This window comes from Paracoccus yibinensis, from assembly GCF_030846195.1.
Taxonomy (GTDB): domain Bacteria; phylum Pseudomonadota; class Alphaproteobacteria; order Rhodobacterales; family Rhodobacteraceae; genus Paracoccus; species Paracoccus yibinensis.
Window position 1 is genome coordinate 1 of sequence record NZ_JAVCWH010000011.1, and the last position, 55,504, is coordinate 55,504.

Annotated in this window: 57 protein-coding genes and 3 pseudogenes (1 of these 60 cut by a window edge); 10 read left to right on the plus strand and 50 right to left on the minus strand. The window is 64.4% G+C overall.

Annotation, left to right across the window (positions count from 1 at the left end):
• Positions 1-171 precede the first annotated feature (171 nt).
• Positions 172-1,179 carry an IS30 family transposase gene (locus RAH32_RS16785; RefSeq protein WP_306609381.1) on the plus strand — a complete coding sequence of 336 codons (1,008 nt, stop codon included), beginning with the start codon at positions 172-174 and terminating at the stop codon, positions 1,177-1,179.
• Positions 1,180-1,386: 207 nt separating this feature from the next.
• Here the strand turns inward: RAH32_RS16785 and RAH32_RS16790 are convergent, their stop codons facing one another.
• Positions 1,387-2,973: a CHASE domain-containing protein gene (locus tag RAH32_RS16790; protein ID WP_306609383.1), complete on the minus strand. Its 1,587-nt coding sequence runs from the start codon at positions 2,971-2,973 to the stop codon at positions 1,387-1,389.
• A 642-nt stretch (positions 2,974-3,615) separates the two neighbouring features.
• On the opposite strand from RAH32_RS16790, the gene RAH32_RS16795 reads away from it, so the two are divergent.
• Entirely contained in the window at positions 3,616-5,589 is a 1,974-nt protein-coding gene (locus RAH32_RS16795) for a PAS domain-containing protein (protein WP_306609385.1), read from the plus strand.
• A gap of 164 nt (positions 5,590-5,753) precedes the next feature.
• Here the strand turns inward: RAH32_RS16795 and RAH32_RS16800 are convergent, their stop codons facing one another.
• The 4 genes from RAH32_RS16800 to RAH32_RS16815 form a co-directional block, all read right to left on the minus strand.
• Positions 5,754-7,931, minus strand: a complete 2,178-nt coding sequence (locus tag RAH32_RS16800) for a PAS domain-containing sensor histidine kinase (protein ID WP_306609387.1) — start codon at positions 7,929-7,931, stop codon at positions 5,754-5,756.
• Positions 7,932-7,989: 58 nt separating this feature from the next.
• The gene (locus RAH32_RS16805) at positions 7,990-8,241 is read right to left on the minus strand and encodes a hypothetical protein (RefSeq protein WP_306609389.1); all 252 of its coding nucleotides are present in this window, start codon (positions 8,239-8,241) and stop codon (positions 7,990-7,992) included.
• 9 nt (positions 8,242-8,250) lie between these two features.
• On the minus strand, positions 8,251-8,388 hold the full coding sequence (locus RAH32_RS16810) for a hypothetical protein (RefSeq protein ID WP_306609391.1): 138 nt from the start codon (positions 8,386-8,388) through the stop codon (positions 8,251-8,253).
• A 114-nt stretch (positions 8,389-8,502) separates the two neighbouring features.
• A complete protein-coding gene (locus RAH32_RS16815; RefSeq protein ID WP_306609393.1) occupies positions 8,503-8,919 on the minus strand; it encodes an RrF2 family transcriptional regulator in 417 nt (138 codons plus the stop codon).
• 78 nt (positions 8,920-8,997) lie between these two features.
• Between RAH32_RS16815 and hmpA the strand changes: the two genes are divergently transcribed.
• From hmpA to RAH32_RS16835, 4 genes are all read left to right on the plus strand, one after another.
• A complete protein-coding gene (gene hmpA, locus RAH32_RS16820; protein WP_306609395.1) occupies positions 8,998-10,188 on the plus strand; it encodes an NO-inducible flavohemoprotein in 1,191 nt (396 codons plus the stop codon).
• A 17-nt stretch (positions 10,189-10,205) separates the two neighbouring features.
• Positions 10,206-10,511 carry a DUF6522 family protein gene (locus tag RAH32_RS16825; protein WP_306609396.1) on the plus strand — a complete coding sequence of 102 codons (306 nt, stop codon included), beginning with the start codon at positions 10,206-10,208 and terminating at the stop codon, positions 10,509-10,511.
• Between the two features lie 282 nt (positions 10,512-10,793).
• Positions 10,794-11,267 (plus strand): DUF427 domain-containing protein, encoded by a 474-nt coding sequence (locus RAH32_RS16830; RefSeq protein WP_306609398.1) that lies wholly within the window; start codon positions 10,794-10,796, stop codon positions 11,265-11,267.
• 52 nt (positions 11,268-11,319) lie between these two features.
• Positions 11,320-11,553 (plus strand): hypothetical protein, encoded by a 234-nt coding sequence (locus RAH32_RS16835; RefSeq protein ID WP_306609400.1) that lies wholly within the window; start codon positions 11,320-11,322, stop codon positions 11,551-11,553.
• Positions 11,554-11,618: 65 nt separating this feature from the next.
• Here RAH32_RS16835 and RAH32_RS16840 read toward each other — a convergent pair whose 3' ends face one another.
• The 20 genes from RAH32_RS16840 to RAH32_RS16935 form a co-directional block, all read right to left on the minus strand.
• Positions 11,619-11,978 carry a response regulator gene (locus tag RAH32_RS16840; RefSeq protein WP_306609402.1) on the minus strand — a complete coding sequence of 120 codons (360 nt, stop codon included), beginning with the start codon at positions 11,976-11,978 and terminating at the stop codon, positions 11,619-11,621.
• Positions 11,979-14,675: a PAS domain-containing sensor histidine kinase gene (locus RAH32_RS16845; protein ID WP_306609404.1), complete on the minus strand. Its 2,697-nt coding sequence runs from the start codon at positions 14,673-14,675 to the stop codon at positions 11,979-11,981.
• Between the two features lie 967 nt (positions 14,676-15,642).
• Positions 15,643-16,338, minus strand: a complete 696-nt coding sequence (locus tag RAH32_RS16850; RefSeq protein ID WP_306609406.1) for an ABC transporter ATP-binding protein — start codon at positions 16,336-16,338, stop codon at positions 15,643-15,645.
• Entirely contained in the window at positions 16,338-17,090 is a 753-nt protein-coding gene (locus RAH32_RS16855; RefSeq protein ID WP_306609408.1) for an ABC transporter ATP-binding protein, read from the minus strand. The genes RAH32_RS16850 and RAH32_RS16855 overlap by 1 nt, the downstream gene beginning before the upstream one ends.
• Positions 17,087-18,076 (minus strand): branched-chain amino acid ABC transporter permease, encoded by a 990-nt coding sequence (locus RAH32_RS16860; protein ID WP_306609410.1) that lies wholly within the window; start codon positions 18,074-18,076, stop codon positions 17,087-17,089. The genes RAH32_RS16855 and RAH32_RS16860 overlap by 4 nt, the downstream gene beginning before the upstream one ends.
• A complete protein-coding gene (locus tag RAH32_RS16865; protein ID WP_306609412.1) occupies positions 18,073-18,996 on the minus strand; it encodes a branched-chain amino acid ABC transporter permease in 924 nt (307 codons plus the stop codon). Before RAH32_RS16865 ends, RAH32_RS16860 begins: the two co-directional genes overlap by 4 nt.
• A 78-nt stretch (positions 18,997-19,074) precedes the next feature.
• Complete coding sequence (locus RAH32_RS16870) at positions 19,075-20,229, minus strand: ABC transporter substrate-binding protein (protein WP_306609414.1); 1,155 nt, start codon at positions 20,227-20,229, stop codon at positions 19,075-19,077.
• Between the two features lie 182 nt (positions 20,230-20,411).
• Positions 20,412-20,723, minus strand: a complete 312-nt coding sequence (locus RAH32_RS16875; protein WP_306609415.1) for a hypothetical protein — start codon at positions 20,721-20,723, stop codon at positions 20,412-20,414.
• 543 nt (positions 20,724-21,266) lie between these two features.
• Positions 21,267-21,743 carry a MarR family winged helix-turn-helix transcriptional regulator gene (locus tag RAH32_RS16880; protein ID WP_306609417.1) on the minus strand — a complete coding sequence of 159 codons (477 nt, stop codon included), beginning with the start codon at positions 21,741-21,743 and terminating at the stop codon, positions 21,267-21,269.
• A gap of 351 nt (positions 21,744-22,094) precedes the next feature.
• Positions 22,095-22,925, minus strand: coding sequence for a tryptophan 2,3-dioxygenase (kynA, locus tag RAH32_RS16885; RefSeq protein WP_306609419.1), 831 nt, complete (start codon positions 22,923-22,925; stop codon positions 22,095-22,097).
• 30 nt (positions 22,926-22,955) lie between these two features.
• Complete coding sequence (locus RAH32_RS16890) at positions 22,956-23,108, minus strand: hypothetical protein (RefSeq protein WP_306609421.1); 153 nt, start codon at positions 23,106-23,108, stop codon at positions 22,956-22,958.
• A 37-nt stretch (positions 23,109-23,145) separates the two neighbouring features.
• Positions 23,146-23,946, minus strand: a complete 801-nt coding sequence (locus RAH32_RS16895; RefSeq protein WP_306609423.1) for an alpha/beta hydrolase — start codon at positions 23,944-23,946, stop codon at positions 23,146-23,148.
• The gene (locus tag RAH32_RS16900) at positions 23,946-25,595 is read right to left on the minus strand and encodes an AMP-binding protein (RefSeq protein ID WP_306609425.1); all 1,650 of its coding nucleotides are present in this window, start codon (positions 25,593-25,595) and stop codon (positions 23,946-23,948) included. Before RAH32_RS16900 ends, RAH32_RS16895 begins: the two co-directional genes overlap by 1 nt.
• Before the next feature lie 66 nt (positions 25,596-25,661).
• Positions 25,662-26,060, minus strand: coding sequence for a RidA family protein (locus RAH32_RS16905; RefSeq protein ID WP_306609427.1), 399 nt, complete (start codon positions 26,058-26,060; stop codon positions 25,662-25,664).
• On the minus strand, positions 26,050-26,469 hold the full coding sequence (locus RAH32_RS16910; protein WP_306609429.1) for an acyl-CoA thioesterase: 420 nt from the start codon (positions 26,467-26,469) through the stop codon (positions 26,050-26,052). Before RAH32_RS16910 ends, RAH32_RS16905 begins: the two co-directional genes overlap by 11 nt.
• The gene (locus RAH32_RS16915; RefSeq protein WP_306609431.1) at positions 26,466-27,602 is read right to left on the minus strand and encodes an acyl-CoA dehydrogenase family protein; all 1,137 of its coding nucleotides are present in this window, start codon (positions 27,600-27,602) and stop codon (positions 26,466-26,468) included. Before RAH32_RS16915 ends, RAH32_RS16910 begins: the two co-directional genes overlap by 4 nt.
• Before the next feature lie 43 nt (positions 27,603-27,645).
• Entirely contained in the window at positions 27,646-28,473 is an 828-nt protein-coding gene (locus RAH32_RS16920) for an enoyl-CoA hydratase family protein (protein WP_306609432.1), read from the minus strand.
• Positions 28,466-28,900 carry a MarR family winged helix-turn-helix transcriptional regulator gene (locus RAH32_RS16925; protein ID WP_306609434.1) on the minus strand — a complete coding sequence of 145 codons (435 nt, stop codon included), beginning with the start codon at positions 28,898-28,900 and terminating at the stop codon, positions 28,466-28,468. The genes RAH32_RS16920 and RAH32_RS16925 overlap by 8 nt, the downstream gene beginning before the upstream one ends.
• Positions 28,897-29,634: an SDR family NAD(P)-dependent oxidoreductase gene (locus RAH32_RS16930; RefSeq protein ID WP_306609435.1), complete on the minus strand. Its 738-nt coding sequence runs from the start codon at positions 29,632-29,634 to the stop codon at positions 28,897-28,899. The genes RAH32_RS16925 and RAH32_RS16930 overlap by 4 nt, the downstream gene beginning before the upstream one ends.
• Positions 29,631-31,916 carry a bifunctional salicylyl-CoA 5-hydroxylase/oxidoreductase gene (locus RAH32_RS16935; RefSeq protein ID WP_306609437.1) on the minus strand — a complete coding sequence of 762 codons (2,286 nt, stop codon included), beginning with the start codon at positions 31,914-31,916 and terminating at the stop codon, positions 29,631-29,633. The genes RAH32_RS16930 and RAH32_RS16935 overlap by 4 nt, the downstream gene beginning before the upstream one ends.
• 256 nt (positions 31,917-32,172) lie before the next feature.
• Between RAH32_RS16935 and RAH32_RS16940 the strand changes: the two genes are divergently transcribed.
• On the plus strand, positions 32,173-33,291 hold the full coding sequence (locus RAH32_RS16940; RefSeq protein ID WP_306609439.1) for a 3-hydroxyacyl-CoA dehydrogenase: 1,119 nt from the start codon (positions 32,173-32,175) through the stop codon (positions 33,289-33,291).
• Positions 33,288-33,526: pseudogene (locus RAH32_RS16945) on the plus strand (3-oxoadipyl-CoA thiolase); the annotation flags it as partial. The gene RAH32_RS16940 and the pseudogene RAH32_RS16945, both read left to right, overlap by 4 nt.
• A gap of 118 nt (positions 33,527-33,644) precedes the next feature.
• Here the strand turns inward: RAH32_RS16945 and RAH32_RS16950 are convergent.
• The 10 genes and pseudogenes from RAH32_RS16950 to RAH32_RS16995 all read right to left on the minus strand — a co-directional run bounded on the left by RAH32_RS16950 (position 33,645) and on the right by RAH32_RS16995 (position 42,567).
• Positions 33,645-34,703: a linear amide C-N hydrolase gene (locus RAH32_RS16950; RefSeq protein WP_306609441.1), complete on the minus strand. Its 1,059-nt coding sequence runs from the start codon at positions 34,701-34,703 to the stop codon at positions 33,645-33,647.
• A gap of 295 nt (positions 34,704-34,998) precedes the next feature.
• A pseudogene (locus RAH32_RS21570) lies at positions 34,999-35,220 on the minus strand (hypothetical protein); the annotation flags it as partial.
• Between the two features lie 39 nt (positions 35,221-35,259).
• Positions 35,260-35,424: a hypothetical protein gene (locus RAH32_RS16960; RefSeq protein ID WP_306609445.1), complete on the minus strand. Its 165-nt coding sequence runs from the start codon at positions 35,422-35,424 to the stop codon at positions 35,260-35,262.
• Between the two features lie 30 nt (positions 35,425-35,454).
• Entirely contained in the window at positions 35,455-36,657 is a 1,203-nt protein-coding gene (gene kynU / locus RAH32_RS16965; protein WP_306609447.1) for a kynureninase, read from the minus strand.
• Between the two features lie 15 nt (positions 36,658-36,672).
• Positions 36,673-37,491, minus strand: a complete 819-nt coding sequence (locus tag RAH32_RS16970; protein WP_306609449.1) for an SDR family NAD(P)-dependent oxidoreductase — start codon at positions 37,489-37,491, stop codon at positions 36,673-36,675.
• Positions 37,488-38,804, minus strand: a complete 1,317-nt coding sequence (locus RAH32_RS16975) for a branched-chain amino acid ABC transporter permease (protein WP_306609452.1) — start codon at positions 38,802-38,804, stop codon at positions 37,488-37,490. Before RAH32_RS16975 ends, RAH32_RS16970 begins: the two co-directional genes overlap by 4 nt.
• A complete protein-coding gene (locus tag RAH32_RS16980; protein WP_306609454.1) occupies positions 38,801-39,814 on the minus strand; it encodes a branched-chain amino acid ABC transporter permease in 1,014 nt (337 codons plus the stop codon). The genes RAH32_RS16975 and RAH32_RS16980 overlap by 4 nt, the downstream gene beginning before the upstream one ends.
• On the minus strand, positions 39,811-40,521 hold the full coding sequence (locus RAH32_RS16985) for an ABC transporter ATP-binding protein (RefSeq protein WP_306609455.1): 711 nt from the start codon (positions 40,519-40,521) through the stop codon (positions 39,811-39,813). Before RAH32_RS16985 ends, RAH32_RS16980 begins: the two co-directional genes overlap by 4 nt.
• Positions 40,518-41,351: an ABC transporter ATP-binding protein gene (locus tag RAH32_RS16990; RefSeq protein ID WP_306609456.1), complete on the minus strand. Its 834-nt coding sequence runs from the start codon at positions 41,349-41,351 to the stop codon at positions 40,518-40,520. The genes RAH32_RS16985 and RAH32_RS16990 overlap by 4 nt, the downstream gene beginning before the upstream one ends.
• Positions 41,352-41,379: 28 nt before the next feature.
• Positions 41,380-42,567 (minus strand): ABC transporter substrate-binding protein, encoded by a 1,188-nt coding sequence (locus RAH32_RS16995; protein ID WP_306609458.1) that lies wholly within the window; start codon positions 42,565-42,567, stop codon positions 41,380-41,382.
• 189 nt (positions 42,568-42,756) lie between these two features.
• On the opposite strand from RAH32_RS16995, the gene RAH32_RS17000 reads away from it, so the two are divergent.
• Positions 42,757-43,455: a GntR family transcriptional regulator gene (locus tag RAH32_RS17000; RefSeq protein ID WP_306609460.1), complete on the plus strand. Its 699-nt coding sequence runs from the start codon at positions 42,757-42,759 to the stop codon at positions 43,453-43,455.
• Positions 43,456-43,570: 115 nt separating this feature from the next.
• Here RAH32_RS17000 and RAH32_RS17005 read toward each other — a convergent pair whose 3' ends face one another.
• Positions 43,571-43,714 carry a hypothetical protein gene (locus tag RAH32_RS17005; protein ID WP_306609462.1) on the minus strand — a complete coding sequence of 48 codons (144 nt, stop codon included), beginning with the start codon at positions 43,712-43,714 and terminating at the stop codon, positions 43,571-43,573.
• Between the two features lie 87 nt (positions 43,715-43,801).
• Between RAH32_RS17005 and RAH32_RS17010 the strand changes: the two genes are divergently transcribed.
• On the plus strand, positions 43,802-43,933 hold the full coding sequence (locus RAH32_RS17010) for a hypothetical protein (RefSeq protein ID WP_306609464.1): 132 nt from the start codon (positions 43,802-43,804) through the stop codon (positions 43,931-43,933).
• A gap of 37 nt (positions 43,934-43,970) precedes the next feature.
• On the opposite strand, the pseudogene RAH32_RS17015 reads toward RAH32_RS17010, so the two are convergent.
• From RAH32_RS17015 to RAH32_RS17080, 14 genes and pseudogenes are all read right to left on the minus strand, one after another.
• Positions 43,971-44,222, minus strand: a pseudogene (locus RAH32_RS17015) (serine hydrolase); the annotation flags it as partial.
• Entirely contained in the window at positions 44,174-44,599 is a 426-nt protein-coding gene (locus RAH32_RS21575) for a DUF6220 domain-containing protein (RefSeq protein WP_373429729.1), read from the minus strand. The pseudogene RAH32_RS17015 and the gene RAH32_RS21575, both read right to left, overlap by 49 nt.
• Positions 44,600-44,671: 72 nt before the next feature.
• Positions 44,672-45,127, minus strand: coding sequence for a hypothetical protein (locus RAH32_RS21580; RefSeq protein WP_373429730.1), 456 nt, complete (start codon positions 45,125-45,127; stop codon positions 44,672-44,674).
• 229 nt (positions 45,128-45,356) lie between these two features.
• Positions 45,357-46,049 (minus strand): RraA family protein, encoded by a 693-nt coding sequence (locus RAH32_RS17030; protein WP_306609468.1) that lies wholly within the window; start codon positions 46,047-46,049, stop codon positions 45,357-45,359.
• Entirely contained in the window at positions 46,049-46,738 is a 690-nt protein-coding gene (locus tag RAH32_RS17035; RefSeq protein WP_306609470.1) for an alpha/beta fold hydrolase, read from the minus strand. The genes RAH32_RS17030 and RAH32_RS17035 overlap by 1 nt, the downstream gene beginning before the upstream one ends.
• Positions 46,739-46,763: 25 nt before the next feature.
• Complete coding sequence (locus RAH32_RS17040; RefSeq protein WP_306609471.1) at positions 46,764-47,753, minus strand: nuclear transport factor 2 family protein; 990 nt, start codon at positions 47,751-47,753, stop codon at positions 46,764-46,766.
• Complete coding sequence (locus RAH32_RS17045) at positions 47,750-48,775, minus strand: LacI family DNA-binding transcriptional regulator (protein ID WP_306609473.1); 1,026 nt, start codon at positions 48,773-48,775, stop codon at positions 47,750-47,752. Before RAH32_RS17045 ends, RAH32_RS17040 begins: the two co-directional genes overlap by 4 nt.
• Entirely contained in the window at positions 48,772-49,536 is a 765-nt protein-coding gene (locus RAH32_RS17050; RefSeq protein ID WP_306609475.1) for an SDR family NAD(P)-dependent oxidoreductase, read from the minus strand. The genes RAH32_RS17045 and RAH32_RS17050 overlap by 4 nt, the downstream gene beginning before the upstream one ends.
• Positions 49,533-50,843, minus strand: a complete 1,311-nt coding sequence (gene hisD, locus RAH32_RS17055; protein WP_306609477.1) for a histidinol dehydrogenase — start codon at positions 50,841-50,843, stop codon at positions 49,533-49,535. Before hisD ends, RAH32_RS17050 begins: the two co-directional genes overlap by 4 nt.
• A gap of 9 nt (positions 50,844-50,852) precedes the next feature.
• Entirely contained in the window at positions 50,853-51,359 is a 507-nt protein-coding gene (locus RAH32_RS17060; RefSeq protein WP_373429731.1) for an ester cyclase, read from the minus strand.
• On the minus strand, positions 51,356-52,435 hold the full coding sequence (locus RAH32_RS17065; protein WP_306609479.1) for an ABC transporter ATP-binding protein: 1,080 nt from the start codon (positions 52,433-52,435) through the stop codon (positions 51,356-51,358). The genes RAH32_RS17060 and RAH32_RS17065 overlap by 4 nt, the downstream gene beginning before the upstream one ends.
• A gap of 4 nt (positions 52,436-52,439) precedes the next feature.
• Positions 52,440-53,324, minus strand: coding sequence for a carbohydrate ABC transporter permease (locus tag RAH32_RS17070; protein WP_306609481.1), 885 nt, complete (start codon positions 53,322-53,324; stop codon positions 52,440-52,442).
• On the minus strand, positions 53,321-54,349 hold the full coding sequence (locus RAH32_RS17075; RefSeq protein ID WP_306609482.1) for a carbohydrate ABC transporter permease: 1,029 nt from the start codon (positions 54,347-54,349) through the stop codon (positions 53,321-53,323). The genes RAH32_RS17070 and RAH32_RS17075 overlap by 4 nt, the downstream gene beginning before the upstream one ends.
• 120 nt (positions 54,350-54,469) lie before the next feature.
• On the minus strand, positions 54,470-55,504 hold the 3' portion of the coding sequence (locus RAH32_RS17080; protein ID WP_373429732.1) for an ABC transporter substrate-binding protein. It continues 222 nt past the right edge of the window; the window shows 1,035 of its 1,257 coding nt (coding positions 223-1,257); its start codon lies beyond the right edge, outside the window; the stop codon is at positions 54,470-54,472.

The window sequence follows — 55,504 nt, forward strand, 5'->3', positions numbered from 1 at the left end:
ATGGCGGATGTCTCCGCCCTGCCCGGCCATGCTTGCCCACCCTCGGTGAGACACTCCTACTTTGCGCAGCCGAGGACATTTCAACTTGGTTGCAACAGAAGATATAGCCGGGCACATTCCATTCTGGAATGCATCACTCGATAGTTTCCTGAAGCTATTCAGGAGCATGGGATGAGGCGCCCTTTCACCAACCTGACGCTGGACGAACGTCGCGTGATAGCGCGGATGTTGCAGGCCAAGGTGCCAAAGACGAAGATTGCGGAGATGCTCGGCCGCGATCGCTCGACCATCACGCGCGAAGTCAAACGCAACTGGTGGCATGACAAGGACGTCCCGCAGGCTGACGGCTACTGGCATGTGACGGCTCAGTCCCAGGCTGACCGCAGGCGGTCACGTTGGCGCAAGCTCGAGCGTCTTCCTGATTTGCGTGCCGAAGTGATCCGCTGCCTTCAGGAAGGCTGGTCGCCCGAGCAGATCGCCGGCCGGCTCAGGATCGAACCCGGTGCTCCGCACAGGCTCTGCCATGAGACGATCTACCAGTATGTCTATTCAGTCGAGGGTCAGTCCGCGCAACTGGCGCGCCTCCTGCCCGAGCGGCGCCGAAAGCGAAAGCCGCGCTATGCCCGCACACCCCGCAACCGGGTTTTCCCTGCAGAAACAAGCATTCACAACCGGCCGTCCGAGATCAACGATCGCAGCCAGTTTGGAAATTGGGAGGGTGATCTGATGATCTTCGAACGCGCTCAGGGCGATGCCAATGTGGCCACGCTGGTCGAACGCAAGACCCGCTACACCGTTCTGCTGCGCAACAACGATCGGAAGTCTCGGCCCCTCATGAGCCGTCTGATCCACGAGATGTCACCCCTGCCCGCCGAGGCGCGGCGCTCGATCACCTTTGACCGCGGTCTGGAGTTCGTGGCCTGGCGCGAGCTGGAGAGCGGCATGGGCACGAGAGCATGGTTCTGCGACCCGCAAGCTCCTTGGCAAAAGGGCTCGGTCGAGAACATGAACAGGCGCCTCCGCCGCTACCTGCCCCGGGACACTGCTGTGTTGCAGCTGACACCTCGTTCGATGAGGATGATGTGTCAGCGCCTGAACGCCACGCCCCGAAAGTGCCTGGGCTACCGAACACCCACAGAAGCGTTTCGAGATGAACTGATCCGATTGGAGGCACCATGACGAACCCTGCCCCGCAGGACTGGTGCATTCAGAATGGAGCCTGCACCGCAAAGTCAAAATGTCTCACCAGTTCAGGAATGTCACACTCCCCTGACATGGATGAGCATCATGTCGGCCCTTGAAGTCAGTCCATGTTGCGGGCCTTCAGGAATATGCCGATCTGGTCGCCGTGGGCTACGAGTCAGGTCAACCTTGGCTGCCTGAACTCTAGAGGGGAAAGCTCAACTCGATCCTTAACCCATCCGCTTGGGGATGCCGTTCGATGGTGCCGCCCAACTCCCCTCCGACCAGAAGGCTGAGAAGGCGCGTACCGAAGCCGGAGGCCGAGTCCGGTATCTGGGGCGTCACGGCGGATGTGCTTTCCTGCCAGAGGAGCTTGAGTGCTTGACCTGCTGACGCCTTCTCGACCGACCACGTCACGTTCAGCCTGCCCCTCTCTTGCGCAGCCGCCCCATATTTGAGGGAATTGGTGGCAAGCTCGTGAAACACCAGGGCGAGCGCATGTGTCTGCTGGGCAGTAAGGGGCACCGCAGGTCCCGAAAGCGTTGCCGACGTTCCCGAAATCTGATCGGTCTCTGCCCGAATGAGATCCTCGAGATCGGTGCCGTCCGTTTTCGAGGCGATCAGCAGATCCTGCGCTGCTGCCATGGCTTGGAGCCGCGCATGCAGGCGGCTGACCATTTCAGTCTTGTCGGAAGTCTCGCGCGCTGTCTGGCGCGCAATGCCCGACACCCGAGCCAGCATGTTCTTCAGCCGGTGGACCATTTCGCGCATGAGCAGATCCTTCTGCTCGGCGCTGCGCCGCGCCATCTCACCAAGCGCCCGCGACCTGTCGATGGCCAAGCCTTGCCAATGAACCGCGAAAGTCGTGGTCAGGACGAGAAGTGCAAAGATGATCCCGCTCACGAATGTGTAGCGCAGCGGGTTTATATCGTCGAAATCGGGTCCCGGTCTTGCCGACAGGATCCAGTCCCGTCCGGCGATCTGGAAGCGGTTCTCGCTTGCCAGGGTTTCACGGGCGACGGCCTCTGAATAACCTGGGCTTTCGAACAATGGCAGGTCTGGCATCCGTGCGTCTGTGGCACGGAGTTCCAGGGGAAGATCCCTGCCCGCTAGGGCAGCGGTAAAGAGATCCCCCATGCGCAAGGGAGCATAGACAAAGCCCTCGGGTCGTGTGCCTTCAGTCCTGTAGAACGGCATGTAGATCAGGATGCCGGCCTGCACATCCTGGGTGATTTCCTGGACAAGCTCGACCGGGGCCGTGGCCATGGGCTTACCCTCTTCCAGGGCCTGGAGCATGGCTGTCCGGCGATGGGCCTCGGTGAACATGTCAAAGCCCAGGGCTGCCCGGTTACGGGCATCGTTTGGTTCCAGAAGGATGATCGCGGTCCGCAGGCCCGGAACAGCTTCAGGCCAGACTTCCCGGGAGACGTCATAATTTGTGCGGATGCCGGCTTCGACGTCGGTCTCGGATGCCGGTGGCAGCAACTGCGAGACACCGATCCCTTGCAGGCCGGAATACTGCCCATCCAGATCCAGTTTCGAAACAAAGGCAGCAAATACCTCGCGCTCCAAAGAACGGGGATGAACTTCAAAAAACGCCCGTGTGGCTGTCAGCAGGGCAAGATGTTGTTCGATCCTGATTTCTATCCGGCGCGCGGCTCTTTGTGCCAGAATGTCGAATGCAGCCTGCTGGCCTGCAACCTCTGTGCGATAGATGGTCCATGTCAGCCCCGTGCCCACCAGTGACAGGATTGCAGCTACGGCAAGGGAAAGACGAGACAGGGACCTCATGACGCATCGGTAAGACCAAAGGGCGCCAAAGTCCAACATATCAACAAGAAAAGGGAGACCCGTTGTGCGCGGGTCTTTCCTGAACTCGAACGATTGTGGCAAAGTTCAGAACGACCTTCACTCTTCCGGGCGTCCAGGAAATCAGAACGCCGGCGGCGTGACGTCAGTCCCGCTGCAATGGCCTCGGCAATGTCAGCGCATGCGGTGACGCCTTGATCGAACGGTCTGTCATGCACCAGAGAGGGAAGCGCCGCGAGGCTTGGAGGACCGGTATAAGGACCGACCTCGATCAGGCGGTAGTCTCGGGACACCTCAGGGATTTCCCGGCCGTTCTCCAGCACCATCCGACGCAGGCCGAAAAGGGCAGATCCTGAGAGGTCAGACCGGTATGGAACCGCTTGCGGGCGGCCTCTGGCAGACGGGGAAAGACGTCCTCGACTTCCTCATGCATGCGCAGAAGGGCATTGCGCCATGCACGCGAGCACGAGAAGAGTGCGCTTTGCGCCGACCTTCTGCGCTGTCGAACACGACCTTGCGGAACCAGGCATTTCCACGACACGCGGTGTCTTGTGAAAGCCCCTTGACGCGGATACGGGGCTTTCTCCTTGTTTCCCGTAATCTCGCGTTGATATTGGAACGGTCATGATCGCAGAGGCCCCGGCTGACGGCTGCCCCAACCCGCCTGTTCCTGAACTTGAACGGCGTCTGGCCCAACAGGCGCTGATCGCCGAATTCGGCCGCTTCGCTCTCAGGAACGATACGTTGCAGGCCATTCTGGATGAAGCCTGCCGCCTTGCAGCGGATGGGCTGGAAGTGGGCTTTGCCAAGGTTCTCGAACCCTTGCCCATGGAGAATGCTCTTCTTCTGCGCGCGGGGATCGGCTGGAGGCCGGGATTGGTCGGACATGCCCGTATCGGAGCCGATCTGGAAAGCCCTGCGGGATACGCCTTCAAGACGGGAGAGCCGGTGATTTCCAACCATCTTTCGGAAGAAAAGCGTTTCCGCACGCCGAAGCTGATGGCGGACCACGGGGTCAAGCGCGCGGTCAACGTGATCATCCAGGGTGAAGGCATGCCATTCGGGGTTCTCGAGGCCGACAGCCGCGATCCCGGAGCCTTCAATCCGCATGACATCCACTTTCTGCAGGCGCTCGCCAACACTCTTGGCGTGGCCATCGACAAGGAGGCAGCACGAAGCAGGATCGAGGAGCTTGGCAACGAACTGGCCCGGCGGGAGGCCCATCTGCGGCGCGCGGTCGAGCTCAACCCGCAGATCCCCTGGGCGGCCGATGCGGAGGGCCGGATTGTCGAGTTCAACGAACGATGGCTTGCTTCGACAGGCCTGACGCCGCAGGAGGCGCAAGGAGAAGGCTGGCTTGAAGCGATCCACCCCGATGACCGTTCGGCGTCCATTTCGGCGTGGAGGAAGGCCATCGAGACGGGCACGCCCTTTGACGTCGAGCATCGCGTCCGCATGGCAGGTGGCGATTATCGCTGGATGCGCAGCCATGCCCATCCCTGGCAGGATGCGCGGGGCGGCATTGCAATGTGGTATGGCGCATCAGAGGATATCCACGAGCGCAAGCTTGCAGAGCAGGCCGTGGCCCAGAGCGAGGAGCGTCTCAGCATCGCCGTCGATGCGGCGGCGCTCGGGCTTTTCGACCATGACCTGGTCACCGGCACAATCGACTGGGACGGGCGCATCCGCGACATCTGGGGCATTGGGGCCGAGGAGCCGGTCAGCTTTGCGACCTTCGCGGATGGCATACATCCTGAAGACCGGGCAGCGATGCAGGCCGCGCTTGATCGGGCGCTTGATCCGCACAGCGATGGACGGTCTGCGGCCCGGTATCGCGTCCTGCGCCGTTCTGACAAAGACACCCGTTGGGTTGCTGCCTACGGACGCACGACCTTTTCCGAAGGGCTCCCCGTGCGTCTGGTCGGCATCGTGCAGGATGTCACCACCCAGGTCGTGGCCGAGGAGCGACTGCGGCGCGCCCTGGCCGACAAGGATCTTCTATCCCGCGAGATTGATCACCGCATCAAGAACAGCCTGTCGATGGTCGGGGGGCTGCTGCGCATGCAGGAGCGGGCCGTGTCGTCCCCAGAGGCAAAGAAGGCCTTGGCCGAGGCCTCGACCCGTGTGCTGAGCGTGGCCCGTATCCACGAGCAGCTTTACCGCTCGGCGAACATGGATACGGTCGAGTTCGGGGCATACCTGCAGCGTTTGACAGAAGATATTGCAGCCTCCTTGGGTTCAGGAAATGCGCAGATCACTGTCAGGGCCATGACGATGCTTCTGCCCATCGATCAGGCGCTGCCGCTCGGCCTGATTGCAAGCGAGCTTCTGACCAATGCCCTGAAGCACGCGCGGCGGGGTGACGAGCCCGTCCCGATCCAGGTGCACTTCGGGCCAGGCCAGGACGAAGGAGGCTTCAAACTTGTCGTGGCGGACCATGGTCGCGGGTTGCCTGAGGGCTTTGACATAAGCGGTCAGGCGGGGCTCGGCATGCGCCTCATCGTCTCGCTGAGCAGCCAGTTGGAAGCCACAGTCGAGGCGATCAACACCGCTCAGGGAGCGCAGTTCACGGTGTCCGCAAAAGCTGAGACGACCTAGACGCTGCCCGCGGACAAAGGTTCGCTATGCTGGACGGAGAGGACCACGACTGCCTGGAACGGCAACATGACGGATACAGTTCAGAAATCCGATCAAGGGCCAGCCATGACTGCCGCGTTGATCCTGTCATGTCCAGGAATTCTTGTCCGATTGAATGGATATCATCATGCTTTCCCTACTTTTGACATATTGCACGCCAGGGTCCATCTGACACCTTCCGGCCTGTATTCCAGACTGACCTCGGCGTCCAAGGCGGACTGTGTCATCTGGTTTATGACCGTGGAGCCGAAGCCTCTGGACGTGGGCGGGACAACGGGCGGGCCGTCGCGTTCAACCCAGACGATCTCAAGGGTATCGTGGTCGGGCTGCACGCTCCACGCAACCTCGACATGGCCGCGGTCTGACGACAGGGCACCGTATTTGCCTGCGTTCGTGGACAGTTCGTGCAGCGCCATGCCAATCGCCTGGGCTGCGTGGGGGGCAAGACTGACAGGCGGTCCAGCCAGGGAAATCCTTGTCTCCATCCTGTCCAGGAAATGTGCCAGTTGGGATTCGGCCAAGGAGCGCAGATCGACCCCATCAGTTGCGCTTTCGAACAACAGATCCTGCGCCTTGGCCAAGGCCATCAAACGCGTTTCGAAGCGCGGGATGAAATCTTCACTGCTGCCGCGCGCCGTTTGCCGTGCGACCGCGTGCACCAGCGTCAGGATGTTCTTCGTGCGGTGATTGATCTCGCTCATGAGCAGCTTTTCGCGTGCCCGCGCTTCTTCCCGGTCCGAAATGTCAAAGCCCGAGGCCACCAGCATCCGCAGTTCCCCTGTCGCCCCGAACACCGGCGCCAGAAGAAAATCGATGGTGATGAACCTGTCGTTCCGGCCCCGGACGACCACGTCGAACCGCTGGGTCTGCCCCGACCGTGCCTTCGATACCGCATCCCGGCACTTTTCCCGAATGGCTGTGTCGTATGTCCACCAATACGCGTCCCAGAAAGGCTTTCCCACCACGTCGCTCTTGGTCAGTCCTCCGAAATCAAGGGCCGGCTGGCTGCATTCGCGCAAGACCCCGTCCGGATCCAGAACGCCGACAAAAGCGATCGTGTGGTTGATGACGGTGCGCATCTGTTCTTCGCTTTCGCGCAAGGCAAGCTCGACCGCCTTGCGGTCGGTGATGTCCTGATCGACGCCGATGACCTTGACCGGAGTGCCGTCGGCGTCGCACAGGACCTCGCCGCGCGTCGCAAGGTGCCGGATGGCGCCCCCCTGCAACACAACCCTGAAATCCACGCTGAACGCCGACTTGTTCACGACCGCATCCTGAAAAGCCGCCTTCACGGCAGGCCGGTCGTCGGGGTGAATGGCACGCCGCCAGAGATCGTTGGCATTGCCGTCAAAGTCCGGCTCTCCGAACAACGCGAACAGTTGCGGGGACCCCTGGACTTCGTCGGTCAGAAGATCGACCTCCCACGCGCCCATCCTTGCGGCGTCATGAGCAAGGCTCAGGCGCCGTTGCTGTTCCTTCGTTTCCTGCTCGTTGCGCACCCGTTCGGTCAGGTCGTAGAAATAGCAAAGGACGCCAGGCTGGCCGTCCTCCAGTTCAATCCGTTCGATGTTCCAGTCGTATGCTTCCAGAACCTTGCGGTCGGCGCGATATCCGATCACCGGGTCGGCATCATATGGTTCCCCGGTTTCCAGCGTGCGGCGGAACCGGGCGACCGCTTCCGAAGCGAAGGGTTCGTCCCACAAGATGTGCAGGATCTCGTCGATATGCCTGCCTAGAAGATTGTCGATCTCGGCAAAGGTCGCAAAGGCCGTCCTGTTTATGCGCACCATGCGCAGTCGCGAATCCACCGCGTATGCGCCGATGGGCGCTGCGTCGATGATCTGCCAAAAGGAATCGTTGCTCAGCTTGCGGCCGATGCCGCCTTCGGGTTCATGGGTGATATCGGTCAGGGTTCCCGTGATGCGCCTGACCTGGCCTGCCGCGGAAGCGGGATGGGCCGTTCCCACATCGCGCACGCGCAACACCTGGCCGTCAGGCAGCGCGATCCGATAGGTGAACTCATACGGCCCTGGTGACCGCATGGCGGACTGCATGCGGGCTGTCACCCAATCCCTGTCGTCGGGATGAATGGTCCGGTGGACCTCGTCCATGGACACGGGCTGGTTGGAATGGGCGGGGAACATCTTCCGCAGCCTGGGCGACCAGACCGACAGGCCGCTCTGCACGTCAACGTCATAAGAGCCGAATATCTGGCGATGCATCAGCCCAAGGGATTTGCGTTGCAGCACTGCATCTGTCGGCTTGGGGCCGTTGAAACCGGAAGGCTGCGTGCTATTGACCAACTACGCCTCCTGTCCCGCAATATTGTCACGAATTATCCCACATATAACCAGTGTGATGTCAATTCCTCACAGGCGCCGCCGGCAGGATCCTGGCAATGCCTGTGGTTGCCCCTGTGGGGCAAGAGCGATTCACCCTGCCAAGGCCCGGAAACGGCGCCAGAAAGCGGCTGACGCCGATCATCGCAAGATCATCGAGGTGGCCGAAAACCCCGATCGGCGTGCCCAGCAGCACGCCGATCAGGCAGAAGGCGAGGTTCGCCACCGAGGACGCGACGCCGAACCCCACGGCAGGGTTGGAAAGCAGATCCATGATCGCCCCTTACAGCGGCAGCCAGGGACCGAAGCGCCGGAAGGGCAGCCCCAGGCCATAGCTGAAGATCAGCGTGGACATGATGGTGACGATCACCGTCAGGCTTTGCCAGAGCGGAAGAACTTCATCACCAGATGGAACACGCAACAGTTGCAAAGGGATCGAGAAGGCTGACAGTGAGACCTGCCGGCTACAGCTGGACGAGCGTTGAGCAGATCGACGAAAGACCGTCCAGCCAGCACGGGTGCCGAGATTGCTATGTCAAGCCACGAACAGATGCCGGAAGGCATCCGGGGTGCGTGCGGCATCTGACAGGCGAAACTTGTCCAGCACTGCCATGAAGGCTTCCCTGGCTTCGGAGAAGACGTCCGGCAGGCTGCATCCTTCCGCGATGCGGCAGGTGCTGCAATCGACAAGGCCATTGTCGCGTTCGGTATGCCGCACAACCTGACCAATGGTGATGTCTGCAGGCGGCCGCGCCAGAGCCAGCCCGCCATGACGTCCCCTGGTGGTCTTGACGAAGCCCGCAGCCCCCAGATCCTGGATGATCTTCATCAAGTGATTTTGCGAAATGTCATGGGCTTCCGCGATCTGCCGGATGGACACCCGACCGCCATCATGGCTGGCAAGGTAGATCAGCGCACGGAGCGCATAGTCGGTGTAGCGGGTCAACTTCATCTTTTCACATTAGATGCATTCCAATTGCATGTATATAGATCTATAGATGCATTCTAAATGCATGATTAGGAGAATCCCGTGCCGCGTCCCCTGTCGCAACAGACCATCGCCGTCGTGAAGGCGACGGTGCCCGCCTTGGAACAGCATGGTTCCGTGATCACCGAAACGATGTACCGCCGCCTGTTCCGCAACGAAGACATCGCCGCCCTGTTCAACCAGGCCAACCAGAAGAAGGGAACGCAGCGCCTTGCCCTGGCGCAGGCCGTGCTGGCCTATGCCCAGAACATCGAAAACCTGTCCGTCCTGGGTGCAGCAGTCGAGCGGATCGCCCAGAAGCACATCGGCTATGCAATCCTGCCCGAGCATTATCCCTTTGTGGCCGAAGCTCTGCTTGGCGCCATGGAGGAGGTTCTGGGCGATGCCGCAACACCGGACATCCTGCAGGCATGGGGCGAGGCCTATTGGTTCCTGGCTGACCTTCTGATCGAGCGTGAAGCCGCCATCCGCACGGAGATCGAAGCAAAGCCCGGAGGCTGGACCGACTGGCGCCGCTTCGTGGTGGCAGAGCGGCAGGTCGAGGCGGAAGGGATCGTCTCATTCATCTTGCGTCCCCAGGACGGCAGCCTTGTTGTCCCGCACCGACCAGGGCAGTATCTGACCCTGCGCTTTGACGAGGCCGGTCTTGCGGGCGTCAAGCGGAACTATTCCATTTCCAGCACTCCAAGCGATGAGAGCTACCGGATCACCGTGAAGCGAGAGCCGGACGGACAGGCGTCCTGCTTCCTGCATGATCGCGCTCTTGTCGGCACCATCCTCGAGGCCACGCCGCCTGCAGGGGACTTTCACCTTGCCAAGGACCCGCAGCGTCCGCTGATCCTGCTGTCGGGCGGCGTCGGCCTGACGCCCGTCGTCAGCATGCTGGAGGTGCTGGCAGAACAGCATCGCGACGTGCCCGTCTTTTATGTCCACGGCACCAGCAGCCCGGCACATCATGCCCTTGACGCCCAGGTGCGGCTTGCTGCCGCCCGGCATGGCAACGCTCTGGTTGAAACCTTCTACGAGAGTGGCGCCGATGACAGGGCCAATTCGGGCCGGATCACCATCAACTGGCTCCGGGCCAACACGCCCCTGGACGACGCGGAGGTCTATCTCTGCGGCCCCCGTCCCTTCCTGCGGCACTTCGTTGCCGGCCTGAAGGACGTGGGCATCCCTGCCGATCGCATCCATTACGAATTCTTCGGCCCGGCCGACGAACAACTGGCGATCTAGCAGAAAGGAGCGGTGTCATGAATCTCGGTCTTGTCACAAGGATCACGTTCGACCAGGATCGTCCCATCGTCGAGGCCTCCGAGATCGCGTCGTTGCTGGAGCTTGACGTGTCTGACTTTCAGGTCCTCATGCGCGCCGGAGGGATCAGGAGCATTGTGGAGCGAGGCGAGGGACAGGACGGCGGGAAGTTCCGCCTGACGTTCCAATCGCCCCGGTGGCGGGTCCGCTTGACTTGCGGGCGGGACGGCGAGGTCTTGACGCTGACGCGCGTGCGGCTGGATGTGCCTCTGCCGGAACTGCGGTCGGTCAGCACAAGGTCATGACGTCTGGATCCCGGGTTGGTCGATCCGGGATCTGCCGATCATCCTGAACTGCGCCCCGGCTATACGGCCTGCTCAAGGCCTGGGTGTCACGAACCCATCCTTGCCTTCGGGAACCAGCGACAGCATCGACACGAGGAATCCACCGCCGACGTTCGCTTCCCAGCACAATCCAGCGGTTCGCATGTGCAGCATTGAACCGCTGCCCCCAAAGCGGACGCTCAGTATCTTTGACGGCCTGCGACACGCGGGGTATCGTCCATTCGGCTTTTCTGGTGTCCCTGCATGACTGACCTGCCGCGCGAAAACGTCCAGTCCTACCCGCGCCCGCCGACGCTCGAGCCGGTGCAGCACCGGATCAGGGTCGTTCTGGGCGGCGCCCTTGTCGCCGAAACGGGCCGCGCCCTTCGGGTTCTGGAAACGCACCATGCGCCGACCTATTACCTGCCGGCGGGCGACGTGCAGGCCTCCCTTCGCCCGGTTCCGGGGACGAGCTTCTGCGAATGGAAGGGCGTGGCGCGCTACTTTGACGTGATCGCCGGAGGAAAGACCGCCCCGCGCGCGGCCTGGTCCTATGGCCGTCCTACCGCGGGGTTTGCCGCTCTTGCCGGGTATGTCGCCTTCTACGCAGGGCTGATGGACGAAGCCTGGGTCGGTGATTTGCGCGTCGTGCCGCAACCGGGCGACTTCTACGGCGGATGGGTCACGCCCAATCTGGAAGGCCGGATCAAGGGTGCGCCCGGAACGCGGAACTGGTAAGCTGCCAGGCGACACGCCTTGCAGGCGGCCGGAGTTCATCGAGGCGATGACGATGCGGCGGCTGGTGCTTCTGGTCCTTGCCGCGCTGCTTGTCGCGTGCGGCTTCCCGCGCGCCTTTGCAGAAACGCCAGTATCGAGGGAGGCTGCAATCGCCGACTTCAGGATGACGCCCGATGCCCGACGGCAGTTCTTCACCGACCAGGTGATGGGCGGCGTCTCCACGGGCGAAGTCGCGTTCGCGAAGGAGGATGGCAAGCCCTTTCCGTATTTTCTTAGGTGGGGGTGAGCCAAACCTACACCACGCTCAGGGGCAGCATCAGCAGGTCCGCGCCAGTGCAGCCGCGCCGGCGATCAAACCAGGCCTGCGGCAGCTGCCAAGGCCGATTTGAGATCTTCAGGGCTGTACGGTTTTGTCACCGTTGGCACAGCCTTGAGCGTCTCTGGGTGCTCGGCATCTCCGTATCCCGTGGCGAAGACGAATGGCACTTCTCGCCTGCTCAATTCTGCGGCCACGCCATAGCTCCGCTCGCCCCGAATGTTGACATCGAGGACGGCGAAATCCGGCGTGTACTTATCGAGAAGGCGCATGGCCTCCGCGATGGTGGTTGCAAGACGCACATCCCTTGAGCCAAGATCGAGAAGCATGTCCTCGAGCGCGAAGGCGACGAGGGGCTCGTCTTCCAAGATCAGGATTGAAGTTCCATCGATCATCTATGCCTCCGGGAGTGGCGCGTCGATCGCGCAGTGGAGGCCTTGAGGCGCAAACTCCAGGGAAACCTGGCCTTGCAGCTCGACCGCCAGTCCTTGCTCGATCATGCGTGTCCCAAACCCCTTGTGCGTGGGTGCGGTCACGGCAGGTCCGCCGATTTCCTTCCAGTCCAGACGAAGGCGCGGCCGGTCCCCGTTCTTGCTGACCTCCCACCTCACGGCAATTGAACCGACAGCGTTGGACAGTGCGCCGTACTTGATGGCGTTCGTGCTGAGCTCGTGAATCGCCATGGCAATGGAAACAGCCGTCTGAGGTGAAACGATCACCTCGGGGCCTTCGGAGGTCACCCGAGCGGATGCCGCTCCTGCCGTTGCTTGTACCGAACTGAAGATGATCTCGGACAAGAGTGCTTTTTCCCAATGCCTTCGCGTCAGAAGGCTGTGCGCTGCGGAGAGTGCACTCAGCCGAGCACTGAAGTTCGCCCGTGCTGCATCGGACGGTACGTCGCGTTTGAACGACTGCTGCGCCAGGCTCTGCACGATCGCCAGGGTGTTCTTCACCCGATGATTTAACTCGTTGATCAACAAGCGCTGCCGCTCTTCAGCTTTGCGCCTTTGTTCGATCTCCAACTGCGCTTCCCGGTAAAGGCGCGCATTGTCCATGGCGATCGCTGCCTGACCGGCGATCCCCAGCATCAACGTCTCATGGTTTTCGCTGAACTGGCCGGGGTCGGAATGGCCGAAGAACAGCCCGCCGATGACCTCACCCGAGCGGGATGTGACAGGCACGGCAAGGTAGCTGCGGACCGGGGGGTGTCCGTGCGGCATGCCCTGATGCGGCGCGTTCTTGCCATAGCGCGGGTCAGCGAGGATGTCGTCAGACCGCAGGACCTTGTCACCATCGAAGGTGGGCCTGAAGACCTCTGTCGCACGGGGCATCCCGAAGCTTTCGAATTGGGATCGGTCGGTACCGGACAGCGTGTAGAGCATGAGCGCCTTGCCGGCGTCATTCTGGGCGTTATAGAAGAAGGCTGCGAACTGCGCGCCAGTCAGCGCAACACCGGCATCGGTCACGGTTTGCACGAGACGCTCAAGGTCCAGTTCCGCCGCAACTGCCGATCCGGTGCGGTTCAGCGTCTCCAGAGTGCGCTTCTGTTCCTGCAGCGCGTTGTCACGAGCTTTGTCCTCGGCGATGTTGCGCGCTTCGATCACCGTACCGACAGGGCTTCCAGACTCATCCAGCACCGGGCTTGCAGTGAATCCGACCGGGTAGAAGGAACCGTCCCGTGCCACGAACAACTCCTCGCCGCTCATCTGGGCGCGCGCGGGAAAGGCTCGGTCAATCGGACACTCTTCGATTGGATAGTGAGTGCCGTCCGGCCTCTTGTGGTGCACGACGTCATGGAGTGGCCGCCCCTGAAGCTCCTCCGCCCGGTACCCGGTCAACTTCTCGGCTGCGGCGTTCGCGTAGACGCAGTATTGCCGATGGTCCATCAGAAACACTGCTTCCCGGGTGTTGTTCAGGATGGCATCAAGCCTTCGGGTGGTTTCCCGCAGGGTAGCCTGTGCCTCCATCGTAGCGGTGATGTCGCGCGAGACGGAGAGAAGTTTTTCGGGCTGCCCCGCCGCATTGTTTATCGGCGTGACCACCACATCCCACCATCGCGGGCTTCCCTTCATGGTCGTGGCAAAGCCTTGGAAACGCCCGGTGCCGCCGCGCTTTGCTTCGTCCATTGCGCTTGTTGCCTTCGCCTTCTCCGCCCCTTCCCAGAAGTCGGGCCAGAAGGCGCCACGCACGCGTTCAAGATCATCGACCTCCATGATCCCCATCCCGATATCCGACATGAACTCAAGGAAGCCATCGAGATCGAGAACCTTGATGCAATCGGCAGAACTTCCGAGCACGCGACGGTTGAACTCCTCGCTGGCGCGCAGCGCGGTTTCGGTGCGGCGACGTTCCTCCACATCGAGCAACACCCCCGGGAAGCTCAACGGCGTGCCGTCTGCTCCCTTGTCAACCCGACCATTTGCCTCGATCCAGTGATACTGGCCGTCCGCGCGGCACACGCGGTACTGGTGGGCATAGGGGCCGCCCCGCTCCGTGGCTGTGTCGATGGCGGCGAGCAATCCTGACCTGTCGTCTGGATGAACAGTCGCGATCACCTGTTCAAGGCTGAGTCCGGTGCGCCCAAGGCTGGGGTCGATGCCGAAGGCATTGGCAAATTGCTCATCCACAGTGAAGCTGTCCGAGGGAAGATCCCAGAACCACGTCCCGATGATCGCGCCCGCGTCGAGGGCGAGCCGCACCCGATCTGCATTGGCCTTTGCGCGTTCCTCGCTCTCGCGCAGCAGTCGTTCCGCGGCCACCTGTCGGGTTATTTCCTGGCAGGCGCAAAAGAAACCATCAACAGCGCCTGTTTCCCCTCGCACCGGCGTATAGGAGAAGGCGAAATGGGCCTCTTCGCGATAGCCCTTGCGTTCCATCCAAAGCTCGATGTCGTCCATCTGCACAGGCTCGCCTCGATAGGCCTGCTCGACAAATGGCAGGAGATCGTCCCTGATCTCCTGCCAGACGTCCAAGAAGTCTCGCCCCATGGCTGCCGGATGCTTGTCTGCGAGGATCTCGCGGTAGGCATCATTGTAAAGAAGCGTTCGCTGTGTCCCCCAGAGAACGAACATGGGCTGGCTCGAGGCAAGCATGACTCCGACCAGGGTCTGGAGCGCGACTGGCCAGCTTTCCGGTGGACCAAGGGCGCATGCACTCCAGTCGCGCGCCCGTAGAAGCGTCCCGGCTTCTCCTCCACCTTGAAGAAAAGGCGGCTGCAAACTTAGGCCGGGTCCTTCCGGCCGCAAGGTTGTCTTCGTTTCGCTCAAAGCAGGGACGCCCTATGTTTGTTGATGCATTGGCAGACTTCGAAAAATTCGTGCGGGGGCGTCGCATACCAGATCACCCACCCTGCCCCCAACGGGTATCAGTCCGAGACTGGGCCAGCTTACATCATTGCGGACGTTATTCATGTAGCGACAACTCGGCTCTTTGGGTTTAGGTAGAAAAGGCTCTACTTGCTCACCCCCTCGAATGAAGCAACAACGCGTTTGTTCACCGCAGAGATCCGGCCAGTTCTCTCTGAATACCCGAAGACTCTTGGAGTCCGGCGCTTCGTCCCGAGGGGCACGTTCCGACGGCCGGCCGGATCGGCCCGCTCGACACGACCGCCTGCCACGCAAGCCATGCTGCCCCTTGTTGTCGAAGACCAGCCGCATCGCGCGTTCACGCACCTCGGGGGAAAACTTGGTGGTCGTCTTGCCCATCCGGCAAACCGGCGCGGTTCAGTCCTGCAGGAACGCATGCACCAGATCGTTCGGTTCGCGGAGGACTTCAGGCACGAGCGACCTTTGAAGCAGTGAGCGGGCGTCTCGAAGCCGTGACAACTCCTATTGGCTTGGCGTCATTCAACAAGTTGACCCCGCCTTGCCCGGACAGATCATACTGAGGCGCTTGAACAGGCTCGCCTGTGATCTCTACCAGAAATGATTATGTACAATGCTGATTTGGCCCGGCGGATTCCCAAACGAAGTGCAAACGCCAAGATATCACAGGCATTTCCATCGCGGTTGGCGAATGGCTTATGTGGTTGGCTGCACCAAGGCAGCCTTGGCCTGAGGGTCAGACGTGCAGGAAGCGGGTCTTGACCTCGGGCGTGGCGATCAGGTCGGGGGTCGATCCGGTCCAGACGACGCGGCCCTTCTCGATCACCACATGGCGGTCGGCAAAGCGGGCAAGCGCGTCCACGTTCTTGTCGATGACCAGGATCGCCTCGCCTTCGTCCTTCAGGTGGCGCAGGCAGGACCAGATCTCTTCTCGGATCAGGGGCGCAAGGCCCTCGGTCGCCTCGTCCAGGACGATCAGCGCGGGATTGGTCATCAGCGCCCGGCCCACCGCCAGCATCTGCTGTTCGCCGCCCGACAACTGGTCACCCATGTTGCGGCGGCGTTCCTTAAGCCGCGGGAACAGGGCATAAACCTTGTCCAGCGTCCATTTGGCCTTGCCGCGCGTGCGGGCGGTGGCGACCAGGTTCTCCTCGACCGTCAGGGGGGCGAAGACCTGCCGCCCTTCCGGCACAAGGCCCAGGCCCGCGCGGGCGACCAGATGGGGCGCCGCCGCCGTCAGGTCGCGCCCGTCGATGCTGACGCGCCCGCCGCGCGGACGCAGAAGCCCGAAGATCGACCGCACGGTGGTCGTCTTGCCCATGCCGTTGCGGCCCAGAAGCGTCACCACCTCGCCGCGCGCGACCGACAGGTCGATCCCGAAAAGCACCCGGCTGTCGCCATAGGCCGCCTGCAACCCTTCAACCGTCAGCATCAGGCGGCCTCCTCTCCAAGATAGGCTTCGCGGACCTTTGCATCGGCGCGCACATCGGACGGGAGGCCACTGGCGACGATCCGGCCATAGACCAGCACCGAAACCCGGTCCGCCAGCGCGAAGACCGCGTCCATGTCATGTTCGATCAGGACCATCGTCACGCGGTTCTTCAGGCGCCCGAACATCTCGACCAGATGGGCGGCTTCCTCGTGGCCCGTGCCTGCCAGCGGCTCGTCCAGAAGCATCAGCCGGGGCCGCGTGGCAAGCGCCACGGCCAGTTCCAACTGGCGCTTTTCGCCATGGCTCAGCGATCCGGCCAGCCTGCGGGCGCGATCGGCAAGGCTCACGTCGGCCAGGCAGGCCATGGCCTGGTCGTTCAGCGCCCGTTCGGCCGCGGCGGGGCGGAAGAAGCGGAACGACGACCCTTCGCGCGCCTGAACGGCAAGCGCCACGTTTTCCAGCACGGTGAAGCTGGGCAGCAGCGTGGTCAGCTGGAAGGACCGCGCCAGCCCAAGGCGAACGCGGCCCGCCATGTCCAGCCGGGTGATGTCCTGCCCCGCATAGACCACCCGCCCGCTGTCGGGCCGAAGCTGCCCCGACAGCTGAGAGATCAGCGTGGTCTTGCCCGCGCCGTTGGGACCGATGATGGCGTGAAGCTGGCCTTCATGGACATCCAGCGACACGTCCTGCGTGACCTTCAGCGCGCCATAGGATTTGCTCAGGGTCTGCACGCTCAGCAGCGTATCGGTCATTTCGGATCCCTTGTCAGATTGAGACGGCGCAGCAGGCCAGCCAAGCCGCCTGGCGAGAACAGCGCGACCGCCACCAGGATCAGGCCGAAGCCTAGACGCCAGTGTTCGGAAAAGCGCGCAAGCCCTTCCTCCAGCGCGATGGTGAGAAGCGCGCCGCCCATTGCGCCGGTCAGGCTTCCCACGCCGCCCAGAACCAGCATCACGATCATCTCGCCCGAGCGGTGCCAGCTCATGTAGGCGGGCGAGACATAGATCGCCTGGTTGGCCAGCAGCACGCCCGCCACCGAACACAGGCATCCCGCGATGACATAGGCGGTCAGCTGATAAGGGAAGGGCCGGAAGCCGATGGCCTGCATCCGAAGGGCGCTTTCGCGGGTGCCTGTCAGCACCCGGCCGAAGCGCGACAGCGTCAGGCGGTAAAGCCCGGCAAAGGCCAGGACCAGCAGCGCCAGCGTGGTATGGAACATGCCCTCCGCCCCTTGCAGCCAGGGCATCCCCAGGATCGTCGAGCGGGCGGTCAGCGCCACCCCGTCATCCCCCCCAAGGGCCGAGAAGGACACGAAGAAGAAGAACGCCATCTGCCCGAAGGCCAGCGTGATCATGATGAAGTAAACGCCGCGCGTCCGCAGGCTGATGGCGCCGGTGACGGTGGCAAAGACCGCCGATGCCGCGATCCCCGCCAGCAGTTGCAGGAAAAGGTCGTTCACCCCTGCCCGCGACAGGATCGCCACCGCATAGGCGCCGAAGCCCAGATAGGCAGCATGGCCAAAGGACACCATCGCGCCATAGCCAAGGATCAGATCCAGCGACAGCGCGGCGATGGCAAAGATCATCATGCGGGTCGCAACAACGATCAGGAAGGGTTCGCCCAGGGCATGGGCGACCGGCGGGACCACGGCCATGAAGGCGAAGATGCACAGCGCCAGCTTCAGCCGTCCGGCAAGTCTGGGGCGTGAGGGCGCGAGGGTCCGGGTCACGTCGGTCATCGTGCCACGGTCCGCCCGAAAAGACCGGCCGGACGCCAGAACAGCACCGCCGCCATCAGGATATAGACCAGCATCGGTGCAATGGTCCGCCCCGCCTGCGCAGCCGCGGCCGGATCCATCATGGACTTGAGGATGATGGGTCCGAACATCCGGCCCAGCGTATCGACGATGCCGACCAGAAGCGCGGCGCAGAAGGCGCCCTTGACGGAGCCCACGCCGCCGATCACGATCACCACGAAGGTCAGGATCAGAATGCTGTCGCCCATGCCCGGATCGACCGACAGGATCGGCGACACGATTGCCCCTGCAAAACCCGCCAGCATGGCACCGACCGCAAAGACCAGCATGAACAGCCGGTTGATGTCCGTCCCCAGCGCGGACACCATCGACCGGTTCGCCGCCCCTGCCCGCAGCAGCATGCCGACACGGGTGCGGGCGATCACGAACCAGAGGCCCAGGGCCACCGCAAGGCCCAGGCCGATCACGGCCAGCCGATAGATCGGATAACGCATCGGACCCGCCAGCGGAACCGAACCCGACAGCATCTCGGGCATGGCGACGGACAGCGGGGCCGAACCCCACAGGATGCGGACCAGTTCGGACAGCACCAGCACAAGGCCGAAGGTCGCCAGCACCTGGTCCAGATGGGATCGGTCGTAAAGCCTTCGGAAGACCAGCAATTCCAGCACCAGTCCGACCGCCAGCGTCAGCGGCAGCACCATCGCCAGCGACAGCCAGAAATTGCCCGTCGCGCCCATCATCATGGCCATGACATAGCCGCCGACCATGTACAGCACGCCATGCGCCAGATTGATGAAGTCCATGATGCCGAAGACCAGCGTCAGGCCGGCAGCGACAAGAAACAGCAGGATTCCGAATTGCGCGCCGTTCAGAAGCTGCAGAAGGAAAAGATTGAACATCTGTCGTCCCTGGTTCGCATGCCAAGCCCAGCCGGCCCCTAGGGGGCCGATTAGTCATCGCCCTGCCCGCAAGGGGCGTCACTTCATCGGGCACTCGCCGACATAGCTGTCGGTCGCTGCGGTGAAGACCTTTTCGACGATCGAGGTGCGATAGTTGCCCTCGTCATCCTTGATGGCCTTGGTCAGGTAGAAGTCCTGGATCGGAAAGTTGTTGGACGCAAAGGCAAACTCGCCCCGCAGGCTGGGGAAATCGGCGGCCTTCAGCGCGGCGCGCAGCGCCTCGCGGTCCTCGGTTCCGGCGGCTTCGACCGCGCTGTCGATCAGCATCATCGAGTCATAGGCCGCCATCGCATAAAGCGAGGGAACGCGGCCATAGGCCTCCTTGAAGCCTGCCACGAACTCGGCATTGCCGGGCGTGTCCAGGTCGGGCGCCCAGTTCGATCCGGTCAGCATGTCCAGCGCCGCATCCTGTTCGGCTGGCAGGGTGGTTTCATCCACGGTGAAGGCAGACATCAGCGGGATCGAGGACAGCCCCGCCTGCCCCCATTGCTTGACCAGGTTCACGCCCATTCCGCCCGGCATGAAGGCATAGACGGCGGCAGGCTGGGCAGCGGCGATCTGGGCCAGCTCGGCCGAGAAGTCCAGCTGCCCCAGCGGCACGAACAGTTCGCCCGCGATCTCGCCCTCGTAGACGGCCTTGAAACCGTTCAGGCTGTCCTGCCCCGCCTGATAGTTCGGCGCCAGCAGGTAGACATTTTCGATACCCTGCTGGTTCATGTGCTGGGCCAGGACCTGCGGCATCTGGTCGTTCTGATAGGACACGACGAAGATGTCCGGGTTGCAGTCCTTGCCGGCGAAGTTCGACGGTCCGGCATTGGGGGATACCAGGATCGCGCCGCCCTGCGTCACCGGGGCCGCAATGGCCGTCATGATGTTCGAGAAGATCGGCCCGATAACGAAATCCGCGCCCTGCCCCTCTACCAGCTCGCGGGCCTTCTGGGCGGCCACGTCGGGCTTGCCCTCGTCGTCGATGACGATGATCTCGGCCTCGCGCCCGCCGACCTTGCCGCCCAATGCCTTTTCGGCCAGCAGGATGCCGTCGCGGGCATGTTCGCCCAGAACGGCGGGCGGACCCGACAGGGTCAGCAGCACCCCGATCTTCACGGGGTCATCGGCAAGTGCCGCCGAGGCGACAGACAGGGTCAGGGCGGTGGAAAGGGCCATGAGGCGCATGGATGGGTTCCTGTTGGTGATTCATCGTTTATTGTTGGAAACAATTTCATACATGAAGCTTTGCGAATGCAAGAAAAATATTGTCCGCAGAACGATCGGGATGCGCCTGGCCCTCACGCGCCTGACTTCGGCAAGCACCGCAGGCTTGCGGACGCGACCCGCCGACCCCCGCATGTCCTGCTTCATTCCTGAAACAGGACGAGGCGCCGATGATCCCTTGCGGGCCAGGATGGCGGGATCCGAAGCTGCTGCCAATGGTCCAATGCAAACTGGCCCATGTGACTGAAACCACGGCGCATTGCCAAGCCGTTCAGGCCGTTGCGGCCGACCCGCCCAGCCTTGATCCCGGCGCGGGTGGGGTGAAGGCGCATCACCGTCAAAACCAACGGCGGCGTTGCGGTGGCTGCGAAAGGCCCGCCACAGGCTGCCGGTGCTGGTCCCGCGGCTTCGGGGACAAGCGCGGAGGTTGTGTTTATATCCAGAAGCGCGGCCATGAAAAGCTTGCCCCGACGCAGGATGCCCGGGCGGGGATCGGGTGCGGCCCTGGACTTAGCAGGCCGGACATCGCTGCCGCGAATTCGTCCGGCGAATCGGATCGACGCCAGAACTGCGCCTGCTGCATGATCCCTTCCCGATCAGGCCGCACATCATTCGACCGGCAAATCCGGGACAAGGCAAGCCTTGTTCTTCGTCCCGGATGCTTTAGAACTGAAATTTACAAGCTTGGAGGACTTTCCAGCTTCTGGCGCCCTTGCTGGTGTTCTGACGCCGTGGCCACGGCCCGCTGGTGACATCCCATCAAGACGACCGGATCTACAACCTGTCGGGCAAACACGCCCAGGATCATGCCTTGGCAATGTCGTGCTGATCACGCCCAACGGTCAGGCAGGCAAGGACATTATGGCGGGGTTCAAGCACAGCACTCCAGTGGCGGCGTGCCTTGGGCTGCGGCACCGGGTGCGCCGCCACGGGTTCCTGATAACGCTTGGAAGGCTTGGCAGTGCCTGTCGTCACGTGACAGACGGTCCCTTGCTCCCTTACCGCTGCGCCTTGTGCCGGATGTCCAGCATGATCGAGATGCCGCGCGCAGCATCCGCTTCAGTCACCTCCTCGAAAAGCTCGTCGATCCAGCCGCGGTGCTGTGCCGTTATCTCTCGCATCAGCTGCGCGCCGGTTTCGGTAATGCGGACGCGGAAGGCCCGTCGGTCGGTTTCCATCGTTTCGCGTTCGGCCAGACCGTCGGCGACCAGCCGGTCCACGATCCCGGTCACATTGCCGTTCGACACCATCAGCTGTTGCGACAGTTCCGTCATGCGCAATCCGTCCGGCGCGGCCAGAAGCGCCGCCAGCACGTCGAAGCGCGGCAAGGTCATGTCGTATCCCTGCCGCAGCCGTTCCCGCAGGTCGCTTTCGACATAGCGGACCGCCTTCAGCATATGCAGCCACAGCCGCAGGCGCTGACGCACAACGTCACCATGCGGATGGAGAGGGGCAGCCATTTCCTTCGAGTCCATCTGCTTGCCTTTCGATCGCTGCGCATATGCCGGATTGCAGGGCCACCTGGGTGATCGACGCCCTGTCCATCAACCTTCTGCAAAAGATACCATATAGCCCTGATGAAATTTCATATCCATAATGATTATGGCCTGCTGCCGCCTTGCCGAAGGACGCGGCATCATCCCGAAGATCAGCGCCAGGACGACCAGTCGCCTTGCAATGTCGGGTGATGATCCTGCCCGGACAGCCAAGACTTGCTTTGATTGTGAAACATTCCGATGAAGCAAGGCTCGGGGCCGGTCCACGGGAACAACACATGGCCGCGCCGTTTCGAAGCTCCGCGCTGCCATCCAGCCGGATGCGCATCGCTAGAGTTCGGTGCGCACGCGCCACAGTTCGGGGAACAGCTCCACCTCGAGCATCCGCTTGAGGTAGCTGATACCCGCCGTGCCTCCGGTGCCGCGCTTGAAGCCGATCACCCGTTCGACCGTGGTCACGTGGTTGAAACGCCACCGGCGGAAGTAGTCTTCGAAATCGACCAGCTTCTCGGCCACCTCATAGGCTTCCCAGTAACGCGGGGGATCGCGATAGACCGTGGCCCAGACCGCCAGCACCCCCTCGTTCATGGTCCAGCCCTGGCGCAGGTCGCGCTCCAGCACCTCGGACGGGACCGGCAGGCCCAGCCGCGCCAGCCGCCGCAGCACCTCGTCGTAAAGCGAGGGCCGGGCCAGTTCGGCCTCCAGCTTCTCCAGCAGGTCGGGGCGATGCCCGTGGGGCTTCAGCATCGCAAGGTTGCGGTTGCCGACGGCATATTCGATCAGTCGGTACTGCCAGGATTGGAAGCCCGAGGACTGGCCCAGGTCGTCGCGGAACCGCGTGTATTCCGAAGGCGTCATGGTCCGCAGCACGTCCCAGGCGGAATTCAACTGCTCGAAGATGCGGGCCACGCGCGCCAGCATCTTCAGCGCCTCGGCGGTGCGGTCTTCGGCGATCATGCGCCGCGCCGCATCCACCTCGTAGAGCGCAAGCTTCATCCACAGTTCCGACGTCTGGTGCTGGATGATGAACAGCATCTCGTCATGGGCGGTGGACAACGGCTTCTGCGCCGACAGGATATGGTCGATCTGCAGATAGTCGCCATAGGACATGCGCTGCCGGAAATCCGTCTGGGCGCCGTCCTTGGAAGGATCATAGGTCATTCTGGCTTTCCTTGTTTCTGAAACGGACAGTCAGGCGGAAAGCGGAACCTTCTGGTCCAGGACCGAAACCTGCCCGATCCGCTTCCAGATCGTGATCCACCCCTGCGGCCGGCAGACGCAGGGAAGATCCCGGGAATTGCCGGGCGGCACCAAGGCACGGCGGGCGGTATCAGGGCGAATCATCGGGCGTCCTTGGGGTTGATGGAAGCAACCGGCAGGTTTAATCCGTTAGCAATTCGGTCACGAGAGGGGAAGCGGGCTGTTTCAGTCCCTCCAGGATCGAGAAGTGGTTGTGGCCGGGTTCCTCGACCAGTTTCGTGCGGGCAAGGCCGTCCCATATCACGGACAGCAGACGGGACTGGCGCCGGAACTCGGGCCTTTCCTCTGCGCCCACCCAACAGGTCAGTCGGGCTGCGTCCACCGGGCGCAGCAGCGCGGGGCTTTCGGCCTCGGCTTCGGCATCGGTCAGGCGCAGGTCCTTGTTCATGTCCGTCCGTTGCAGCAGGCGCAGGTCGTGCAGCCCGCTGACCGAGACGGTCTTTTCCAGGCGCGCCAGCACGTCAGGCGCAAGCGGGCCGTTCCGGCACAGCATCCGGCAGGCCAGATGGCCGCCGGCCGAATGACCGATCAGCCGGATCGGACCATCGACAAGCGTGGCCGCCTTGTCGATCGCCGCGCCGATCTGACGGGTGATCCGGGAAATCCGCGCCTCGGGCGCCAGCGTATAGCCGGGCAGCGCGACCGCCCAGCCATTCGCACGGGCGCCTTCGGCAAGGTCGGTCCAGTCGGATTTGGAACATCGGATCCAGAAGCCGCCATGGACGAAGACCAGCAGGCCCTGGCAGGGGCCGTCGGGGCGGACCAGATCCAGCTTCTCGCGCGGTTCGGGGCCGTAGGGGATGTCCTCCTCGACCGGAACCTTCTGCCGATAGGCGGCCGCCTGCGCCGCCCATATCCCGGGAAGCCTGTCCGAGCCGGGAATATGGGCCGAATTGGCGAATTCGTCGTTCCAGTCGCGCATCAGTCGTTTTCCGTTCTGGCGGCACGCAGCTGGAACCTCTGGATCTTGCCGGTCGAGGTCTTGGGCAACGCGTCGGTAAAGATCACGCTGCGGGGATATTTGAAGGGGGCGATGACCGCCTTCACATGGTCCTGCAACAGTTTGATCATCTGCGCATCGCCCGTCTGCCCGGCGGCCAGGACGACATGGGCCTGAACGATCTGGCCCCGTTCCTCGTCCGGCGCGCCGATCACGGCGCATTCCTGCACGGCGGGATGGGACAGCAGCGCGGCCTCGACCTCGGGTCCGGCAATGTTGTAGCCCGCCGACAGGATGATGTCGTCGGTGCGGGCGGCGAAATGGAAATAGCCGTCTTCGTCTTGCCGGAACGCGTCGCCGGTCAGGTTCCAGCCGTCGCGGACATAGACGCCCTGCTTTGCCGGATCCGCAAGATAGCGGCAGCCGGTCGGACCGCGCACCGCCAGGCGCCCCACCTCTCCGCGCGGAAGTTCCTGCATGTCGTCGCCGACGATCCTGGCCTCATAGCCGGAAACCGGCTTGCCCGTGCAGCCCGGCTGATGGTCGTCGAAGCGGTTGGTGATGAAGATGTGCAGCATCTCGGTCGCGCCGATCCCGTCCAGCATCGGCTTGCCGGTCTTTTCCCGCCACTCCTCATAGATCGGCGCGGGCAGGGTTTCGCCGGCGCTGACCGCCGCGCGCAGGCTGGACAGATCCGCCCCCTGATCCATCGCCCGCAGCATCACCCGATAGGCGGTCGGCGCGGTGAAGCAGACGGTGGCGCGGTGTTCCTGGATCATCTCGATCAGGTTCGGGGGGCTTGCCTGTTCCAGCAGCACGGCGGACGCGCCAAAGCGCAGCGGAAAGACCGCAAGCCCGCCCAGGCCGAAGGTGAAAGCCAGGGGCGGGCTGCCGATGAACACGTCGTCGGGGGTGACGTTCAGGATCTCTTTCGCATAGCTGTCGGCAATGATCAGCAGGTCGCGGTGGAAATGCATGGTCGCCTTGGCCTCTCCGGTCGAACCCGAGGTGAAGCCAAGCAGCGCCACATCGTCGCGCCCGGTCCGCACGGCATCGAAGCGCACGGGCTTCTTCAGGGCGGCGCGGTCAAGTTCGGCATCGTGGTTGGCCGTTCCGTCAAAGCCGATCACGGTCTTCAGGAAGGCGCTGCCCTTCTGACAGGCCACCAGGTCGTCCATTAGCCGCGTGTCGCACAGCGCATGGCTGACCTGGGCCTTGTCCACGAACTTGGTCAACTCGCCCGCGCGCAGCATCGGCATGGTATTGACCACCACGGCGCCGGCCTTGGTCGCGGCCAGCCAGCAGGCCACCATCGCCGGATTGTTGGCCGAACGGATCAGCACCCGGTTGCCGGGCCTGATGCCGTAATCCTCGACCAGGACATGGGCGATGCGGTTGGTCCAGTCGCTCAGTTCCTTGTAGGTGCGGCTGCGGCCGTTCCCGATCAAGGCGATGCGGTCCCCGAAGCCCTTTTCGACCATGCGGTCCGTCAGTTCGACCGCCGCATTCAGGTATTCCGGGTATTCGAACCCTTCCAGCTTCAGGTCGGGACAGGCCTCGGGCGGGGGCAGGTTGTCGCGCGTGAACGTGTCTTCATGCGCCGAAGGTCCAAGCGGCAGGTTGCCGGTCATCTGCGAATCTCCCAGTTGGGCGGGGCGGCATCTTGGCGTGCGCTGACCCGCGTTTCGCCTGTCCCGTCAGGCGGGAATCACGGCGGTTGCCTCGATCTCGACCTTGGCGCGATCCTCGACCAGGGCCACCACCTGCACCAGGGCCATGGCCGGATAATGGCGGCCGATCACCTCTTTGTAGGCTTGTCCGATCCGCTTCAGCGCGGACAGGTATTCCTGCTTGTCGGTGACATACCAGGTCAGGCGCACCAGATGTTCGGGACGCGCCCCGGCCTCGGCCAGGATGGCGACGATGGATTGAAGGGCGGTGCGCACCTGTTCGCCGAAATCGTCGGTTTCGAATTCCTGCTGGTCGTTCCAGCCGATGATCCCGCCGGTGAACACCATCCGGCCGGTGGCCGCGATACCGTTGGAATAGCCCGGCGTGGCTTTCCAGTTTCTGGGATGCAAGACCTCATGCCGCATCGCTTGTCTCCTTGAAAAATGTCATTTTATCGCGGATCACGTCGGGCCATGGCGCGGCGCGGCCATCGCGCCCCACCCAGACCAGGGTCGAGACGCATTCCAGCCTGTCCTGCCCGCCCGCGCTGACGCGCTGCACCAGCCGGACGCTGGAACGTCCGACCTCCTCGATCTCCAGCACGAATTCCAACACCTCTCCCAGGCGGGAAGGGGCGCGGAAGCTCGCGTCGATATGGGCGGTGGGAACGGCGCAGTCTTCTTCGACATGGATGCGGGCGAAGGGATAGGCCAGCACGTCGGCGAAGAAGTTCTCGATCGTGGAATTCAGCATCTCGAAATAGCGGGGATAGAAGACGATCCCCGCCGGGTCGCAATGGTTGAATTCGACCGGGACGCGGCGGCGATATCTCATTCCAGCACGCTCCGGGCGATGACCACGCGCTGAACGTCGCTGGCCCCTTCATAGATGCGCAGGGCGCGGATGTCGCGGTAAAGGCTTTCCACCGGACAGCCCTTGCGCACCCCGTCGCCGCCATGAAGTTGAAGGGCCGCGTCGATCACCTGCTGGGCGGATTCGGTGGCGTAAAGCTTGGCCATCGCCGCCTCGCGGGTGATGCGCGGCGCGCCTTGGTCCTTGGTCCAGGCGGCGCGATAGACCAGAAGGGCCGCCGCATCGATCTTCAGCGCCATGTCGGCCAGATGGCCTTGGACCATCTGCAAGCTGGCAAGGGGCTGGCCCTGGATCCGGCGGCTTTTCACACGCGCCAGGGCCTCATCCAGGGCGCGCCGCGCCATGCCAAGCGCCGCCGCGCCAACGGTCGGACGGAACACGTCCAGCACCGACATGGCCAGCTTGAACCCCTCGCCCGCCTTTCCAATCAGGGCGGTGTCGGGCAGGAACACGCCGTCCAGCTTCAGCCGGGCCAGGGGATGGGGCGCGATGACCTCGATCCGCTCGGCGACAGAGAGGCCGGGACTGTCCGCTGGCATCAGGAAGGCCGACAGCCCGCGCGCGCCCGGCGCCTCGCCCGTGCGGGCGAAGACGACGTAAAGATCGGCGATACCGCCGTTCGAGATATAGGTCTTTTCGCCCGTCAGCCGCCACCCGCCATCCGCCCGCTGGGCCAGCGTCGCGGTATTGGCCACATCGGACCCGGAATCCGGTTCGGTCAGCGCAAAGGCCGAAATCGCACGGCCCGCGCGGGTCTTGTCCAGCCATTCGCGCTGTCCCGGGGTGCCGAACAGCGACACGGCGCCCATGCCCAGGCCCTGCATGGCAAAGGCGAAATCGGCCAGGGCGTCATGCCGCGCCAGGGTTTCGCGGATCAGGCACAGGCTGCGCACGTCCAGCCGTTCGTCTTCGGCCGCGCCGGAATGGCGCAGGAAGCCCGCCGATCCCAGCGCCGCCACCAGGTCCCGGCAGGCCGTATCCACATCGCCGTGATGGACCGGAAGATGGCCCGCGCACCATTCCTCCAGCGCCGCCGAAAGCTCGCGGTGCCGGGCCTCGAAAAACGGCCAGTCCAGAAAGCTGCGATCCGCCATCCCATTCCATCCTTTCCTGGCGCCGGGCATCCCGCCCGCGCCGTCAGTCCCCGGCAAAGACCGGCTTTTCCTTGGCGACGAAGGCGTGATAGGCGCGCTCGAAATCGCGGGTCTGCATGCAGATCGCCTGCGCCTGCGCCTCGGCCTCGATGGCCTGTTCCAGCCCCATGTTCCATTCCTGGTTCAACTGGGTCTTGGTGATGCCATGGGCAAAGACCGGGCCGTCCGCGATGCGCCGGGCCAGCTTCAGCGCCTCGGCTTCAAGCGCCCCGGCATCGTGCAGCGCGTTCCAGAACCCCCAGGCCGCGCCCTCCTCGGCGCCCATGACCCGGCCGGTATACAGCAGTTCCGCCGCGCGGCCCTGGCCGATGATGCGCGGAAGCATGGCGCAGGCGCCCATGTCGCAGCCGGCCAGACCAACGCGGGTGAACAAAAAGGCGCATTTTGCATCCGGCGTGGCCAGACGCAGGTCGGATGCCATCGCGACGATGGCCCCTGCCCCCACCGCCACCCCATCGACCGCCGCAATGATCGGCTTGCCGCAGCCGATCATCGCCTTGACCAGGTCGCCGGTCATGCGGGTGAAGGCCAGCAGATCTTTCATGTCCATGCCGACCAGCGGGCCGATGATGTCATGCACATCCCCACCCGAGCAGAAGTTCCCGCCGTTCGAGGCGAAGATCACCACATCCACGTCGGTGGCATAGGCCAGCGCGCGGAAGGTGTCGCGCAACTCGGCATAGCTTTCGAAGGTCAGCGGATTCTTGCGGTCGGGGCGGTTCAGCCGGATGGTGGCGATGCGGTCCTCGACCTGCCACAGGAAATGCCGGGGCGTCAGGCCAGCAAGCCGGGTTCTGGTCAGTTCATTCATCTCGTTCCGCCCTTTTCAAGATCTCGGTCATCGCATCCACGTCCTCGTCGCCCAGCCGGGCGAAGATCCGCGCCACCTCGGCCTCGTGGCCCGCGGCCAGGCTTTCAAAGGCCGCCAGGCCCTCGGGGGTCAGCCCGACGAAGACTGTCCGCCGGTCGGTCTCGGACGGGGTGCGCCGGGCCAGACCGTCCTTTTCCAGCCGGTCCACCACCACCGTGGCATTGCCGTTCGACACCAGCAGCATCCGGGACAGATCGCTCATCGTCATGTTTTCGCGCCGGCGATACAGCGCGGCCATCACGTCGAAGCGCGGCAGCGTCGTGTCATGGGTCACGCGCAGATATTCGCGCAACTCGTTCTCGGCCCGGCGGGTCACGCCCAGAAGCCGGATCCACAGCTTCAGCCGGCGCTTGGATCCCTCGGTCATGTCTCGCCACCGGCGATGGCGATGGCCTGTCCGTTGACGCCCTCGGACCCCGGCGCGCACAGCCACAGCGCGGCGGCGGTGACCTCGGCCGGTTGGATCAGGCGTTTCTGGGGGTTGGACGCAGCCAGGGCGGCCCGCGCCTCGTCGTAACTTTTCCCGGTCTTGGCGACGATATTGGCGATGGAACGGTCGGTCATCTCGGTGTCCAGAAAGCCGGGACAAAGCGCGTTCACCGTCAGCGGCTTCCTTGCGACCTCTTGCGCAAGGCTGCGCACCAGACCCACGACACCGTGCTTGGCCGCCGCATAGGGCGCCACATAGCCATAGCCCTTCAGCCCTGCGGTCGAGGCGACGGCGATCAGCCGCCCCCAGCCCGGCATCTGCGCCAGCCCCTCGCGGAAGGTCAGGAAGGTGCCGGTCAGGTTCACGGCCAGCATGGCGTTCCACTGGTCCAGCGTGGTGCGGCCGAACGGCGCGCTGTCCGCGGCACCGGCATTGGCGATCACGATGTCGCAGGGACCGGCCTGTGCGAACAGCACTTTGACGCTGGCTTCATCTGTCACATCCGCCGTCAGGGCGCGCGCGCCGGTGCGTTCGGCCACCGCTTCCAGGGGTGTGGCCCGCCTGCCGCAGATCACCACCTCGGCCCCGGCCGCGGCGAATCCCGCCGCAAGGTCGGCGCCGACGCCGGTGCCGCCCCCCGTGACCAGCACGCGCTTGCCCGCAAGCGTCATGCCCGGATCGCCTCTTGCTGGCGTTCGCGCAGACGATACAGCAGGTCGCGACCGCCCTTGTAGGGCGCGGGCCATTCCACGTCCTGCTCGCCCTGTTCGGCGGCGGCGTGCAGCGTCCAATAGGGGTCGGCCAGGTGCATCCGCGCCAGGCAGACCAGATCGGCACGGCCCGCCATCAGGATACCGTTCACCTGGTCGAAGTCGCTGATGTTGCCGACCGTCATCGTCGCCAGCCCCGCCTCGTTGCGGATGCGGTCGCTGAAGGGGGTCTGGAACATCCGGCCATAGATCGGTTTTTCCGCCGGATCGGTCTGGCCCGAGGACACGTCGATGATGTCGGCCCCGGCGTTTGCGAACATCCTCGCGATCTCGACCGCTTCTTCGGGGTCCACGCCGCCGTCGATCCAGTCATTGGCCGAAATGCGCACCGACATCGGCTTGTCCTCGCCCCAGGCCGCGCGCATCGCCCGGAACACCTCGAGCGGATAGCGCATCCGGTTTTCCAGGCTGCCGCCGTATTCGTCGCTGCGCCTGTTGGTCACGGGAGAGATGAAGCTGGCCAGCAGATAGCCGTGGGCGGCGTGCATCTCGATCATGTCGGCGCCTGCGCGGGCGGCCATTTCGGTCGAGGCGACGAACTGGTCGCGCACCATGTCCATGTCGGCGCGGTCCATTTCCTTCGGCACGACATTGCCCGGCCTGTAGGGGATCGCACTGGCCGCCATCACCTGCCAGTTGCCGGTCCGCAGCGGCGCGTCGATGCCGCCGTCCCAGGGCACGCAGGTCGATCCCTTGCGCCCCGAATGGCCGATCTGGATGCACAGCCTGCACGAGGTTTCGGCATGGATGAAATCGGCCAGCCGCCTCCACGCCGCCTCGTGTTCCGGCGCATAAAGGCCGGGGCAGCCAGGGGTGATCCGGCCTTCCGCGGACACGCAGGTCATCTCGGTATAGATCATCGCCGCGCCGCCCTTGGCGCGTTCGGCATAATGGATCAGGTGCCAGTCGGTCGGGCAGCCATCCACCGCCTTGTATTGCGCCATCGGCGACATGACGATGCGGTTCTTCAACGTCATGTTGCGCAGCCGGAAGGGCGCGAACATCGGGCGGCTGCCAGGCTTGCCGCCGGCGCGTTCCTGGAACCAGTCTTCGGCCCCGGCCAGCCATTCGGGATCCCGCAGGCGCAGGTTTTCGTGGCTGATGCGCTGCGAGCGGGTCAGCAGCGAATAGGCGAATTGCGGCGGCTCCATGTCCAGGTAGCGCTCGACCTGCTCGAACCATTCCAGGCTGTTGCGGGCCGCCGATTGCAGGCGCAGCACCTCGAGGCGGCGTTCTTCCTGATAGCGTTCGAAGGCGCGTTCCATCGTGGGTTCGGAATGCAGGTATTCCGCCAGGGCGATGGCCGAATCGAAGGCCAGCCGGGAACCCGAACCGATCGAGAAATGCCCTGTCGCCGCCGCGTCGCCCATCAGCACGACGTTTTCATGATACCATTTTTCGCAGATCACGCGGGGAAACTGCATCCACACGGCCGAGCCGCGCAGATGCGCCGCATTCGACATCAGGTCGTGGCCGCCCAGATGACGCTCGAAGATCCTGCGGCAGGTCTCGACCGTTTCTTCCTTGGACATGTCGGGGAAGCCCAGCTTCTCCCATGTCTCGGGCAGGGTCTCGACGATGAAGGTCGCGGTGTTGTCGTCGAACTGATAGACATGCGCCCAGATCCAGCCGTGCTCCGTCCGTTCGAAGATGAAGGTAAAGGCGTCGTCGAATTTCTGATGCGTTCCCAGCCAGACGAACTTGCACAGGCGGGTGTCGATGTCGGGCTTGAACACATCGGCATATTCACGGCGCACCAGCGAATTGATGCCGTCGCACCCCACCACCAGGTCATAGTCCTTGCGATATTCCTCGACCGTTCGGAACTCGGTCTCGAACTGCATGTCCACGCCCAGGTCGCGGGCGCGCTGCTGCAGCAGGATCAGCATCTGCTTGCGCCCGATCCCGGCGAATCCATGCCCGCCCGACACGGTGCGCACGCCGTCATGGACCACGGCGATGTCGTCCCAATAGGCGAAGTGGCTGCGGATTTCCTCGGTGCTGACGGGATCGTTCTTCTGCATCCGGCCCAACGCGTCATCCGACAGGACCACGCCCCAGCCGAAGGTGTCGTTGGCCTTGTTGCGCTCCAGCACGGTGACCTGGTGCGAGGGATCGCGCAGCTTCATCGAGATGGCGAAATACAGTCCCGCAGGTCCGCCGCCCATGCACAAGATCTTCATCTCTCAGCTTCCCCACAGTGGTTTTCGACAGGTTGCCAGCAAATGGAAATTACTTCAAGCTTAAATTTTTAAGCTTGAAGGATTTCGTCCTTCTGCGATGATCTTTCCATGATGCTGTTGCACGAACCGATACCTGGCGGGCTGCGCCTGCCCTGTGCAAACCCGCGCACAGGATCCAGACCGCTGCGCAACAGTCAGCCAAGGCCAAGGGCAGCCCCGCCTTTCGCCAGACACATAAGCCGGAGTTTCAGGGAACATGACCACACTTGCCGTTATCGGTCTGGGCACGATGGGCCTTGGCATTGCCCAGACCTATGCCGCCGCAGGCTTTGCCGTCCTGGTCACCGATGCCGTCCCGGCGGCGCGCGACACCGCGCTGACCCGCCTGCGCGACAGCCTGCTGCCCCGTGTCCAGGCGGGCAAGCTGGCGCCCGAGGCGATGGAGGCGCTGCTGGGCCGCATCACCGTCGTGCCTGGTCCCGAGGCGATGGGCACCGCCGCCCTTGCCATCGAGGCGGTCGTCGAGAAGATCGAGGTCAAGCGCAGTCTTTTCGCGGGACTGGAGGCCGCAGTGGCGCCGGATGCGGTGCTGGCCACCAACACCTCGTCCCTGTCCGTGACTGAGATGGCGCAGGGCCTTGCACGACCCGAACGGCTGTTGGGCCTGCATTTCTTCAACCCCGCGCCGGTCATGAAGCTGGTGGAACTGGTGGCCCATCCCGGCACGGCAGCCGATGCGCTGGCGCGGGCGCGGCAGGTGACCGAGGCTGCCGGAAAAACCGTGATCGCCTGCCCCGACCGGCCCGGCTTCATCGTCAACCGCTGCGCCCGCCCCTTCTATGGCGAGGCTCTGGCCTTGCTGGAAGAAGGCCGCAGTGCCGCCGACATCGACGCGGCCATGCAGGCTGCGGGTTATCGGCTGGGACCATTCGCCCTGATCGACCTGGTGGGCGCGGACATCAACCTGGCCGCGACCGAAAGCCTGGCCGCTGCGATGGACGGGCATCCACGCTATCACGTCTTTGACGCCTTGCGGCGGCAGGTCGCGTCAGGCGATCTTGGCCGCAAGACCGGCAGGGGCTTTGTGCATCCCCAAAAGTCCGCTACGCCGCCACAGGATGCCGCCGCCATCGCCCTGCGGATCGAGGCCGCCTTGGTCAACGAGGCTGGCTGGCTTCTGGCCGAGGGCGGCACGACCCCGGATGGCATCGACACTGCACTGAAGCTGGGCCTCAACTTCCCGCGCGGCCCGTTCGAAATCCTGGCGGCGCATGGCCGTGCCCGCCTGCTGGACGAACTGCACCGCCTGGCCGGTGCTGCCCCCTTCCATCTGCAAGGCCGCTACAGCCCCGCCCCCTTGTTCAAGAAAGCATGACGGCCGGCCATATCTGCTTTTATGTCCGCACGCCGATCGGCCGCTTTGGCGGCCTGCCGTCCATGGTTCGCGCCGACGATCTGGGCACGATCCCCTTGCGCGCGCTGATGGCGCAGAGCGCGGATGTGGACTGGCGGTCGATGCCGTGATCTTCGGCTGCGCCAACCAAGCAGGCGGGGTCGAGTCGATGTCGCGCGCGCCCTTCGGGATGCCCAAGGCGGAAAGCGCCTGGAGCGCATGGCGAGCCACGTCCTGTCTTGTTCATGGGACTGCGGCGACAATCAGGACGGCGCCAGGGGCATCGCGAAGCAGAACCCCGAAGTGGCGCAGGTGCGTGCATCCTGTGGGCCGGCTCACTCGGCGGGTTCAAAGGCGAAGGCCTCGGCCGCCGTGAACTGCCCCGACACCTCGCCCGACAGGATGCGGCCCATATCCACGCCGAGGTCGAGCTTCAGCGCCGGGGCGCCGTCCGAGAAATCCAGCCGCTTGAGATCCACCCAGAAGGCATTGGGCGACAGCGCCGATTCCACGTAGAACAGCCGGTCGGCCTGGTCGGCGACGACGCGCCAGCGCGTGGTGGCCAGGTTCGGTGAACCCGGCACACTGATCCCCCAGGGGGTGGACACGTTGCGGATCACGCTCATGGTCGCCGCGGCGGCCAGGCGCGGGTCGGCCGATTGCTGCACGGCGTCGATGTAGAACGACGCGCGCACGAAGCGGTCGGTGGCGCGGCTGGTACCGGGCAGGAAGTCGCGCGGATTCACGCGGTCCCAATAGGCCCGCACGGCAAGCTGCTCCTCATAGCGCGGCTCGTTGGTCATCACGCGATAGTCGCGGGAGTGGTGGATCACCAGTTCGCCGGCGATCCATTCAAGGACGGCGCTGTCCCCGGTGGCGTCCGACAGCGACAGGTGCACGGTGGTCATGCGCCCAGGCATTGCCGGCACCTCGCCCGTCACGGCGTCGAAGGGGCGGGCGCGCAGGTCGTCCACCGCCTCGGCCACGGTGGCAAAATTGTCAAGGAAGTACTGCGCCCAGATCGACAGCGACATCCGGGGGGTGGTGCCGTCATCCGCGGGGTATTCGGCGTCCACCAGCCACAGGAGGTTGGCAACCAGCCCCGCCTCGTTCATCCCGTCCACAGTCGAGATGTCATAGCCCGAGACGGCGAGGCTGCCGTATTTCGAGGTCCATTTCACCGAACGGGGGCCAGCCTCGCCGTCCCGTTCCATTCCGCGTGGGAAGACCCACAGGTTGCTGGTGATGGGCGCGCTCCAATCGAAGCTGCGTCCCGTCATCACCCGCCCCTCGGGGCCGAGATAGACGGCACGGGTGCAGGCTTCCGCGACCGTCGCGGATCCCAGCATCGCCGCAAAAAGCAGGGCTGCCGCCCCGCGCAGGTTCAAGGTCATCCGTCGTCTCCTCAGATCGGAATCGCCAGGTGACACCCGGCAGCGGCCCCGAGATCGTCGTCTCGAAAGCAGTCCCGTCGTCGTCATAATCCACGGGAAGCCACCGGTAGTCACCCGAAACGTAGATGTTGTCGTTCACGGCATGGTTGACGGTCGCGATGATCTGCCCCGTCCGGCCGGACCCGACGCCGAAGCCGCCGACATCGCCGAAAAGGGTCGCCCAGAATCGCGGCAAGTTCTCCATTTCCAACGACACCCACTCGTTGTAGCCGCCCATGCGCATGACCGAGAAGAACTCCTTCCACCATCGCAGGTCATGGCCCGCGCCGACGACCAGACCGTGTTTGAAATGGGTGTCCCTGCCGTGGCAGTGGTGGATTGCGTCGCCCAGGGCGCGCGCGGCGGCAATCGGGCGGGCGTGTTTCCAGAACAGATGGCTGGGATCCAGGTTCATGCCGACCTTCGGATCGACCTCGCCCTCTAACCGGAACAGGGTATTCGGGTTCCAGACCAGCATGGCCGAAAATTTTCCGGGGCGAACTTCTCGACACCGGCTTCATGCCGGGCTGACGCCGCAGTCGGCGGCAAGCGCATTGGCAATGCGGCTGGTCCATTCAGCCCGTGAGACGATCGAAGCCCTCCAGGCGATCAGCGGCCGGAAATCGCTCGGCGGAAGGCGGTCGCGCGTGACGCTGTCCAGATGTCCGGTTGGACCACGCATGTCGTAATCTCTCCCCAATGCAACGGCGACTCAGGTTACGGCCCTGCCGACCGGTCTGCGGAACTCGGGCCTGTCCCAAAGCCGGTCCCGCATCACCCGGCCCAGGGTGGCGGCAGCCTGGCGCACGTCTTCGAGGCTGACATAAAGCGGCGTGAAGCCGAAGCGCAGGATGTCGGGCGCGCGAAAATCGCCGATCACGCCCTGCGCGATCAGCGCCTGCATGATGGCATAGCCCTGGGGATGGCGGAACGACACCTGGCTGCCGCGATGGGCCGGGTCGCGCGGGGTGGCAAGGGTCAGGTCCGGGCAGTCGGCCTCGACCAGGCGGATGAACAGGTCGCCCAGTTCCAGCGACCGGGCGCGCAGGTCGTCCAGGTCCACGTCGTCCCAGACATCCAGCGCGGCGTCCAGGGCGGCCAGGTGCAGGATCGGCGGCGTGCCCACGCGCATCCGCTCCACGTCGGCGGCGGGGCGATAGTCCAGGTCGAAGGCAAAGGGCGCCTCGTGTCCCATCCAGCCCGACAGGGCGGGCCGGGCGCGGTCCTGGTGGCGCGGGGCTACATAGATGAAGGCCGGGGCACCGGGACCGCCGTTCAGGTATTTGTAGGTGCAGCCCACGGCGAAATCGGCATTGCAGGCCGCCAGATGCACGGGAAAGGCCCCGGCGGAATGGGCCAGATCCCAGACGGTCAGGACGCCTAGGCCTTGGGCGCGGGCGATCAGGGGCGCCATGTCGTGCCTGCGCCCGGTGCGGTAATCGACCTCGGTCACCAGCAGCACGGCGACGGATTCGTCGAGGGCGTCGGCCAGATCCTCGGGTTCGACCAGCCTGACGCGGACATCGGGGCCGATCGTGCGGGCCAGGCCCTCGGCGATATACAGGTCGGACGGGAAGTTGCCGGTATCCGACAGGATCACGCGGCGCGTGGGGTTCATCTCCAATGCCGAGGCAAGGGCCTGATAGACCTTGATCGACAGCGTGTCGCCCATCACGACGCTGCCGGGCTCGGCCCCCACCAGGCGGGCGATGCGGTCGCCCACGCGGGCGGGAAGGCCGATCCAGCCCGCCCGGTTCCAGCCGGTGATCAGCATCCGGCCCCATTCGTCGCCGACCGTGCGCGCCAGCCGTTCGGCCACGCCGCGCGGCAGCGGGCCGAGCGAATTGCCGTCCAGATAGATGATGCCTTCGGGCAGATCGAAGGCGCGGCGGGTCGCATCGAAATCCGTGGTCATGGCGGCGTTTCCCCCTCAGTGCACCGTATGTTCCGACATCAGGCCGGGCCGCACGCCCAGACCCATCGAGGCGTCCAGCACCGCGCCATGCAGCACGCGCGACGGCGGGCTGGCCAGGAAATGCACCAGGGCGGCGATCTCGGACGGCTCGATCAGCCGCCCCTTGGGCAGGCGCGACAGGAAGGCCGTCAGGTCCTTGCGCGGCATCTTGGACAGGGTGCTGGCCTGGAACATCGGCGTGTTGGTGGCGCCGGGGCAGATGGCGAAGACATCCACCTCGGCATGGACGGCCTCGGCGGCCAGTTGCCGGGTCAGGAAGGACACGGCCGCCTTGCTCATGCCGTCGGACAGGCGGAAGCCGGGGAAGGCGGTGATCCCGCCGCCGACGGAACTGATGTTGATCAGCTTGCGCCCCGCGCTGCCTGGCAGGGCCAGGAACTGCTGGCACATCTTCAGCGTGCCGTCGGCGTTGATCGCCAGCATCAGGCTGTCCTGCGCCTCGGGGTCATTGGAAAAGGCCGCGACGGTGGCGGACCCCACGGCGGCGTTGTTCACCAGCACGTCGATGCGGCCATGCCGGTCCGCTACGTCCGCGATGCAGCGCCGGATCGAATCCGCGCGGCGCAGGTCCAGCGGATGCACGGTGACGGCCAGGTTGCCAAAGCCGCGCTGCACGTCGGCGGGATCCTCCACCCCCTCCACGCAAGTGATCGCGACGGTGGCGCCATAGGCGGCCAGCCGTTCGGCGCAGGCGCGGCCGATGCCGCCCGTGCCGCCGGTCACAAGGGCCACGCGCCCGGTCAGGTCGAAGGGGGCCAGCAGGTCGGCATTCATCGGGAGGACTCCGGGGTTGTTTCGGGGATCAGGCCGCGCGGGGAAAAGCGCATGACCAAGACAAGGATCAGGCCCATCACCACATAGCGAAGCTGGGCCGGCCCTTCCTCAAGCGCGAGGCGGACGGGGTTGTCGGGGGCAAGGGCGGCGGCGCCCGCCTGGGCCAGCCACAGGCCCGCGGTTTCGGCCTGCACCCAGACGAACCAGATCAGGAAGGCGCCAAGGATCGCGCCCTTGTGGTTGCCCGATCCGCCGATGATGACCATCACCCAGATCAGGAAGGTGAAGCGCAGCGGCTGATAGCTGCCGGCGGTGAACTGGCCGTCCAGCGTCACCAGCATCGCGCCGCCGATGCCGACGATGGCGGAACCCAGCACAAAGGCTTGCAGATGGCGGCGGGCCACGTCCTTGCCCATGGCGCGGGCGGCCTCCTCGTTGTCGCGGACGGCGCGCATCATCCGGCCCCAGGGCGCGCGGGCCAGCCGTTCCAGCGCCCACCAGATGATCAGCAGCACGGCCAGGAACCAGGCCGAATAGGCCAGCTTCACCAGGACGGAGGCCGTGTCGCGCAGGGGCCAGTCCAGCGATGCCGCCAGCCGCTGCACCCATCCGGCGGCTTGCAGGTCGGCCTCGAACGGCACGGGGCGCGGCAGGCCGGTCACGTTCTTGACGCCGCGGGCCAGCCATTCCTCGTTCCGCAGGACGGCCAGGATGATTTCCGAGATCCCGAAGGTCGCGACCGCCAGGTAATCCGACCGCAGCCCCGCCGTCAGCCGCCCGATGGGCCAGGCCACGGCTGCGGCCAGCAACCCGCCGATGGCCCAGGCCAGCACCACCGGCAGGCCGAGCCCGCCCAGATAACCGGCGCTTGCGGCGTCCACGGCCTCGATGGCGGCGGTGGCGGGCAGGAACCAGCGTTGCGACAGGGCCAGCCCCAGCAGCACCACCGCGCCCACGGCCGGGCCGCGCCACAGGGACCGTTCACCCATCCGCCGCCACAATAGAAAAGCAAGCGCCGCCGTCGCCAGCAGCACCGCGCCAGCCGCCAGCAGCCCGCCACCCCCCGCAGCCCAGGCCGCCCGCACCGGCGGGGTCGAGATCAGCACCACCGCCAGCCCGCCCACGGCGGCCGATCCCATGGTGCCCACGTTGAACATCCCCGCCACGCCCCACTGGACATTGACGCCCAGGGCCATGACCGCGGAAATCAGGCACAGGTTCAGGATGGTCAGCGCAAGCTGCCAGCTTTGCAACAGGCCCACGGCCAGCAGGACCGCCGCCATCGCGGCGAACAGCAGGGGGGTGCGGCTCATCGGGCGACCTTTCCGAACAGGCCCGCCGGGCGCACCAGCAGGACGATGACTAGGATCAGGAAAGAGACGGCGAACTTGTATTCGGTGGACAGCGCCTGGACCATGCCCTCGGGCGCGAGCGTGGCAGGCAGGACATAGGCCAGCGCCTTCTTCCAGGCGAAGGTCAGCGCCAGTTCCGAGAATGCCACGATCATGGACCCGACGATCGCGCCCAGGGGGCTGCCCAATCCGCCCACCACGGCGGCGGCGAACATCGGCAGCAGAAGCTGCTGATAGACGAAGGGGCGATAACCCTTGTCCAGCCCGAACAGCACGCCCGCCAGCACCGACAGCACCGCGACGATGATCCAGGTCAGCCGCACGATCCGGTCGGGATCGACGCCCGACAGCAGCGCCAGGTTGCGGTTGTCGGCATAGGCGCGCATCGACCGGCCCGCCTGCGTGCGGTTCAGGAACAGAAACAGCGCCACCGTTGCCACGACCGCCAGCCCGATGGTCAGCATCTGCGAGGTCTTCAGCACCAGCGGTTCCGCCAGGCCCGACCAGTCGCGGAAGCCCCGCGCGGTGACGATGAAGCGTTCCCCATCCTCGAAATCGCGGCCGTCGGGACCGATCACCAGCCGGATCACCCCGTTCGTCATCAGCATCACCCCGGCCGAGACGATCATGAACACCTCGGGCCGGGCATCGATGCGGCGGAAATGACGATAAAGCGCGCGGTCGGTGCCGATGAACACCAGCGCCATCAGCGGAACCGTTAGCACCGCTCCCAGCAGCGCGGTGGGCAGAACCCCCAGCGACACCCCCCTGCCCTGCAACCAGATGGTGAACAGGATGGTGATGGCGGTGGCCAGCGACAGGCCCTCGGCATGGGCGAAATTGGAAAAGCGCAGCACGCCGAAGATCAGCGTGACCCCAAGCGCGCCAAGCGCAAGCTGGCTGCCATAGGCCAGGCCCGGGATGATCAACATGCTGGCCAGATGCACCAGCCCGTTCAGCAGGTCGGTCATGTCCGCCCCCCCAGGAAACTGCGGCGGGTGTCGGGATCGGCCAGCAGCTCGCGGCCCGTGCCGGTGAAGCGGTTGGCGCCCTGCACCAGCACGAAGCCGGTATCGGCGATTTCCAGCGCGCCTGCGGCGTTCTGTTCCACCATCAGCACCGCCAGCCCCTGCGCGGCGATGCGGGTGATCTTGTCGAACAGCTCGTCCATGACGTTGGGGCTGACGCCTGCGGTCGGTTCGTCCAGCAGCAGCGCCAGGGGTTTGGTCATCAGCGCGCGGCCCACGGCCAGTTGCTGGCGCTGCCCGCCCGACAGCTGGCCTGCGGGCTGGTGGCGCTTGTCGGCCAGGATCGGGAACAGCGCGAAGATCTCCTCCAGCGTGGCGTCGATGGGATCGGTGCGCAGCAGGGCGCCCATCTGCAGGTTCTCGAACACCGTGAGGCCGGGAAAGACGTTGTCGGTCTGCGGCACGAAGCCGAGGCCCGCCTTGATGCGCGCCTGCGGGGCCAGCGCGGTGATATCGCGACCGTCCAGCGTGACGCGGCCCGAGGTCAGCCGCAGCATCCCCAGGATCGCCTTCATGGCGGTGGACTTGCCCGCGCCGTTGGGCCCGACGATGACGGCGATCTTGCCCCGGTCCACGGCAATGGTGCAGCCGTTCAGGATCGGCGGGCCGCCGTATCCGCCGGTCATGTCCTCGGCCCGAAGAAAGCTCATGGGGTTGCCTCCACCAGCGTTCCGGCAAGGCCGGTGCCCTTGGCCGCGCGGCCCCGGCCCAGATAGGCGGCGATCACCGCCTCGTCCGACAGGATGGTCTCCACCGTGCCGCGCGCCAGGCAGCGCCCTTCGGCCATGCAGGTCACGTCGTCGCAGAGGTCGGCGATAAACTGCATGTCATGTTCGACAAGGCAGAAGGTATAGCCGCGTTCCACGTTCAGGCGGCGGATGGCGTCGGCGATGGTGTAAAGCAGCGTCCGGTTCACGCCCGCGCCCACCTCGTCCAGGAAGACGATCTTCGGATCGACCATCATCGTGCGGCCCAGTTCCAAGAGCTTCTTCTGCCCGCCCGACAACCCGCCCGCAGGCAGGTCGGCGACATGGGTGATCTGCAGGAACTCCAGGATCTCGTCGGCCTTGGCGCGCAGGGCGCGTTCCTCGGCGCGCACGCGGGCGGGCTGGAACAGCGCGCCCAGGTAGGTCTCGCCCGTCTGATGCGCGGGTACCATCATCAGGTTCTCGCGCACGGTCAGGGTCGAAAACTCGCGCGCGATCTGGAAGGTGCGCAGCAGACCCTTGCCGAACAGCACATGCGGGGGCAGGCCGGTGATGTCCTCGCCCTCCAGGACCACACGGCCCGACTGGGGGCGGTAATAGCCCGCGATCAGGTTGAACAGCGTGGACTTGCCCGCGCCGTTCGGCCCGATCAGCCCGGCAATGCTGCCGCGCCGGATGGTCAGCGACATGTCATCGACCGCCTTCAGGCCGCCGAACGAGAGACACAGGTTCCGCACCACCAGAAGATCCGGCGGCGGGTCGGGGCGGGTCATGGCGGGATCCTTGTGAAAGCGCCGGGCCTTATTCGGCTGTCAGCATCCGAACGGTTTCGAAGCTGCCGCCCTTGTTCTCGAACTCGCGATAGCTGCCGGCGCTTTCGCCGGTCGCGATCATCTCGACATCGGACCCGCCGACGTAATCGACATCGCCGCCGTCCTTGAGGATCTGCAAGGCCTTCGCCAGCTCGCCCGGATAGATCTTCTCGCCCGGCGCATTGGCGACATCCATCACATGCTCATGCGCCTTGGCCGGATCGCCCGCCTTCTGCATCGCCAGGATGATCAGCGCCGCCGCGTCATAGGATTCGCGCACGAACGACCCGTCGCCCGCCTTGCCCGCCGCCTCTGCGACGGCGGCAAATTTCGCGGTCCCATCGCCTTCGGTCCAGGGGACGGTGCCGAAGATGTTCAGGTCGGGGCCGAAATCGGCCATCAGCTTTTCCGAATGCATCCCGTCGCCCACGGCGAAGCGGTCGAATGCGCCGCTGTCCAGCGATCCCCGGATGATGCCGTTGCCGCCCTGGTCGGAATAGCCCAGCACCACCAGCGCATCGCCCCCCGCCACCGACAGGGCCGAAACTTCGGCGGAATAGTCCGCCTTGCCATCGTCATGGGGCGCCACCAGCGTCACCGTGCCGCCCGCTGCCTTGTAGGCCGCGCCGAAGGCATCGGCAAAACCCTTGCCATAATCGTTGTTGGTATAGGTCACGGCCACCGTGTTGATGCCTAGGTCGATCAGAACCTTCGCCAGCAATTCGCCCTGCCGCGCGTCCGAGGGCGCGGTGCGGAAGAACAGGCCCTTGTCGCCGTCGGTCGCCAAGGCGGGCGAGGTGGCCGAGGGCGAGATCATCAGCAGGTTGTTCGGCACCGCCACGTTGTTCAGAACGGCCGTCGCCACGCCCGAACAGTCGGCCCCGATCAGCGCGACGATATGGTCCACCGTCACCAGCCGTTCCGCCGCCGCCGTCGCGGCCGAGGCATCCGTGCAGGTGCTGTCGCCGCGCACCGGCGTGACCGTCGCGCCGCCCAGCAGCAGCCCGCTGTCGCTGGCTTCCTTCATCGCCAGTTCGGCGCCATCCGCCATGGGCGGGGTCAGGGATTCGATCGGCCCGGTAAAGCCGAACAGGATGCCGATCTTCAGGTCGTCGGCCATTGCGGGTGCTGCCGAAAGGGCAGTGCCCAGAAGAAGGGGTCCAAGAACGCGTTTCATTGTCGGATCTCGCTGTTGGTGGAACGTTTTTTGGACGCTGACCGCTGCGGCATGAGGGTCAGATCTTTCCTATATAAAATATAATCGTTGATATACTGTCAAGATTATATTTAATCTGCTTAAACGTCCTGCGTTGACCCTGTCCAGGCGACGCGACACAGTGACGCGAAAAAGGGAAAGCAAGGGCAGATGTCCAAGACAGATCAAGCCTATGATGCTCTCAAGCGCGACATCCTGTCCGGCGCGCTGCTCCCGGACGAGGCCCTGACCGTGGCCACCCTGACCTCGCGCTATGGCTTCGGCTGGACGCCCCTGCGCGATTCGCTGTCGCGGCTGGAGGGAGAGAACCTGGTAACGCTGGTTCGCAACCGGGGCTATCGCGTTGCGGGCGCCAGCTTTGCCGAGCTGCGCGACATCCAGCATGCCCGGCTTGCCATCGAAACGCAGATGCTGCGGGATTCCATCCGCGGGGGCGACGACAACTGGCAAAAGCGCGTGCTGCTGGCCCATCGCACCCTGTCACGCGCCCCGGTGCTGAAGAAGGGAATGCCCGCCGCCGATTACGAACGGTTCGAAGTCGCGCACCAGGAATTCCACATGGCGCTGACCGATGGCGGCGACAGTGCGTGGCTTGGCCGTTTCCTGGGCCAGCTTTACGCCCAGGTCCGTCGCCACCAGCGGCTGGTCGTGCTGGGCCAGGCGGCACTGTCGGATCCCCGGACGGATGCCGCGCTGCTGGCGGCGCTGCATTCCAGTGCCGGCATCGAACACCACACCCCGCTGATGGACGCGGCCCTTGACCGCGACGAAGACCACGCCGTCAGGTTGCTGCAACGGCATATCGGGATCCTGGAAAGCCTGGAACCGGCAGATCCCTTGCGCGGATAACGGCCTTCCATCGCATGGCTGACGGTTTCTGAAGCAGGCCGTGGCCAGAAAGATCCCTGTTTTCGCCAATCACCGGGAAGATTGTCACGGCCGTTCGTGACCTTTGCGCAATTCTTCATACCGAGGCGATCTGCACTTGGCTCAGGATGTCCAGATGCATCCGCAACCGTCGTGAAATGTCGCCATCCCTGATCGGCAGATGATAGCAGTCGAACATCAGCCGCAGGTTGTCAGGCTTGGCCGTCTTGACAATCGACACGGCCTGGTCCGAGCCGTCAGGAAATAGCCGGGCGCATCATACCGGTGCAGCGGCTCGATCAGAACGATAAAGCCACGCGGGCGGGTCATGGCCCGCCAGATCGGCGCTGCGCTGAACGCGGCGCTGTGGGTCGCGGCGGCCGCCGACCCGGCCGCCGCCCTGCCCAAGGCACAGCACGCCTTCCGCCTGCTGGCCGAGGGGCTGCTGCGCCGGGACTGAGCGCGGCTCAGCGCGCCTCGATCTCGGCCACGATGGCCGCGCCGGTCTTGTCGCCGATGATCCAGCCTTCGGGCAGGCTCGCGCGGATCAGATCGTCGGCCACCTGGTCGGCGCGCATCCAGGCCTCCAGCTGCTGCTGCGACTGCGGGGACAGGACCGGGCCGAACAGCATCCGGTCCAGCGTGGCACCCATTGCCTCGGGGGTCGAACTGTCGCGCGGATCGCCCGGCGCGCCCTCGTTCAGCTCGGTCTCCCATCGGTCCAACCGGCTCTTCTCGTCGCCGATGGCCAAACGACAAATCCTGACAGGGCGCATAAGGTGGCATGGTGGACCGACCCAACTTTCCGCTGAACGGGCTGCGCGCCTTCGAGGCCGCGCACCCTGACGTGGCGCTGCGCATCTTCACCCACAACAACCCCCCACCGGCCGAACCCCCTCGGACATGGGACGCAGGTCACCCCATGCATCCCGATCGGCACGGGAACGGCCAGCAGCCCGCCGACGGCACCGTGCAGATCCCAGAGCCGTGAATCCCGAAACAGGGCGGCTCCGGCATGAGGAACTGCACCCCAAGGCCCTATGGCAACATCCAGGTGGCGACCTTGAACGAAGGCGGGGTGCCGTCCAGCGTTCCAGCGCCCCCGCATCGTCGGCTGAAACGGCATCGCGCTCGGCCGGTGTCAGCTCATCGACTTGGGCAGAGGGCGCGTGTGACCGGTCTGCGGATGTCTCGACATCTACGAACTGACGGCTCGCCGCCGTTTCAGGTGCGCAGCATGCCAGCACCAGTTCAGCGCGACCTCCGGGACCATCTTCGCCTCGCACAGACTGGCATTCGCCGACCTGTTCGGAGCGATCTGCCTTTCCGTGAACGCCTCGAAAGGCCTGCCGGCGGTGCAGATCTCATGGGATCTCGACGTGCAACTCAAGACGGCGTTCGTGCTCATGCACAAGCTACGCGAGGCCATGACGGCTGAAACGCGGGAAGCCCATCTGGCGGCGAGGACAAGGTCGATGGCGCCGCGTTCGGAGGCCACGTCCGACCGGGAAACCTGCAGAAGCAGCGGATCGACCGGCGGCGACTGGCCAATCGCACCGGCAAGCGCCTCGTGGTGGTCGTCTTGCGTCAGCACGATGGCCGGACACTGACCCGAAGCTTCCCTCGGAAAGCCCAGGGTGTGGACTTTCCGCAAGAGAGAATCCTACGGCTGCGTCCCATTGAAAACAGAAAGGATTGCCCTTCCATCTCGGCATCGCAGATGGCCCGCCGTTTTTCATGACGTTGGTCCACTTTATAGCCGTAATGCCGGATTACATCATTAGCATCGTGCCTCGGCAGATGACGGAGAGTGGACGTGACCCCTCTCTTGTCCAGTGGCGCCCAGGTTGTTGGATGGGATGCGCAGGAAGAAGGATGCGGCATTAGGTTCTCGCCTGCTCAAAAGCACTCCAGGCGCGTTCGAAGGCGGCGAAGTCGAAGCCTTCCCGTCGTGCTGGATCCAGCACCAGACGCTCGGTTTCCTGCAAGGTCGCAATGGCACCGGCCAGGGCCGGGATGACTGCTGGCGGGACCACGACAGCGCCATGGCGGTCGGCATGGATCAGATTGCCCTGCCGGACCTCCAGCCCCATCACCCGGACCGGCTCTCCGACGCTTCGGACATGGACGAAGCCGTGGCTCGGGCCGATGCTGCCGGCCATGATCGGAAAGTCCCTCGGCAAGTCGCCAAGATCGCGCACGACCCCGTTCGTCAGCGCGCCGGCCATTCCGAATGCCTTATGGATGGTGGCATTGACTTCGCCCCAGAAGGCGCCGACGCAATGGGGATAGTCGAGATCCTCGATGACCGCGACGGACGGCTTCGGCGCGTCATGCATCGCCTTGTAATAGGCCATGCGCCGCGCGCGGACGATGTGAGGCGCTTCGTCCGGGGGGACTTTGCCAGCGATTTGAGCTGTTACGGCAAAGCCCACCAACGAACGTCCTGGCTGGGTGCTGATCATGGTGCCGCGGGTGAAGGCGTCGAAGCCGCGCCTGCCCTGGACAACCTCGATGGCATTGCAGACGGTGGGGGTATCGACCCGGCCCAGCAGTTCCAGCAGTGCGTTGTCCATCAGTCCTCCAGCCAGCGGTGCAGAGCCGCCGTGGTTTCGTCGGGTTTCTCCAGCGGGGGCAAATGCCCGGCGCCCGGGATCATGACCAATCGCGACTGCGGCATCAGGCGGTGCATCAGGTCGTGGCGGTCGCGTGGGCAAAGCCGGTCCTCGGTTCCGGCCAGCACAAGCGCGGGGCCGGTGAACGACGCAAGCGCCGCCTGCCGATCCGCGCGATCGCGCAGGGCGCGGGACTGGCGGGCGAACACCTGCGGGCCAAGGGTCAGCGCCATGTCCATGCACAGATCAAGGATCGGAGCCGGATCGGGATGCGGCGCCAGATAGTTCGGGATCATGTCGTCGCCCATCACCGACGCCAGTTCCCCGGAAAGCGCGCGGTCGATCTGCGGCTGGCGGCGCGCCTGCATCTCGGGCAGTTCGGCGCGCGGATTGGTGGACAGCAGCGCCAGACGCTCGACCCGTTCAGGGGCGCGGGCGACGATCTCCATCGCGACGATGCCGCCCATCGACAGGCCCGCCAGTGCGAAACGCGGCGGGCTGCGGCGCAGGATGGCATCCGCCAGTGCGGGAATGCTGTCGGCATCGTCGGGGATGGCATTGATCACCCGGCGGGGATGCAGGGCGGCCGGAATGCTGCCCCACATGCGGGCATCGCACATCATGCCGGGGATCAGGACGACGGGGTTCATCCGGCCCGCCCATGCCGCTGCGGCGTCATAGGTCACCTGTGTGAAGCAGGATCTGCTTCCAGATCGCAATTTCGTCGAAAAGCGCGAATTCCCGCCGCAACCCGATGCCATCCGGCCCGAAGGGACCGTATTCCGCATGGGCCATGCCCATCACATGAACGGCCGCACCTGTTGGCGCCCCGAACATGCCCCAGCCGTCATGGCGACCGGTCAGTGACCAGCGGATGGCGGCGCGAGGCGGCATCATCGGGCCGTCCATCCCGATTACGTGATGGATCGCGAAAGTGGCCGACGGGAACGAGGAGCGCAGGCCAAGCCAGCTGTCCGCCACCGCCCGCGCGCTCAGCAGACTGCGCCCGCCGGCATGTTCTGCCAGGACTGCCCGGTCATAGCCGTGGATGACATGGGCAAGATCGCCCCGCATGATCCGCGTCAGGGTTTCGGCATACCGCTGGCCCCAGGGGTTGTCGTTGCCGCGCCCCAGGTAATCGCCCTGCATGTCCAGTTCCGGCGTCAAGGGACGACTGGCCTTCTGCGGACCGCCTTCGCGGGCGATCAGGCTTCGTGCGAAGTCCTGCGGATTTCCCCCAAGCTGCCGGATCAATCCGCCGTTGTCGCGCACCAGCCATTCATCGAAGATCGTGTCGGCGCGTGCCGCGCAGTCAGCGATGACCCTGATCTGGAACCGTCGCCCTGTCGCAGGTCCGAACCAGCCGTCGCCCCTGTGCGTGCCGGTCGAGATGATGCGGTGTGACGACAGGTATCCGGTCGCGTCATCGCCCGACCAGATCACGTCCTCGCCAAACAATTCGCGATCGGGGAATTCATGCAGTGTTGCCATGGTGGCCGCGATGACGCCCTGGTTGCCGCGGGCCACCCCCATGGGCGTGCGAACCGGAATGTCACTGCTGTAGTAGTCGTGGAGGGTCGCCACGCCGCGATCCTCCCAGATTTCGCGGGTGATCCCAAGGATGTAGTCAGGAAAGTCGTTCCAGCGGTTCGAAAACCCCTTCATGCGGTATATCCTTCTGGCAGGCGAGCGGAGGAGCGGACGACAAGCGGTCCGTCGATGCGGGTCTTCACAGGGCCTGCGCGGCCCTCGATCTGGCCAAGCAGCGCCTCGACCGTCATTTCGACCATGCGGTTCACCGGCTGGCGGATCGTCGTCAGGTCATAGGCGGGCCAGGCCGCGATGGGCACATCGTCGTATCCGATGACGGAAACATCCCCGGGCACGCGAAGACCCATCGAAAAGCGCAGGACGTCCATCACCGCAAAGGCCATGTGGTCGTTGCCCACGAAGATCGCGTCGGGACGATCCTGACCAAGGAAAAGATCCCTCGTCGCCGCGGACGCCCTGTCGCGCGAATAGGCGCCGTCGATCATGGAATGGGGCTCCAGCCCGGCTGCGGCCAGGGCCTGACGAAACCCCTCGGCGCGGTCCCGCCCGGTCGAGGCGTTCTGCCAGCCCATGATATGAGCAATGCGCCGGTGCCCTCCCTGGATCAGGAATTCGGCAGCCCGCCGCCCGCCTGCCACGTTGTCCGAGGTCACTTCGACCAAATCCGCATCGTCCTGGCCCCGATTGAACAAGACCAGTGGAATTCCAAGCGCCTTCAGATGCGCGGTAAGATCGTTGGTCATGGCGACCGATGCGGCGACGATGCCATCGACCCGATAGTCGGTCAGTTCACGGATCACCTCGGCGACCTTGATCGTCGAACTTTCTGCCATGAAGACCAGGATGTGATAGCCACGTTCCTGCAAGGCGCGGGACAGCTGTTGGATGACGACGGGGTAGAACTGGTTTTCCAGATAGGCCACCACCAGCCCGATGATGCGGGTGCGCCCGGTGATCATCGCCCGTGCCAGCAGGTCGGGGCGATAGCCCAGTTCGGCAGCGGCGGCCCTGACCTTCTCGATCGTCCGGGGCGAGGCCGAGGCGCCGGGGGTGAACACCCGGCTGACTGCCGACTGGCTGACACCCGCCAGCCGCGCAACATCCATGGCCGTGATCTTGTCGGGATGATCGCTCATTCCGCAGTCCATCCGCCATCGACGATCAGATGCGTGCCCGTCACCATGGCCGAGGCATCCGAGGCAAGAAAGACCACCGCGCCCATCACGTCCTGGATTTCGCCCAGGCGGCCCAGCTTGATGCGCGACAGGATCCAGGCCCTGCGTTCGGGAATGGCAAGGGTCTGTTCGGCCAGGGGCGACCGAATGAAGGTAGGGCAGATCGTGTTGACCCGAACGCCGCTAGTCGCCCATTCCAGGGCCATGGCCTTTGTCATGCCCTCCAGGGCGTGCTTGCTGGCGCAATAGACCGTGCGGTCCGGCCCGCCGACATGACCCATCTGGGACGAGACATTGATCAGCGACCCCGGCCGCCCGGCCGCGATCAGGCCGCGCGCCACCTCGCGCGTCAGGAAATAGGCAGCCCGCAGATTGAGCGCCATGGCGGCGTCATAATCCTCGGGGGTGGTGTCCAGGGCGGGGGCATGGCGCGCCATGCCGGCCGAATTCACCAGGATGTCGAAAGGACCGGTCGCGGCAACCGCGTCGGCCGTTCGCGCAAGATCGGTGATATCCAGCGGCAGGGCATGGGCCGCGCCGCTTTCGGCCTTGATCGCGTTCCGCACCTTGTCCAGTTCATCCGCCCGCCGCGCCGCCAGCCACACCTCGGCCCCGGCCTGGGCCAGGGCCGCGGCGGCGCCCAGGCCGATGCCCGATGTGGCGCCCGTCACAAGTGCCCGGCGGCCGTCCAGCCGGAAAGACGGGGTGCGGGGCAGCATCATTCGGCGGCTACCCCATAGGGCACATTGCGTCCGCCATAGCGCCGCACCCGGATGTTGCACTGTTCGGCATGGCCAACGAAGCCTTCGAGCATGCACAGCCGGGAACCATAGGCCCCCACCATCGCCGCCGCCGCATCGGTGGTGATCTTCTGGTAGCTGTGGGTCTTCAGGAACTTGCCGACCCACAGCCCGCCGGTATAGCGCCCGGCCTTCTTCGTCGGCAGCGTATGGTTGGTGCCGATCACCTTGTCGCCATTGGCCACGTTGGTGCGGGGGCCGAGGAACAGCGCCCCATAGCTGCGCATGTGTTCCAGGAACCAGTCGTCGCGATCGGTCATCACCTGCACATGTTCATAGGCCATGTCATTGGCGACGCGCAGCATCTCCTCATGGCTGTCGCACAGGATCACCTCTCCGTAATCCCGCCAACTGACGGCGGCGATTTCAGAGGTGGGGAGGATTTGCAGCAGGCGGTCTATCTCGGCCAGGGTCGCCTCGGCCAGGCTGCGCGAGGTGGTGATCAGGCAGGCGGGAGAGTTGTAGCCATGCTCAGCCTGACCCAGAAGATCGGTCGCGCAGATCTCGGCATCGACCGTGTCGTCGGCAATCACCATGGTTTCGGTCGGGCCGGCGAAGAGGTCGATCCCCACCCTGCCGTAAAGCTGGCGCTTGGCCTCGGCGACAAAGGCATTGCCCGGCCCAACCAGCATGTCGACCGGCTTGATCGTTTCGGTGCCGATCGCCATCGCGCCGACTGCCTGAACGCCCCCCAGCACAAGAATTTCATGCGCCCCGCCCATGTGCATCGCGGCCACGATGGCCGGGTGCGGCTCGCCCTTGACCGGCGGGGCCGAGGCGACGATGCGCGGCACACCGGCGACCGAGGCGGTCAGCACCGACATATGCGCAGACGCGACCATGGGAAACTTGCCCCCCGGCACATAGCAGCCAACCGATTCCACCGGGATGTTGCGATGCCCCAGGATCACGCCGGGCAGGGTTTCCACCTCGATATCGGTCATGCTCGCGCGCTGCGCCTCGGCGAAACGGCGGATCTGGGTCTGGGCGAAGCGAATATCTTCCATGTCGCGGGCCGACACCTTCTGCACCGCTGCTTCGATCTCGGAGGGGGAAAGACGGAAGCTGGATGCCACATAGCCATCGAATTTCCGGGCCAGGTCGCGGATGGCGGCGTCGCCACCTGTCTCGATATCCTTCAGGATCGTCTCGACCGTGGCGCGGACCCGTGCATCGTCCTGCGTCCGCTCGGCGTCCGGCTTGCCGGCCTTCAGGTGGTGGATGGCCATGTCAGAACCTCATGCAGTCGTGTCGGGATGGGGCGGGGTCTTCTCGCCACGGTCGAAAGCCTCCCACCCCTCGCCCTGGAAGATGTCGCGGCCCAGCTGGAACAGCACATGAGCTAGATCGACGGAAACCGGATTGTCGGCGATGCGGCCCTCGGCCACGCGCCAGAAATCCATGTAGGGGATGCGGACGCGCCTGCCGGTGGGGGCAATGCCCATGAAGGGCCCGGAATGGGTCGCCTCGATATGGCCGAAGCAGGCCGCCCAGTCCCCGTCCGCAAGAAATTTTTCGGTCTTGTAGACACGATCCGTGAAGGCCGCGCGCAGCGGCAGCTGCCAGTTGCGGCGAAACTCGGCGATGCCCCGCTTGGTGCCGGAACCCTGATTGCCGCGCCACAGGAAATCCTCGTGAAAATGCGCGGCCATGTCGTCCGACCCGGCGCCAAGGGCGGCTTCCATGCGATGGATGACGTCAATGGTTGCTTTAGAGCGCGCCACATGCGCTTCGGCCTCGGTCATGCCGTTTCCTTTCCTGCCGGCACGGTGCGGCGGTCGATCCGCTGCCCGGTGGTTGGGTCGAACAAATGGCAGATGCCGGCCGGCACATGCGCGGCGATGGGATCACCGATCTGCGCCGAGAAGTTCTTGGCCGCCCTGATGGCAACAAGCGCGCCGCCGGCTTGCACCGTCGCCATCGAGGAATCTCCCAGAAGCTCCATCGAGTAAACGGGGGCCGCGATCTCTCCGGCGGGTGCAAGGCCGGCATCCTCGGCGCGGAAGCCAAGGGTGACCTTGCCGTCGGAAACCCCGGCGAAACCGGGGATGCGGACATTGGCCGCCTCGAACACGCCGCCGCGTATCTCGCCCGCGATCAGGTTCATGGCCGGGCTGCCGATGAAGCCTGCAACGAAGGTGTTGGCGGGCCGGTCATAGATCTGCAACGGGGTGCCGATCTGCTGAACCTCGCCCCTGCTCATGACCACGACCCGGTCTGCCAGGGTCATCGCCTCGATCTGGTCATGGGTGACGTAGATCGTCGTGGTCTGCAATTCGTGGTGAAGGTTCTTGATCTGCGCCCGGGTCGAGACGCGCAGCTTGGCATCCAGGTTGGACAGGGGTTCGTCCATCAGGAAGACCTTGGGCTTGCGCACGATGGCGCGGGCAAGGGCCACGCGCTGCCGCTGCCCCCCGGAAAGGGCTGCGGGCTTGCGCTCCAGAAACTCGTTCAACTCTACGGCGGCGGCTGCGCGCATCACCCTGTCATGATGCTCGGCCTGGGGAATGCCCCGCACCTTCAGCGGGAAACGGATGTTTTCATAGACGGTCATCGTCGGATACAGCCCGTAGGACTGGAACACCATCGCGATGTCGCGGTCCTTCGGCTCCAGGTCGTTGACGCGGCGTTCCCCGATCATGATGTCGCCCTCGCTTGCGTCCTCAAGCCCGGCGATCATCCGCATGGTGGTCGTCTTGCCGCATCCCGAAGGCCCAAGCAGCACAAGGAATTCGCCGTCGTTGATGTCGAGGTTCATGGGCTTCAGCCCGACGAAGCTGCCCCAACGCTTTGACAGGTTGCGAAGCTGGATACGGGCCATGGGTTCAGCCTTTCACGGCGCCGGCGGTCAGGCCGCTGACGATCTGGCGTTGGAAGAACATCACCAGCACGAACAGCGGCGCGGTGACCGATACCACGGACGACACCGCGAACATCACGTTGCCCGCCGTCTGGGTCGTGCCGAGGAAGCTGGCGATCTTGGGGATCATGGTCTGGTTTTCCTTGGAAAGAAGCATCGCCGTGACAGCGAAGTCGTTATAGGCGAGCAGGAACGAGAAAAGCCCGGTGGTGATGACGCCCGGCCACATCACCGGAATGATCACATGACGGAACGCCTGGAAGCGTGAACAGCCATCGACCATGGCGGATTCGTCCAGTTCCTTGGGGATGTTGCGGAAAAAGCTGGTCAGCATCCACAACGTGAAGGGCTGGTTGATTGCCACCAGAACGATGATCGCTGTCGGAAGGTGCCCCCACAGGTTCCATTCGAAGAACGGCAGCAGATAGCCGGAAACAAGCGTGATCGGCGGCATGGCGCGGAACACCAGGGCGACAAGCAGCAGCCAGAAGGCATAGCGGTAAGGGGACCGCGACAGGGCATATCCGCCCAGGGTGCCGAAGGTCAGCGAGATGCAGACCACCGCCACCACCACGATCAGCGAATTCAGCGCGGCACGCCAGAATTCCTCCTGGACCCACGCGCCGTAGTAGCCGTCACCCGTCATGCTGCTGCCGGTCTGTGCCTGCGTCAGCGGGCCGGTGATGGCGTTCATCCAGTCGGCCTTGGAAAAGAAGTCCCCCTCGACCTTGAAGCTGCCCCAGAGCGTCCAGAGGAACGGAAAGGCGGCGACGATCAGCCACAGGATCAGAAATCCGCTCAGCAGGATCTGAAGTGTGGCGGGGCGTCTGTCGGCGATGCGGGTGGTCATGCTGCGCCCTTTCCGAAGCTGCGCCAGGTGCGGACTAGGACGGGCGACAACAGCACCACCACGCCCAGGATGGTCAGGACCGATGTGGCCGCGGCCGAAGACAAAAGCCGCGTTTCGCCGCCGAGGTCGGAATAGATGAAGTAGCTTAGCGACTGCGCATGGGCCGAGGCGCTGAAGCTGACGATCGGTTCGAACACCCGGAAATTGTCCATGATCTTGATCAGCGCCATGAAGGTCGTCAGCGGCAGCAGATGCGGGATGACGACAAAGCGGATCCGCTCCCACCGGCTGGCGCCGTCGATCATTGCGCTTTCCAGCGTGTCCTGCGGCACGGTCTGCAGGCCGGCGTAATAGATGACGAAGGCGAAGGGGGCGGTGGACCAGATTCCATAGACGATCAGCATCGTCCACATCAGCGGCGTCGAAGCCTTGACCGAAAGGTTCGGGTCACCTGCCATCATCTGGATCACTGCGCCTAGAATGCCTCGGGCGTCGACCATCCAGAACAGGATCAGCGCCCCCACCAGCGGCGTCACGATCATCGGCAGAAGCGAGACGAAGATCATGGGTCCCCGGAAGAACCGCGGCACGGCATTCACCGCCAGGGCGATCAGAAAGCCCAGCATGATGGCAAGCGGCGTGACAAGCAGCGTATAGGTCAGGGTAAAAGCAAGAGCGCCATAGAAGGGCAGGTTCAGCAGCTGGCCCAGGAAATCAACCGGCCCGGACGAACGGTTCCAGAGCGCACCGATCTCGGACAAGGCCAGATGGTTGCGGTCTGCATAGATAGCGGCCCCGACATAGCGGCCCATCGGTTCGGCTTCTCGCAAAGCCTGTGTGGCCTCCTGGTCGATCTGTGTGGCCTTGGTGCAGCCGAACACGCTGCAGTTTTCGACCTCGCGGATTACCTGCTCGTGCGGCGCAAAGACGGACTGCGTCACGACCGAGAAAATGGGCAGGGCGATGAACAGAAACATCGCCGTTGCCGAAGGCAGGAAAAACCACAGGAATGTCCGGTGCTTCATGAGCGTCGGCTTTCGCGGTTGGGGAGACCGGGTTGCCTGATGAACAGACGGCCCAGGATGCTCTGACAGGTGATGGGTCAGGGGACCGGCCTCGGCAGATGCCGTCCCCATCCTGCATGTCTACTGGAGGAAGCCCTTTTCGCGGGCAGCGGCAGTATACGCCGCTTCGATGTCGGACAGCGTGGTGGCCGCATCCTCCTTGCCGGTCAGGAAATCGGCGATGTTGTCACCAAGCGCCGTGTGCAGCAGGCCCATATAGGGCAGAGTGGGATAGGGTTTCGTTCCGGCCTCCATGGTCTTTATGACCCCCTGGTTGACTTCGGCAGGCATATAGCCGTCGATCATCCAGACCGCCTCGATCATGGTGTCATCATTCAGGATGGCAGGGCTGGAGCCTTTTGCCATCGCGACAAAGGTCGCCGCCGCATCCTCGTCGGAAATGTTCTTTGCCACGGTCCAGCCGTCCCACCACAGCGTGGTTGCGGGAGTGCTGCCGCCAGCCACCGTCAGCGGCCCGGCGACCTTGGTGTTTTCATAAACTTCGGGCGGCGCGCCCTCGTCATCGGTCAGAACGCCGGTGCGCGACCCCCAGAAATTCATCAGCGCGGTATTGCCCGCCTCCCATTCCGCCGACGTGGCATTCGAATCATGGGTCAGGAAATCGGGGTTCATATAGGCCGTCAGCGCCTTCATCATCTCGAGCGCGGCGATGCCTTTTTCGTTGTTGATGGAAACCTCTGCGGTGCCGGGTTCGAACAGCTCTCCATCCATCCCGAAATACATGTTCACGAATTCAAGCGCCAGGTTCCAGCCGGCCATATAGGCGCCGCCTAGCGGATATTGCATGATCCCCTCGGCGCGAATCTTTTCTGCGGCGGCCAGCATTTCCTCGTACGTCCGGGGCGGCTCGACCCCGATCTTTTCCAACACGTCCTGGCGATAGACCAGATGCTGGGCATTGGCCATGAAGGCTACGCCCATGACCTTGCCGTCGATGGTCACAAGCTGGTTCTTCGCCAGATCCTGCCCGTGGGCCGCCACCAGATCGTCCAGCGGGCGAATGACATCCTCGTTCATCAGGGCCATGATGGACGAGGTCGAGATGATCGCCGTTGTGTATTCCGCAGGATTCCCCTGCATCCCGGGGACATTGAT

Bases quoted from the DNA above. Each gene is read 5' to 3' on its own strand.
- RAH32_RS16785 (WP_306609381.1), top strand. From the start codon at position 172: ATGAGGCGCCCTTTCACCAACCTGACGCTGGACGAACGTCGCGTGATA.
- RAH32_RS16790 (WP_306609383.1), bottom strand. From the start codon at position 2,973: ATGAGGTCCCTGTCTCGTCTTTCCCTTGCCGTAGCTGCAATCCTGTCA.
- RAH32_RS16795 (WP_306609385.1), top strand. From the start codon at position 3,616: ATGATCGCAGAGGCCCCGGCTGACGGCTGCCCCAACCCGCCTGTTCCT.
- RAH32_RS16805 (WP_306609389.1), bottom strand. From the start codon at position 8,241: ATGGATCTGCTTTCCAACCCTGCCGTGGGGTTCGGCGTCGCGTCCTCG.
- RAH32_RS16815 (WP_306609393.1), bottom strand. From the start codon at position 8,919: ATGAAGTTGACCCGCTACACCGACTATGCGCTCCGTGCGCTGATCTAC.
- RAH32_RS16825 (WP_306609396.1), top strand. From the start codon at position 10,206: ATGAATCTCGGTCTTGTCACAAGGATCACGTTCGACCAGGATCGTCCC.
- RAH32_RS16830 (WP_306609398.1), top strand. From the start codon at position 10,794: ATGACTGACCTGCCGCGCGAAAACGTCCAGTCCTACCCGCGCCCGCCG.
- RAH32_RS16835 (WP_306609400.1), top strand. From the start codon at position 11,320: ATGCGGCGGCTGGTGCTTCTGGTCCTTGCCGCGCTGCTTGTCGCGTGC.
- RAH32_RS16840 (WP_306609402.1), bottom strand. From the start codon at position 11,978: ATGATCGATGGAACTTCAATCCTGATCTTGGAAGACGAGCCCCTCGTC.
- RAH32_RS16845 (WP_306609404.1), bottom strand. From the start codon at position 14,675: ATGCTTGCCTCGAGCCAGCCCATGTTCGTTCTCTGGGGGACACAGCGA.
- RAH32_RS16850 (WP_306609406.1), bottom strand. From the start codon at position 16,338: ATGCTGACGGTTGAAGGGTTGCAGGCGGCCTATGGCGACAGCCGGGTG.
- RAH32_RS16855 (WP_306609408.1), bottom strand. From the start codon at position 17,090: ATGACCGATACGCTGCTGAGCGTGCAGACCCTGAGCAAATCCTATGGC.
- RAH32_RS16860 (WP_306609410.1), bottom strand. From the start codon at position 18,076: ATGACCGACGTGACCCGGACCCTCGCGCCCTCACGCCCCAGACTTGCC.
- RAH32_RS16865 (WP_306609412.1), bottom strand. From the start codon at position 18,996: ATGTTCAATCTTTTCCTTCTGCAGCTTCTGAACGGCGCGCAATTCGGA.
- RAH32_RS16870 (WP_306609414.1), bottom strand. From the start codon at position 20,229: ATGCGCCTCATGGCCCTTTCCACCGCCCTGACCCTGTCTGTCGCCTCG.
- RAH32_RS16875 (WP_306609415.1), bottom strand. From the start codon at position 20,723: ATGGCCGCGCTTCTGGATATAAACACAACCTCCGCGCTTGTCCCCGAA.
- RAH32_RS16880 (WP_306609417.1), bottom strand. From the start codon at position 21,743: ATGGACTCGAAGGAAATGGCTGCCCCTCTCCATCCGCATGGTGACGTT.
- kynA (WP_306609419.1), bottom strand. From the start codon at position 22,925: ATGACCTATGATCCTTCCAAGGACGGCGCCCAGACGGATTTCCGGCAG.
- RAH32_RS16890 (WP_306609421.1), bottom strand. From the start codon at position 23,108: ATGATTCGCCCTGATACCGCCCGCCGTGCCTTGGTGCCGCCCGGCAAT.
- RAH32_RS16895 (WP_306609423.1), bottom strand. From the start codon at position 23,946: ATGCGCGACTGGAACGACGAATTCGCCAATTCGGCCCATATTCCCGGC.
- RAH32_RS16900 (WP_306609425.1), bottom strand. From the start codon at position 25,595: ATGACCGGCAACCTGCCGCTTGGACCTTCGGCGCATGAAGACACGTTC.
- RAH32_RS16905 (WP_306609427.1), bottom strand. From the start codon at position 26,060: ATGCGGCATGAGGTCTTGCATCCCAGAAACTGGAAAGCCACGCCGGGC.
- RAH32_RS16910 (WP_306609429.1), bottom strand. From the start codon at position 26,469: ATGAGATATCGCCGCCGCGTCCCGGTCGAATTCAACCATTGCGACCCG.
- RAH32_RS16915 (WP_306609431.1), bottom strand. From the start codon at position 27,602: ATGGCGGATCGCAGCTTTCTGGACTGGCCGTTTTTCGAGGCCCGGCAC.
- RAH32_RS16920 (WP_306609432.1), bottom strand. From the start codon at position 28,473: ATGAATGAACTGACCAGAACCCGGCTTGCTGGCCTGACGCCCCGGCAT.
- RAH32_RS16925 (WP_306609434.1), bottom strand. From the start codon at position 28,900: ATGACCGAGGGATCCAAGCGCCGGCTGAAGCTGTGGATCCGGCTTCTG.
- RAH32_RS16930 (WP_306609435.1), bottom strand. From the start codon at position 29,634: ATGACGCTTGCGGGCAAGCGCGTGCTGGTCACGGGGGGCGGCACCGGC.
- RAH32_RS16935 (WP_306609437.1), bottom strand. From the start codon at position 31,916: ATGAAGATCTTGTGCATGGGCGGCGGACCTGCGGGACTGTATTTCGCC.
- RAH32_RS16940 (WP_306609439.1), top strand. From the start codon at position 32,173: ATGACCACACTTGCCGTTATCGGTCTGGGCACGATGGGCCTTGGCATT.
- RAH32_RS16950 (WP_306609441.1), bottom strand. From the start codon at position 34,703: ATGACCTTGAACCTGCGCGGGGCGGCAGCCCTGCTTTTTGCGGCGATG.
- RAH32_RS16960 (WP_306609445.1), bottom strand. From the start codon at position 35,424: ATGCGTGGTCCAACCGGACATCTGGACAGCGTCACGCGCGACCGCCTT.
- kynU (WP_306609447.1), bottom strand. From the start codon at position 36,657: ATGACCACGGATTTCGATGCGACCCGCCGCGCCTTCGATCTGCCCGAA.
- RAH32_RS16970 (WP_306609449.1), bottom strand. From the start codon at position 37,491: ATGAATGCCGACCTGCTGGCCCCCTTCGACCTGACCGGGCGCGTGGCC.
- RAH32_RS16975 (WP_306609452.1), bottom strand. From the start codon at position 38,804: ATGAGCCGCACCCCCCTGCTGTTCGCCGCGATGGCGGCGGTCCTGCTG.
- RAH32_RS16980 (WP_306609454.1), bottom strand. From the start codon at position 39,814: ATGACCGACCTGCTGAACGGGCTGGTGCATCTGGCCAGCATGTTGATC.
- RAH32_RS16985 (WP_306609455.1), bottom strand. From the start codon at position 40,521: ATGAGCTTTCTTCGGGCCGAGGACATGACCGGCGGATACGGCGGCCCG.
- RAH32_RS16990 (WP_306609456.1), bottom strand. From the start codon at position 41,351: ATGACCCGCCCCGACCCGCCGCCGGATCTTCTGGTGGTGCGGAACCTG.
- RAH32_RS16995 (WP_306609458.1), bottom strand. From the start codon at position 42,567: ATGAAACGCGTTCTTGGACCCCTTCTTCTGGGCACTGCCCTTTCGGCA.
- RAH32_RS17000 (WP_306609460.1), top strand. From the start codon at position 42,757: ATGTCCAAGACAGATCAAGCCTATGATGCTCTCAAGCGCGACATCCTG.
- RAH32_RS17010 (WP_306609464.1), top strand. From the start codon at position 43,802: ATGGCCCGCCAGATCGGCGCTGCGCTGAACGCGGCGCTGTGGGTCGCG.
- RAH32_RS21575 (WP_373429729.1), bottom strand. From the start codon at position 44,599: ATGCCGTTTCAGCCGACGATGCGGGGGCGCTGGAACGCTGGACGGCAC.
- RAH32_RS17030 (WP_306609468.1), bottom strand. From the start codon at position 46,049: ATGGACAACGCACTGCTGGAACTGCTGGGCCGGGTCGATACCCCCACC.
- RAH32_RS17035 (WP_306609470.1), bottom strand. From the start codon at position 46,738: ATGAACCCCGTCGTCCTGATCCCCGGCATGATGTGCGATGCCCGCATG.
- RAH32_RS17040 (WP_306609471.1), bottom strand. From the start codon at position 47,753: ATGAAGGGGTTTTCGAACCGCTGGAACGACTTTCCTGACTACATCCTT.
- RAH32_RS17045 (WP_306609473.1), bottom strand. From the start codon at position 48,775: ATGAGCGATCATCCCGACAAGATCACGGCCATGGATGTTGCGCGGCTG.
- RAH32_RS17050 (WP_306609475.1), bottom strand. From the start codon at position 49,536: ATGATGCTGCCCCGCACCCCGTCTTTCCGGCTGGACGGCCGCCGGGCA.
- hisD (WP_306609477.1), bottom strand. From the start codon at position 50,843: ATGGCCATCCACCACCTGAAGGCCGGCAAGCCGGACGCCGAGCGGACG.
- RAH32_RS17060 (WP_373429731.1), bottom strand. From the start codon at position 51,359: ATGACCGAGGCCGAAGCGCATGTGGCGCGCTCTAAAGCAACCATTGAC.
- RAH32_RS17065 (WP_306609479.1), bottom strand. From the start codon at position 52,435: ATGGCCCGTATCCAGCTTCGCAACCTGTCAAAGCGTTGGGGCAGCTTC.
- RAH32_RS17070 (WP_306609481.1), bottom strand. From the start codon at position 53,324: ATGACCACCCGCATCGCCGACAGACGCCCCGCCACACTTCAGATCCTG.
- RAH32_RS17075 (WP_306609482.1), bottom strand. From the start codon at position 54,349: ATGAAGCACCGGACATTCCTGTGGTTTTTCCTGCCTTCGGCAACGGCG.